At 58.7% G+C, this 56,489-nt stretch carries 53 protein-coding genes and 4 pseudogenes; 36 read left to right on the top strand and 21 right to left on the bottom strand.

Annotated features, from left to right (window positions below):
• Positions 1 to 781 precede the first annotated feature (781 nt).
• Positions 782 to 1,096 (top strand): annotated as a pseudogene (locus IVB22_RS41935) (FAD-binding protein); the annotation flags it as partial.
• Complete coding sequence (locus IVB22_RS41220) at positions 1,057 to 1,686, top strand: NAD(P)/FAD-dependent oxidoreductase (protein WP_308200416.1); 630 nt, start codon at positions 1,057 to 1,059, stop codon at positions 1,684 to 1,686. The pseudogene IVB22_RS41935 and the gene IVB22_RS41220, both read left to right, overlap by 40 nt.
• A gap of 74 nt (positions 1,687 to 1,760) precedes the next feature.
• On the opposite strand, the gene IVB22_RS16525 is transcribed toward IVB22_RS41220, so the two are convergent.
• The 4 genes from IVB22_RS16525 to IVB22_RS16510 form a co-directional block, all read right to left on the bottom strand.
• Complete coding sequence (locus IVB22_RS16525; RefSeq protein ID WP_308200415.1) at positions 1,761 to 2,225, bottom strand: DUF2269 domain-containing protein; 465 nt, start codon at positions 2,223 to 2,225, stop codon at positions 1,761 to 1,763.
• A gap of 12 nt (positions 2,226 to 2,237) precedes the next feature.
• The gene (locus IVB22_RS16520; protein WP_247518384.1) at positions 2,238 to 3,515 is read right to left on the bottom strand and encodes an SDR family oxidoreductase; all 1,278 of its coding nucleotides are present in this window, start codon (positions 3,513 to 3,515) and stop codon (positions 2,238 to 2,240) included.
• A 21-nt stretch (positions 3,516 to 3,536) separates the two neighbouring features.
• Positions 3,537 to 4,091, bottom strand: a complete 555-nt coding sequence (locus IVB22_RS16515) for a hypothetical protein (RefSeq protein ID WP_247518383.1) — start codon at positions 4,089 to 4,091, stop codon at positions 3,537 to 3,539.
• A gap of 626 nt (positions 4,092 to 4,717) precedes the next feature.
• Positions 4,718 to 5,986, bottom strand: a complete 1,269-nt coding sequence (locus IVB22_RS16510; RefSeq protein ID WP_247518382.1) for a DUF892 family protein — start codon at positions 5,984 to 5,986, stop codon at positions 4,718 to 4,720.
• 217 nt (positions 5,987 to 6,203) lie between these two features.
• Between IVB22_RS16510 and IVB22_RS16505 the strand changes: the two genes are divergently transcribed.
• From IVB22_RS16505 to IVB22_RS16450, 12 genes are all read left to right on the top strand, one after another.
• Positions 6,204 to 6,836, top strand: coding sequence for a phosphatase PAP2 family protein (locus IVB22_RS16505; protein WP_247518381.1), 633 nt, complete (start codon positions 6,204 to 6,206; stop codon positions 6,834 to 6,836).
• Positions 6,823 to 7,428 (top strand): cupin domain-containing protein, encoded by a 606-nt coding sequence (locus IVB22_RS16500; protein ID WP_247518380.1) that lies wholly within the window; start codon positions 6,823 to 6,825, stop codon positions 7,426 to 7,428. Before IVB22_RS16505 ends, IVB22_RS16500 begins: the two co-directional genes overlap by 14 nt.
• A complete protein-coding gene (locus IVB22_RS16495) occupies positions 7,425 to 7,772 on the top strand; it encodes a DUF3147 family protein (protein WP_247518379.1) in 348 nt (115 codons plus the stop codon). Before IVB22_RS16500 ends, IVB22_RS16495 begins: the two co-directional genes overlap by 4 nt.
• Positions 7,769 to 8,248 carry a DUF3147 family protein gene (locus tag IVB22_RS16490; RefSeq protein ID WP_247518378.1) on the top strand — a complete coding sequence of 160 codons (480 nt, stop codon included), beginning with the start codon at positions 7,769 to 7,771 and terminating at the stop codon, positions 8,246 to 8,248. Before IVB22_RS16495 ends, IVB22_RS16490 begins: the two co-directional genes overlap by 4 nt.
• Before the next feature lie 226 nt (positions 8,249 to 8,474).
• Positions 8,475 to 9,548: an ROK family protein gene (locus tag IVB22_RS16485; RefSeq protein ID WP_247518377.1), complete on the top strand. Its 1,074-nt coding sequence runs from the start codon at positions 8,475 to 8,477 to the stop codon at positions 9,546 to 9,548.
• A 5-nt stretch (positions 9,549 to 9,553) separates the two neighbouring features.
• Complete coding sequence (locus IVB22_RS16480; RefSeq protein WP_247518376.1) at positions 9,554 to 11,143, top strand: alpha-amylase family glycosyl hydrolase; 1,590 nt, start codon at positions 9,554 to 9,556, stop codon at positions 11,141 to 11,143.
• A gap of 137 nt (positions 11,144 to 11,280) precedes the next feature.
• A complete protein-coding gene (locus IVB22_RS16475) occupies positions 11,281 to 12,897 on the top strand; it encodes an alpha-amylase family glycosyl hydrolase (RefSeq protein WP_247518375.1) in 1,617 nt (538 codons plus the stop codon).
• A gap of 294 nt (positions 12,898 to 13,191) precedes the next feature.
• The gene (locus IVB22_RS16470; RefSeq protein WP_247518374.1) at positions 13,192 to 13,374 is read left to right on the top strand and encodes a hypothetical protein; all 183 of its coding nucleotides are present in this window, start codon (positions 13,192 to 13,194) and stop codon (positions 13,372 to 13,374) included.
• 15 nt (positions 13,375 to 13,389) lie between these two features.
• Positions 13,390 to 13,608 (top strand): hypothetical protein, encoded by a 219-nt coding sequence (locus IVB22_RS16465; RefSeq protein WP_247518373.1) that lies wholly within the window; start codon positions 13,390 to 13,392, stop codon positions 13,606 to 13,608.
• Between the two features lie 3 nt (positions 13,609 to 13,611).
• Positions 13,612 to 14,118 carry a hypothetical protein gene (locus IVB22_RS16460; RefSeq protein WP_247518372.1) on the top strand — a complete coding sequence of 169 codons (507 nt, stop codon included), beginning with the start codon at positions 13,612 to 13,614 and terminating at the stop codon, positions 14,116 to 14,118.
• Between the two features lie 79 nt (positions 14,119 to 14,197).
• Entirely contained in the window at positions 14,198 to 14,347 is a 150-nt protein-coding gene (locus tag IVB22_RS16455; RefSeq protein ID WP_247518371.1) for a hypothetical protein, read from the top strand.
• 126 nt (positions 14,348 to 14,473) lie between these two features.
• Positions 14,474 to 14,704, top strand: coding sequence for a hypothetical protein (locus IVB22_RS16450; protein WP_247518370.1), 231 nt, complete (start codon positions 14,474 to 14,476; stop codon positions 14,702 to 14,704).
• 2 nt (positions 14,705 to 14,706) lie between these two features.
• Here the strand turns inward: IVB22_RS16450 and IVB22_RS16445 are convergent, their stop codons facing one another.
• On the bottom strand, positions 14,707 to 15,564 hold the full coding sequence (locus tag IVB22_RS16445) for an SIR2 family protein (RefSeq protein WP_247518369.1): 858 nt from the start codon (positions 15,562 to 15,564) through the stop codon (positions 14,707 to 14,709).
• Between the two features lie 401 nt (positions 15,565 to 15,965).
• Here IVB22_RS16445 and IVB22_RS16440 point away from each other — a divergent pair, with 401 nt between their 5' ends.
• Both IVB22_RS16440 and IVB22_RS16435 read left to right on the top strand, forming a co-directional pair.
• Entirely contained in the window at positions 15,966 to 17,513 is a 1,548-nt protein-coding gene (locus IVB22_RS16440; RefSeq protein ID WP_247518368.1) for an FAD-dependent oxidoreductase, read from the top strand.
• Positions 17,514 to 17,748: 235 nt separating this feature from the next.
• The gene (locus IVB22_RS16435) at positions 17,749 to 18,243 is read left to right on the top strand and encodes a ferritin-like domain-containing protein (protein ID WP_247518367.1); all 495 of its coding nucleotides are present in this window, start codon (positions 17,749 to 17,751) and stop codon (positions 18,241 to 18,243) included.
• A 231-nt stretch (positions 18,244 to 18,474) separates the two neighbouring features.
• On the opposite strand, the gene IVB22_RS16430 is transcribed toward IVB22_RS16435, so the two are convergent.
• Entirely contained in the window at positions 18,475 to 19,035 is a 561-nt protein-coding gene (locus IVB22_RS16430) for a DUF4142 domain-containing protein (RefSeq protein WP_247518559.1), read from the bottom strand.
• A 406-nt stretch (positions 19,036 to 19,441) separates the two neighbouring features.
• Here IVB22_RS16430 and IVB22_RS16425 point away from each other — a divergent pair, with 406 nt between their 5' ends.
• Positions 19,442 to 19,606, top strand: coding sequence for a CsbD family protein (locus tag IVB22_RS16425; protein ID WP_247518366.1), 165 nt, complete (start codon positions 19,442 to 19,444; stop codon positions 19,604 to 19,606).
• 1,321 nt (positions 19,607 to 20,927) lie between these two features.
• Here IVB22_RS16425 and IVB22_RS16420 read toward each other — a convergent pair.
• A pseudogene (locus IVB22_RS16420) lies at positions 20,928 to 21,284 on the bottom strand (YihY/virulence factor BrkB family protein); the annotation flags it as partial.
• Positions 21,285 to 21,453: 169 nt separating this feature from the next.
• On the opposite strand from IVB22_RS16420, the gene IVB22_RS16415 reads away from it, so the two are divergent.
• Both IVB22_RS16415 and IVB22_RS16410 read left to right on the top strand, forming a co-directional pair.
• A complete protein-coding gene (locus tag IVB22_RS16415; RefSeq protein ID WP_247518365.1) occupies positions 21,454 to 21,666 on the top strand; it encodes a hypothetical protein in 213 nt (70 codons plus the stop codon).
• A gap of 537 nt (positions 21,667 to 22,203) precedes the next feature.
• Positions 22,204 to 22,848, top strand: a complete 645-nt coding sequence (locus IVB22_RS16410; protein WP_247518364.1) for a Crp/Fnr family transcriptional regulator — start codon at positions 22,204 to 22,206, stop codon at positions 22,846 to 22,848.
• Positions 22,849 to 23,233: 385 nt separating this feature from the next.
• On the opposite strand, the gene IVB22_RS16405 is transcribed toward IVB22_RS16410, so the two are convergent.
• Entirely contained in the window at positions 23,234 to 25,021 is a 1,788-nt protein-coding gene (locus IVB22_RS16405) for an adenylate/guanylate cyclase domain-containing protein (protein WP_247518363.1), read from the bottom strand.
• Positions 25,022 to 25,178: 157 nt separating this feature from the next.
• Here IVB22_RS16405 and IVB22_RS16400 point away from each other — a divergent pair.
• Both IVB22_RS16400 and IVB22_RS16395 read left to right on the top strand, forming a co-directional pair.
• A pseudogene (locus IVB22_RS16400) lies at positions 25,179 to 26,189 on the top strand (IS110 family transposase).
• Between the two features lie 456 nt (positions 26,190 to 26,645).
• The gene (locus tag IVB22_RS16395; RefSeq protein WP_247518362.1) at positions 26,646 to 26,921 is read left to right on the top strand and encodes a hypothetical protein; all 276 of its coding nucleotides are present in this window, start codon (positions 26,646 to 26,648) and stop codon (positions 26,919 to 26,921) included.
• Positions 26,922 to 27,502: 581 nt separating this feature from the next.
• Here the strand turns inward: IVB22_RS16395 and IVB22_RS16390 are convergent.
• Positions 27,503 to 27,955 (bottom strand): response regulator, encoded by a 453-nt coding sequence (locus IVB22_RS16390; RefSeq protein ID WP_308200411.1) that lies wholly within the window; start codon positions 27,953 to 27,955, stop codon positions 27,503 to 27,505.
• Between the two features lie 51 nt (positions 27,956 to 28,006).
• Positions 28,007 to 28,279: pseudogene (locus tag IVB22_RS16385) on the bottom strand (DNA -binding domain-containing protein).
• 682 nt (positions 28,280 to 28,961) lie between these two features.
• Between IVB22_RS16385 and IVB22_RS16380 the strand changes: the two are divergent.
• Complete coding sequence (locus IVB22_RS16380) at positions 28,962 to 29,240, top strand: hypothetical protein (protein ID WP_247518361.1); 279 nt, start codon at positions 28,962 to 28,964, stop codon at positions 29,238 to 29,240.
• Positions 29,241 to 29,414: 174 nt separating this feature from the next.
• Here IVB22_RS16380 and IVB22_RS16375 read toward each other — a convergent pair whose 3' ends face one another.
• Both IVB22_RS16375 and IVB22_RS16370 read right to left on the bottom strand, forming a co-directional pair.
• Complete coding sequence (locus IVB22_RS16375) at positions 29,415 to 29,591, bottom strand: DUF2934 domain-containing protein (RefSeq protein ID WP_247518360.1); 177 nt, start codon at positions 29,589 to 29,591, stop codon at positions 29,415 to 29,417.
• Positions 29,592 to 30,322: 731 nt separating this feature from the next.
• Positions 30,323 to 30,703, bottom strand: a complete 381-nt coding sequence (locus tag IVB22_RS16370; protein ID WP_247518359.1) for a PRC-barrel domain-containing protein — start codon at positions 30,701 to 30,703, stop codon at positions 30,323 to 30,325.
• 192 nt (positions 30,704 to 30,895) lie between these two features.
• Between IVB22_RS16370 and IVB22_RS16365 the strand changes: the two genes are divergently transcribed.
• Positions 30,896 to 31,240, top strand: a complete 345-nt coding sequence (locus tag IVB22_RS16365) for a response regulator (RefSeq protein WP_247518358.1) — start codon at positions 30,896 to 30,898, stop codon at positions 31,238 to 31,240.
• On the opposite strand, the gene IVB22_RS16360 is transcribed toward IVB22_RS16365, so the two are convergent.
• From IVB22_RS16360 to IVB22_RS16345, 4 genes are all read right to left on the bottom strand, one after another.
• A complete protein-coding gene (locus tag IVB22_RS16360; protein ID WP_247518357.1) occupies positions 31,217 to 31,429 on the bottom strand; it encodes a hypothetical protein in 213 nt (70 codons plus the stop codon). The two genes, IVB22_RS16365 and IVB22_RS16360, sit on opposite strands and share 24 nt — an antisense overlap.
• Positions 31,430 to 31,530: 101 nt before the next feature.
• A complete protein-coding gene (locus IVB22_RS16355; RefSeq protein WP_247518557.1) occupies positions 31,531 to 31,809 on the bottom strand; it encodes a hypothetical protein in 279 nt (92 codons plus the stop codon).
• A 1,031-nt stretch (positions 31,810 to 32,840) separates the two neighbouring features.
• Positions 32,841 to 33,254: a hypothetical protein gene (locus tag IVB22_RS16350; protein ID WP_247518356.1), complete on the bottom strand. Its 414-nt coding sequence runs from the start codon at positions 33,252 to 33,254 to the stop codon at positions 32,841 to 32,843.
• 121 nt (positions 33,255 to 33,375) lie between these two features.
• Positions 33,376 to 34,086, bottom strand: a complete 711-nt coding sequence (locus IVB22_RS16345; RefSeq protein WP_247518355.1) for a recombinase family protein — start codon at positions 34,084 to 34,086, stop codon at positions 33,376 to 33,378.
• Between the two features lie 656 nt (positions 34,087 to 34,742).
• Between IVB22_RS16345 and IVB22_RS16340 the strand changes: the two genes are divergently transcribed.
• From IVB22_RS16340 to IVB22_RS16310, 7 genes are all read left to right on the top strand, one after another.
• Positions 34,743 to 35,702 (top strand): ABC transporter substrate-binding protein, encoded by a 960-nt coding sequence (locus tag IVB22_RS16340; RefSeq protein WP_247518354.1) that lies wholly within the window; start codon positions 34,743 to 34,745, stop codon positions 35,700 to 35,702.
• Positions 35,703 to 36,056: 354 nt separating this feature from the next.
• A complete protein-coding gene (locus IVB22_RS16335) occupies positions 36,057 to 37,061 on the top strand; it encodes an ABC transporter substrate-binding protein (protein WP_247518353.1) in 1,005 nt (334 codons plus the stop codon).
• A 247-nt stretch (positions 37,062 to 37,308) separates the two neighbouring features.
• Positions 37,309 to 38,313 (top strand): ABC transporter substrate-binding protein, encoded by a 1,005-nt coding sequence (locus IVB22_RS16330; RefSeq protein WP_247518352.1) that lies wholly within the window; start codon positions 37,309 to 37,311, stop codon positions 38,311 to 38,313.
• A gap of 221 nt (positions 38,314 to 38,534) precedes the next feature.
• Positions 38,535 to 39,506 (top strand): ABC transporter substrate-binding protein, encoded by a 972-nt coding sequence (locus IVB22_RS16325; protein ID WP_247518351.1) that lies wholly within the window; start codon positions 38,535 to 38,537, stop codon positions 39,504 to 39,506.
• A 550-nt stretch (positions 39,507 to 40,056) separates the two neighbouring features.
• Positions 40,057 to 41,031: an ABC transporter substrate-binding protein gene (locus IVB22_RS16320; RefSeq protein ID WP_247518350.1), complete on the top strand. Its 975-nt coding sequence runs from the start codon at positions 40,057 to 40,059 to the stop codon at positions 41,029 to 41,031.
• 176 nt (positions 41,032 to 41,207) lie between these two features.
• Positions 41,208 to 41,396: an ABC transporter substrate binding protein gene (locus IVB22_RS16315; RefSeq protein WP_374207552.1), complete on the top strand. Its 189-nt coding sequence runs from the start codon at positions 41,208 to 41,210 to the stop codon at positions 41,394 to 41,396.
• Positions 41,397 to 41,630: 234 nt separating this feature from the next.
• Positions 41,631 to 42,614, top strand: a complete 984-nt coding sequence (locus tag IVB22_RS16310; protein ID WP_247518349.1) for an ABC transporter substrate-binding protein — start codon at positions 41,631 to 41,633, stop codon at positions 42,612 to 42,614.
• A 207-nt stretch (positions 42,615 to 42,821) separates the two neighbouring features.
• On the opposite strand, the gene IVB22_RS16305 is transcribed toward IVB22_RS16310, so the two are convergent.
• The 4 genes from IVB22_RS16305 to IVB22_RS16290 all read right to left on the bottom strand — a co-directional run bounded on the left by IVB22_RS16305 (position 42,822) and on the right by IVB22_RS16290 (position 48,075).
• Positions 42,822 to 43,940, bottom strand: coding sequence for an adenylate/guanylate cyclase domain-containing protein (locus IVB22_RS16305; RefSeq protein WP_247518348.1), 1,119 nt, complete (start codon positions 43,938 to 43,940; stop codon positions 42,822 to 42,824).
• 14 nt (positions 43,941 to 43,954) lie between these two features.
• Positions 43,955 to 44,320, bottom strand: a complete 366-nt coding sequence (locus IVB22_RS16300) for a response regulator (RefSeq protein ID WP_247518347.1) — start codon at positions 44,318 to 44,320, stop codon at positions 43,955 to 43,957.
• The gene (locus IVB22_RS16295; protein WP_247518346.1) at positions 44,317 to 47,304 is read right to left on the bottom strand and encodes a GAF domain-containing protein; all 2,988 of its coding nucleotides are present in this window, start codon (positions 47,302 to 47,304) and stop codon (positions 44,317 to 44,319) included. The genes IVB22_RS16300 and IVB22_RS16295 overlap by 4 nt, the downstream gene beginning before the upstream one ends.
• 531 nt (positions 47,305 to 47,835) lie before the next feature.
• Complete coding sequence (locus tag IVB22_RS16290) at positions 47,836 to 48,075, bottom strand: hypothetical protein (RefSeq protein ID WP_187436064.1); 240 nt, start codon at positions 48,073 to 48,075, stop codon at positions 47,836 to 47,838.
• A gap of 48 nt (positions 48,076 to 48,123) precedes the next feature.
• Between IVB22_RS16290 and ltrA the strand changes: the two genes are divergently transcribed.
• Together ltrA and IVB22_RS16280 are read left to right on the top strand one after the other, a co-directional pair.
• The gene (gene ltrA / locus IVB22_RS16285) at positions 48,124 to 49,653 is read left to right on the top strand and encodes a group II intron reverse transcriptase/maturase (RefSeq protein WP_247518345.1); all 1,530 of its coding nucleotides are present in this window, start codon (positions 48,124 to 48,126) and stop codon (positions 49,651 to 49,653) included.
• A gap of 134 nt (positions 49,654 to 49,787) precedes the next feature.
• The gene (locus IVB22_RS16280) at positions 49,788 to 50,750 is read left to right on the top strand and encodes an ABC transporter substrate-binding protein (RefSeq protein ID WP_247518344.1); all 963 of its coding nucleotides are present in this window, start codon (positions 49,788 to 49,790) and stop codon (positions 50,748 to 50,750) included.
• Between the two features lie 123 nt (positions 50,751 to 50,873).
• Here the strand turns inward: IVB22_RS16280 and IVB22_RS16275 are convergent, their stop codons facing one another.
• Complete coding sequence (locus tag IVB22_RS16275) at positions 50,874 to 51,776, bottom strand: LysR family transcriptional regulator (RefSeq protein ID WP_247518343.1); 903 nt, start codon at positions 51,774 to 51,776, stop codon at positions 50,874 to 50,876.
• A 171-nt stretch (positions 51,777 to 51,947) separates the two neighbouring features.
• Between IVB22_RS16275 and IVB22_RS16270 the strand changes: the two genes are divergently transcribed.
• The 4 genes from IVB22_RS16270 (at position 51,948) to IVB22_RS41400 (ending at position 55,873) form a co-directional block, all read left to right on the top strand.
• The gene (locus IVB22_RS16270; protein ID WP_247518342.1) at positions 51,948 to 52,934 is read left to right on the top strand and encodes a tripartite tricarboxylate transporter substrate binding protein; all 987 of its coding nucleotides are present in this window, start codon (positions 51,948 to 51,950) and stop codon (positions 52,932 to 52,934) included.
• The gene (locus IVB22_RS16265; protein WP_249805236.1) at positions 52,892 to 54,031 is read left to right on the top strand and encodes an acetylserotonin O-methyltransferase; all 1,140 of its coding nucleotides are present in this window, start codon (positions 52,892 to 52,894) and stop codon (positions 54,029 to 54,031) included. Before IVB22_RS16270 ends, IVB22_RS16265 begins: the two co-directional genes overlap by 43 nt.
• A 473-nt stretch (positions 54,032 to 54,504) precedes the next feature.
• Positions 54,505 to 55,065, top strand: a complete 561-nt coding sequence (locus IVB22_RS16260) for a group 1 truncated hemoglobin (protein ID WP_247518341.1) — start codon at positions 54,505 to 54,507, stop codon at positions 55,063 to 55,065.
• A 676-nt stretch (positions 55,066 to 55,741) separates the two neighbouring features.
• The gene (locus IVB22_RS41400) at positions 55,742 to 55,873 is read left to right on the top strand and encodes a hypothetical protein (protein WP_256467428.1); all 132 of its coding nucleotides are present in this window, start codon (positions 55,742 to 55,744) and stop codon (positions 55,871 to 55,873) included.
• The last annotated feature ends 616 nt before the right edge of the window (positions 55,874 to 56,489 follow it).

The following is a 56,489-nucleotide window of genomic DNA, read 5'->3' as shown; positions in this document are numbered from 1 at the left end:
TCCAATCATCGAAGCGGCGCTCAGCCAACAAACGAGAGGCGGAAGGTGTTCCAATTTTCCCGGACGCGCGCTTCCAGGTCGGCCAACGCGAGAAGCCAACGGGCCGTATCGGCTTCGACAGCGCAGCGGAGGCGAGGGCGCCAAATGGCCGGGAACGATTGGAAGCATCATCAATTGTTTGGAATACCCACCCAAGCAGGGAAGGTTCGACCATGAAATATCTGGCTTTCAGATGCTTCCCAGTAGCTGACAGTAATAGTAACTGAGCAGTCATGCTCCAAGGCTGCAACTCCAAGGCTGCAACTCACCTTCCGCCGGTTGTTTGTCATATGACCAAAGCCAATCCGCCGCCCGCCCTTCGCCCCATGAAGGATTTTGATCCTTCAGAGCCCGCGATCCTTCATGATCGAATATCGGACGCTATCATCACTTGGAGTAGCGAAGAGGCAGCCGCTTTTCGACATTCTTGCGTTGTGCAAGAGGACGGAAGTGTCGCATGGAACGGGTATGTGTTCGATGGCTGGGGCAATGTGCTAGGCGGCTGAACAGGACGCGCGAATCTAGCGCACCGGTTTCTGCCTTCAATCCAACACAGCTTAGGAGCAGCGAATTGCCGTCGGCGAGCGCGCACTATCCGACGAGGGTCCCATTTTCCTTGCGTCGCGTTCGACGTTCGCAGGTAGGAACTGCATGCACTACAAAGGTGTTTAGCACGTGATCTTGCAGTTCTGCCGGGCGCTCGGCTCATTTGCAGGCCGTCCGGAATCGAAAAGGGCTCTCAATGCACTTCGACGTGCTCGTTGTCGGCGGCGGACCCGCCGGACTGAGTGCCGCGCTCATTCTGGGACGGTGCCACCGGACGGTGTTGCTCTGCGATGAAGGGCATCAGCGCAATCTGAGTTCGCACGCAATTCACGGGCTTCTCGGTAGGGAGGGACGTTCTCCGGCCTCATTTCTTGACGAAGCACGCCAAGACCTGTCGCGCTACAAGTCCGTCTCGGTGCGCGGCACACAGGCCATGACCATCGGCCGCGCTGGAGAAGGGTTCAATTTTGTCTGTGCCGATGGCACGGCTGGCAGTGCTTCAAAGGTCCTTCTTGCGACGGCCTGGTCGACGAGCTCCCCGAACTCGCGGGTATCCAACCGCTCTACGGTGTTTCCGTGCATCATTGTCTTTACTGTGACGGATTCGAATACGCGGAAAAGCCGGTGGCGGCATATGGCAGGGGAGATAAAGGAGCCGAGCTTGCCGTCATGATGAAGCATTGGATAGCCGACGTGGTGGCATGCAGCGACGGGACGCAGGTTAGTGCGCAAGCGATGCGAAAGCTCGCAGAATACAACATTCCGCTTCGCACTGAACCCATCCGGCGTATCGAAGGGGCGGACGGAGAACTCACGAAAATCCTGTTCAAAAGCGGGCCGGACCTGCCCCGGGCCGGATTGTTCTTTACAACCGGCTGCCGTCAGGCGTCCGATTTATCCGAACGCCTTGGCTGCAAACGTAATGCAAAAGGAGGCGTCATAATCGATCCCGATACGGAAGAAAGCGATGCGTCAGGCGTCTATGTTGCAGGCGACGCGTCGCGCGATGTCCTCCTTGTGGCGGTAGCTATCGCAGAAGGCGCGCAGGCTGCCGTTGCGATCAACAAGGCTTTCCTGCGCCGTGATGGATGTTGCGATTGAAAAATGATAGCTGCTCGCTTGCCTTTCCGCATTAGAAACCCGTTAGGCGCAGGCCGCAGCCATCCGTTGTCAGTTCAGAAAAAAGCGATCTGAAGTTTGGCTACCATCAACCACAAAATGCCAGCGACGGCGGTAAAGGCGGGAATGCCAAAGGCAAACCAAAGCCAGAAAATGCGGTGATATTCATTGGGAAGCGGCGTGCTTTCTGCTGCGGCTTTTGCGGCGAGATCCCTCAGGCGCATCTGCATCCAGACCACAGGCAGCCACAGCGCGCCCGTAAGGACATAGAGCACGATCGACCAGATGATCCATCCGTCCCAAAACGAGTAGCCGACCTGCCAAACGAGCAGGGAGCCCGTGATGGGCTGCACGACAACCGCCGTGGCCGTAAAGATAAAATCGGCAATCACGACGATCCTGGCGACTGCCGCGATGACGATGGGCTTTCCGCCGAGATGAGCCACCAGCATGAAAAAGGCGATGCCGGCTCCTGTACCGATCAATACGGCAGCGCCCATGATGTGAAGATACTTGAGGATGAAGTATTAACATCACCGATCCTCAAGGATCGCCACGGCGACGAGATGCGCCACGATGATGGGCCATATTTTCAGCATCGGGCCTAAAGGATCGGCCCAAAGACGGGGGACAAGTATCGTTCCGATGATTGCATAGGTGAACGAGATGGCGATGGCCGCGTAGAGGCCATATCGGCTCGTTGGCCGGTAGGCAATCGCGAGTCCAATGGCCAGATCGGCCAGCGCGCCGGCGATGACGGTAAGCGTGGCGCTTGTTCCTTCCACGCCGCCTTCGCGCATGAGGCCGATACCATAATCCCAACCGGGTCCCAAGGACACGAAAGCGGTCGTCATCCAGAACCAACATAACACGACAAACAGCATCGGCTTTAGCCAATACATGCGCGCGAACCAGCGCTCCTGAACGGAAGCCGGTTCGGAAGCTAAAAATTCCGGGAGGCTTTTGGGATCGATGCCAATCCGCTGCATATCCGCAAGAGTGCCAGTAGCTCCTCGTGCGATCTCTCGCTCGGCAGTGCTTCGCACGGGAGGTCGCCATCCCAAAAGCGAAATCGCATCGCCCAACTTGTAAGCCATACCTGAAGCAAACTGCGGGAGGCGGATCTCGCGCGCTGGAGGCCAGCGATACCAGCCGCGGAACAGCGAAACAACTTCGGCGAAAGAGTGTTGCTGCGGGCCGACCAGCTCTACAATTCGTCGGTTCGGCGCGCCGGGATCGAGAAAGTAGGCCACGGTCCGTACGATGTCTTCGAGCAGGACAATCTGGAGCTGTCCGGTGTTGGGCATTACCCAGGTCACCGGAAGAGCCGCCAAGCCGCGCACAAGAGCGCTTGCACCGTAGGCGGGCCTGCCGATTACCACCGAGGGCCGCAGAATCACCCAATCGAGGTCTCTTTCCATTAACGCCTTATCGCCATGCAATTTCGTTTCGGAAAAAGCGCTGGGAGTCTCTCGGTCCACACCGATCGCCGAAAAATGAATTAAGCGTCTAATCTTGAGTTGTTCGCAAGCGGCAAAGAGGTTCGCAATGCCGTAATGATGGACCATCGACGTGGAATCGTTGCGACTATCCTGAAGCACGCCTGCGCAATTCACTACCGCGTCTATGCCGTTAAGATGAGGCAACCAGTACGAGGGCGACGTGGCCTTGGAGATATCGACTCTCTTAAACTCTGAATTCGAGGGATCGGCGCTCCTGCTCATGGAAACGACCAGGTGACCACTGGCCAAAAGATGAGCGACAATTGCGGATCCTATCAGTCCCGTCCCTCCCATCACGGCAATTTTCATGACCACCTCCGCGTTCGCTGACTACGTTTGTTTGCGCGCTCGCCAGCCCCGAACGAATTCTTCCAGAAAGGGAAGGACTTCCAGAAACGCGCTGGCGAACAAGAACGCGGCTACGTATGTCCATGGTAATGGCTCGCGCTTGAGAACAAGGTCGAAGCGCGCCGTCTCGGGGCCCAAGCCCCACAGGCTGAGAAACTGTGACCAATGCAGAATAATCACGATGAGGGCTGCTGTGAGTGGTAGCAGTTCGAGAAAACTGTGAATGTGCTGTTCGAGGGGTGTGATGCGCCGCAGCTGACTGGCGAACGCCGTGTCCCATAGGGCGGTTAATTGGTGCAAAACCAGTCCGGTGATCATGATCGCGATGATGAGCGCGTTGATCTCGAAGAATATCGCTGCCAATAGAGGAATGGCCACCTCTGCTAACATCAGAAGATGGAGGAGAGATTCCCTATACCCGCTCGTCAGCTCGATCCGGGAAGCTCGATGGCACAGGTAATCGGCAATTCCTGCCGATAACCAAAGTGGCAGGACGAAGTATAACAGTATGGCTTCGGCCGCGGCGGAATGAGGCATACAATCTCCTGATTTCACCGCCTCGTTTGCCGGCCGGGTCTTCAATCGACGCTATCGGCTCCCTGGCCATCCCGCCTGTGCAAATTGCCTTAATGAATAATCACGACGGCCGGTGCAGGTTCCTTCATCGGGTCTGGGAGTCGTGTTCGGTCAAGGCACAGGACACATATCTCAGAAGCCCGGGATGCATTTTGCAGATCCAGCGACTTCGACAATATGAGCCCTTCTATATCTGCTTTGGAACGACGAGTCCGAAATCTAGTTGGTTGGCAGCAGGGCGATCCATCAACACGCAGGCGGCTGTCTAGAGAAAAGACCAATACAGCCCTCTAGCCGGCCGTCACGAAGGTGGCGAGTCCCCCACCGGTGATTGGCTCTCGGCCTGCTTGCCAGCATCCCTCGGGTCTGCCTCGCGATGCTTGGCTTTCGCCGCGTTTTTTGCGGCGTCCTTCCGTTGCCAATCATTCAAAGTGTCGCGAGAGACACTATTGTCTCCCTTGCCGGATTTCTGATTGTTGCTCACTTTCATGTCACGTGCCTGGTTGTGGTGCTCGGTCTAATCTTAAAATTCCTCGACGGCGTTGCTTCGGCATTGGGTGGCGGCGCAACAGCCGCGCATAATTTGCTTATTCGGCCCGTTCAACAGTGGCAGGCATCTTTGCCACCGACATCAGCGATCGAGCGACTTGGTTGAGGAACTGGTCCGAGTTCTCTTCTTCCGCCAGCGATTTCGACAACAGCGCGACGACCGCGCTGTGGCGCAATTGCTGGGCGAGGTTCTTCGCCGTGGTGTAAGCCGAGATCTCATAGTGCTCTACACGCTGCGCCGCTCCGATCAGCGCGAGGTCTGCAGCCGCGTCCTCCTTTTCTTCGCTTTCGGCAATGATCTCCTCGCCTTCCTCGACAAGCCCCATCATACCCTTGCAAGGTTTCGCGCGAGCGGTCTTGCCGAGCAATTCGAAGCACTCATTGAGGCGCTCTACCTGATTTTCGGTCTCGGCGAGATGCTGTTCGAACAGCTCGCGCAACTGATCGAAACGCGCCGCCTCGGCCATCTTTGGAAGCGCCTTTGTCAGTTGTTTTTCCGCGTGCAGGATGTCGCGGAGTTCGTCGATCAGCAGCTCGCTCAATCCGTTCGCATCGACCGGCGGCGAACTTTCGGTGACGATCGCGCTCGACGCACCTGCCTCTGCCTGAATTGCCGGCGATTCCGTAAAGACCCAGCCATTGCCTTCATTCCAAGGTCCGCGGGTGTCGATCTCGCCATGCTCGCCGGCGCCGGTGGAATCATTGAAGAACTGGTCGACCAATCCGGGTGTCGGCGCGATGCGGCCGATGCTGAAAGCCGGCTTGCCCATGCTCTCGAGGGCCAGCGCGAACGCCTTCATGTGGGTAATTTCGCGAGTCATCAGGAACTGCAGTGCGTCCTTGGTGCCGGCGTCATCGCAGAAATTGATCAGTCGTTCATAGACGATCTTCGCGCGGGCTTCGGCCGCGATGTTGCTGCGCAGGTCGACGTCGAGCTCGCCGGTGATCTTCAGGTAATCGGAAGTCCAGGCGTTGCCCTGGGAATTGAACAGGTTCACTCCGCCTCCGCCTGCGATAGCTATCAGAGGATCGGCCTCGGCCGCTTGGCGATCGAACTTTGCCGGCTTGAGGTGCATGCGGGCAAGGGTTCCCACGACTTCGAGATGGCTCAGCTCCTCGGTGCCGATGTCCATCAGCAGGTCTTTGCGATCGGGATCCTCGCAGTTCAGGCCCTGTATCGAATATTGCATCGCGGCTGCGAGTTCGCCATTGGCGCCACCGAACTGCTCGAGGAGCATGTTGCCAAAGCGTGGATCCGGTTCGTCGACGCGGACGGTGAACATCAGTTTCTTGACGTGGTGATACATTGGAAGGCCTCGGACGCGAGAGGAAATATCAATTCGAACGGCAGGCGCTGTCGTTTGTTCCTACTAGGTCGAAGGATTCGCGCGCGGCGGACGCTGTCGCCGAACTGGAGACAGGAGCGCCGCTCCCTTTTGGAGTTGCGGATTTCGACGGTAGGGAAGGACCCTTAACGGAGGTTCGCGCGTTGGAAATGTACTTTCCTTTGTGGTCGTTAGAGTCATGTTCAAAGCAGCTAGATCGTCAGCAAATTTCACTGGCCGCGGTCGAAGCTTTCCGGTCACCGTCCGGCCAACCACAGCGGATGTCGCGGTCGCGCAATCTATCGCCCGTAACACTGCGCCAGTTCCGGAGCAGGTGGCTCGGGCTCTGACGTGGGGCGCCGACGAGAAGGTGCTCCTGGTCTTGGCAGCCGCTGGCTGGCTTGCCTCGCGCGGGTGCAGTGAGCCGCTGCGGCGCGCCGGCAACCACGCTCTGCTCGTCACGGTCGCAGCCTCGCTGCTACCCCATGGTTTGAAGCGTCTATTCGACCAGACCCGGCCGGACCGTCTAACGGTCGTTGGTCACCTCCATGGCGTCCCGTTTTCCGGCAAACGTCTGGATGCCTTTCCTTCCGGCCATGCGCTGCACATGGGTGCCTTGGCATCGGCCGCCGGCAGCTTACCGACGTCGCCTCGCCGGACGATCCGCGCAATCGCGGTCGGACTGTCGCTCACGCGCGTAGTGATGCTGGCACACTGGGCGAGCGACGTCGTCGCGGGCTTCGTACTGGGTGCGGTTCTCGAGCGGGCGCTGCGGCTTTGGACCGGCTATCCGCGCGACACTTCAACGGAGAACAATCATGCCAACCCTTGAAGACCTGAAGGGATACGCGGAGCGCGCCACCGGTTTGCGGCGCCCCGGCAAGCGTAGGGCCATGGAACTCGCGAGAGCGCGAAAGCCTCACACGGTCCGCTTCAAGGACGACGGTCTTGTCCCAAATCACCCGCGATGGCCTCTCGTCATCTATCGAAGATCTGTCGCTTTCGACGAGGGCCAAGATCCCGCGGCCGTGATCGAAGACCTGTTCGAAGCGAACGGATGGGGTGATACCTGGCGTAATGGCATCTATGGCTACGTGCACTACCACTCCCGAATCCATGAAGCGCTCGGTATCGCGCGAGGCAAGGGTCGCGTCCGGATCGGTGGCAAGAACGGGAAGATCTTCACGCTGAAGGCTGGTGACGTGGTCATTCTGCCTGCTGGCACAGGCCACCAATGCCTTTCGGCAGCCAATGAGTTTCTCGTCATCGGGGCCTACCCGCCGAGCGGCACATACGATGAATGCACGACCGTCGAGGACCGTCCGCGGGCACTAAAGACCATTCCGAAGGTGCCGGCGCCGCGCAAGGATCCGGTCTACGGGACTGGCGGGCCGCTCTCGAAACTTTGGAAGGGAGCGAAATGACGGAATATGTGATCCGCTTCCTCGTCGGCGGCGCCGTCGTATCGGCCTTCGCGATGCTGGGAGATCTTCTGCGTCCAAAGAGCTTCGCCGGACTGTTCGGAGCAGCCCCCTCGGTCGCGCTCGCCACGCTTGGAATCGCGGTGTATCAGCATGGTGCCGGCTACGCCGCCGTGCAAACCCAGGCGATGATGGCCGGAGCGATTGCGCTCGCCGTCTACAGTGTCGTCGTCTGCCACCTCCTTGTCCGCGCGAAGTTGCGGGCGGTGACAGCTACGGTGCTATCGCTGGTCGTCTGGCTAATCGTCGCCTTCGGGCTCCTGATCGTTACCGGAGGTCAGACATGAGCCCGATCCGCTTTTCGGCATCGTCTCTCAAGGAAGGGCGCTGGTACGAATACCTCATCCGCTTCGCGCTCGGCGGCGCCGCGACCGTATTCACCGGCCTGATCAGTAGCCGATACGGAGCATTCATCGGCGGCCTCTTTCTCGCCCTTCCGGCCATATTCTGCGCGAGTGCCACCCTGATTGAGAAGCACGAAATCCGTCGCAAGCGCGAAGCGGGACTTTCCGGCGAACGCCGTGGGCAAATGGCGGCCGCGGTCGATTCAGCCGGCGCCGCGCTCGGCGCGATAGGAATGCTGGCCTTTGCGATCGTCTTTTCACTGACCGTGGAGACCAGCATCGCGGCTGCCTTCATCAGCGCATCATTTGCATGGCTGCTTATCTCAGTCGCGGCCTGGTACGTACGGCGTAAGACGCGCTCAGCGCGGAGAGTGCGGACCGAACAAGGCAGCGGCTCCGCGATGCGAGGGAGCGGCTGAGGCGACGCGTATCATGCCGGGGTCGAGCATTCGCGTTGGACCGCCGCAGCCCGCCGGCTGTTCCATTCGAGAGGAGACCGCAGGGAGAACCGGAATGGCCGGCGGACACGACCTCTTTGCAACCTGCTTGGGTGCCCGGCGGCTTGAGGAGGCGAGGAACCGTGGTCGGCGGCGCGTGTTGAATGCAAGCCGCCGAATTGCCCCGCTGGTTCTTTAAGGTTTAGTGATGAGGGACGAAACGATCACGACTAGCGGTATCGCCGCTCACGGTGCTTCCCGCCTCCCGTGGGTCGAGATCGATAGCTTCAACCTCGAACTCAAGGATGAGGAAGGGTTTCTTGGGGATCGCGTCAACAAAGCCGCCTTCTGGGAAACTCTCGAAGAGTGGCGGAAGCCGCTGCGCAAGTCTGGCGAAGACCCGTTCGGGAACGAGCCTTCCGAAAACATCAGCAAGAAGGACCTCGACGCGATCCTAGCCGGCGACGACGCCGAGGCGTCAGCGGTGGTGCACAGCGCCGTCGAGGATTTCGCGCAGGAGCTCGTCCACGTAACGCGCCGTTTCCTCAAAACCAAGGCCTGGGACAGGACCGAGCGCATCGTCGTCGGCGGTGGCTTTCGCGCCAGCCGGCTCGGTGAACTGGCCATCGCGCGTGCCGAAATCGTCCTCAAGGCCGGGAACTTCAAGGTAGAGATACTGCCGATCCACCGTCACCCGGACGACGCAGGCCTCATCGGCGCGTTGCATCTCGCTCCGTCCTGGATTTTCGAAGCTCATGACTCCATCCTCGCCGTTGACATCGGAGGCACGAACATCCGCTGCGGAGTTGTGGAAACGCGTCGTAAGAAGGCGCCGGACTTCTCCAAGGCTTGCGTGTGGGAGTTCGAACTGTGGCGTCATGCCGATGACGAACCAACCCGTGAGATCGCCGTCAAGCGCCTCGTCAAGATGCTCAAAGATCTGATCGAGAAGGCGGAAGATGAGGGATTTAAACTCGCGCCGTTCGTCGGCGTCGCCTGCCCAGGCGTCATCGAAAGCAACGGCTCGATCAAGAAGGGCGCGCAGAACCTGCCGGGCAACTGGGAGAGCAGCAAATTCAATCTGCCGGCAAGTCTCATCGAAGCGATCCCCCGGATCGGCGGGCACGAAACCGTCGTGGTCATGCACAATGATGGCGTGGTGCAAGGTCTATCCGAGGTGCCCTTCATGCAGGACGTGAAGCGTTGGGGCGTGCTGACCATCGGCACCGGATTGGGCAACGCCCGCTTCACCAATCGCAACGGCTCTTGGCGGAATGGTTAACAGCAATGAGTGGATCCAGACCATGGTGGGAGTCCGCCGTCATCTATCAGGTATATCCGAGGTCCTTTCAGGATACGGACGACAACGGGGTGGGGGACCTGAATGGAATTATTGAAAGGTTGTCTTACTTCGTCGACCTTGGAGTTGATGCGATCTGGATTTCGCCGATATTCCGGTCGCCGATGGCCGATTTCGGATACGACATTTCCGATTACGTTGATATCGACCCCATCTTCGGCGACATGGCCGATTTCGAACGGTTGGTTGCGGAAGCGCACGCGCGCGGGATCAGTGTGATCCTCGACTTTGTCCCGAATCATTCGTCTGATCGGCATCCGTGGTTCATTGAAAGTCGCAAGTCGCGAACCAGCCCCAAGCGCGACTGGTACATCTGGCGGGACCCGGCGCCGGGCGGAGGTCCGCCCAATAACTGGCTTTCCGAGTTTGGCGGCAGCGCCTGGCAGTTCGATGAGGATTCAGGCCAATATTACTACCACGCCTTTCTTGGGTCCCAGCCAGATCTGAATTGGCGAAATCCGGAAGTCGTGGATGCGATGCGCGAAGTGCTTCGCTTCTGGATGCGGAAAGGCGTCGACGGTTTTCGGGCCGACGTCATCTGGCACCTTATCAAGGATGAAGCATTTCGGGATAACCCGCCCAATCCCAATTACCGGGAAGGCAGGCCGCCGAACGAGGCAGTTACACCTCTGTATACTACCGACCTTCCGGAGGTGCATGACGTCATCGCAGTTCTACGCCGCACCATTGATGAGTTTCCGGGGCGTCTTCTGATCGGAGAAATATACCTACCGGTGGAACGTCTGGTCGCCTATTATGGGCGGGACCTCGACGGGGTCCATCTGCCGTTCAACTTTGCATTGCTTAACGTTCGCTGGGACGCCAAGTGCATCCTGTCCCTGATTGCCGAGTACGAAAACGCGTTGCCGAAAGGCGGGTGGCCAAACTGGGTGCTTGGCAATCACGATCGGCCGCGTATTGCCAGCCGGGTGGGCAAAGGGCAAGCCGCCGTCGCGGCCATGCTGCTGCTGACCCTGCGCGGCACGCCTACGATCTACTATGGCGATGAACTGGGAATGCATCAGGTTGAGATTTCCCGTGACCGCGTGCGCGATCCCTTCGAACGCAACGTCCCCGGGATTGGCGTAGGCCGGGACGGCTGCCGAACGCCCATGCAATGGGACGCGAGCGCCAATGCCGGTTTCAGCAAGGTCGAACCGTGGCTTCCACTCGCGGAGGATTGGCAATCGAACAGTGTTGCTAACCTGCGCGAGGATGCGGCCTCGATCTGGAATCTCTATCGCCGCCTGCTGCGCCTCCGCAAGAAGATGCCAGCGCTGTCGGTTGGCACCTATAGGCCGCGCGCTGTTGACGATGACTTGTTGGTCTACTTTCGTGAGTTCAACGATACCACGTTACTCATTGCCCTCAATCTGACTGACCAGCCCCAGGCCCTTGGCTTCGAACAAGGCACCCTTGGAAAGGTTCTGGTTTCCACGGCAGCCGACCGGGATGGAGAGAAGGTAACGGACAGCATTTCGCTTCGCGGTGATGAGGGACTTGTCATCGAACTCTGATCAGACCTGCTCGCCTCGCTAGTAGTGGTCCCTTCTTGCCGTCGCAAAGCTCATAGGAACTACGTCGCCGCGGAGGAGTTTAACGCCCGCTGAAGGCAAGCCCGGCCGCCGCATCGTCGAAGGAGTCCGTTGTTCACGTGAGTACGAACGAAACGCCAAAGCCTTTGCCTGCTTCCGATGAAGCCTGGTGGCGCAATGCGGTGGTGTACGAAATCGCCGCTATATCATTTCAGGACAGCAATGGGGACGGCCAAGGAGATCTGCCCGGCCTCCTGCAACGAATCGATTATCTCAACTGGCTCGGGGTTGGCGCCGTATGGCTTACGCCGATTTACAGAAGTCCCAATCGGGATTTTGGTTACGACATAGCTGATTTTTGCGCCGTCGATCCTCGTTTCGGCACGCAGGAAGATTTCGATGAAGTCGTGCGCGCCTTGCACGATTCCGGCATAAGGATCATTCTCGATCTCGTTCCCAATCATACCTCCGACGAGCACGCCTGGTTTACGGAAAGTCGTGCTTCGCGAAGCAACCCAAAAGCTGACTGGTATCTCTGGGCGGAAGCCGGCCCAAATGGCGGCCCGCCGAACAATTGGCTCAGCCGTTTCGGAGGCAGCGGTTGGGAGTGGTGCGAGGAGCGGCGGCAGTTTTACTATCATTCGTTTTTGCCAAGTCAGCCGGATCTGAACTGGCGAAACCGTGAAGTTCGCGAAGCTATGGCGAGCACCATGCGTTTTTGGCTGGACCGCGGTGTTGACGGCTTTCGGGTAGACGCCAGCGCTGTGTTGATCAAAGATGATCTGCTGCGCGACAATCCACCCGATCCCGAAGCGGACGACAAAACGCCGCCGCCTCAGGCCAACATGCCCGTGTTCACGGACGACAGGCCGGAAGCCATGGACTGCATCGAATACATCAGAGGGGTTTTGGACGAGTATGATGGAAGGCTTCTTTGCGGCGAGGTGCAGGGCAAGACTGATCGGATCGGCCATTTCTACGGTAACAGCAAGCCGCGCCTGAACCTGCCGCTGAACTTCGCACTGCTCGACACCGAATGGAATGCGATCTCGCTTCAGGCGACGATTGACGCTTACTTCAATGCTATCCCAAAAGGTGCTTGGCCCGATTTTGTGATCGGTGGCCATGACAAACATCGGGTCGCCAGCAAGCTCGGTCAGGCCCAGGCGCGCATTCTCGCGATGCTGCTGATGACCATACGAGGGACGCCATTTCTGTTCGCCGGGGATGAGATTGGGTCGGAGCAGGTGCCCATTCCAGCGGAGCAGGTCCGGGATCCCTTCGAAAGGTTGGTGAAGGGGTTTGACCTCGGCCGTGACCCCGAGCGCGCGCCGTTGCGCTGGGACGATACCGAGGCAGGTGGATTTACGACAGGCGAACCCTGGTTGCCCCTGAGCGGGGATCGCGCGCGCAATATCGAGGCGCAGCAGCGCGACGGTAAATCGCTATTGAACCTCTACCGGGAACTGATCGCATTGCGGCGTCGCGAGCCCTGCTTGCTGCACGGAGAGTATCGGCCGAGGCGGGCGCAGAACGACGTCTTTTCATTCGAGCGAAGTCTGGGTGAAACGGAAATCCTTGTCGGCCTCAATCTCTCAGGAGAACCGCGACTCTTTGAATGGCAGGGCAATGGCCTCATACTGTTATCCAGCGGCTTGGATCGCGGGCCAGGTAAAGTAGATGGACCGATACACTTGAAACCGAATGAAGGTGTCATCGTCAAAGTAACTCGTTAGGTACGCGAAGGTTGGCGGCAGCTGGATGCGAGTTGTCGCATGAATAGCTGAATAACGCGCAGTTGACGCCAAGGCACATGGCGGTGCCAGCGTCTCACGCCCAAGTAAGCGCTGTGAACGCGAAACCTCGGCAAGAGTTTCGCGGCCGGAACCCGACGAGCCATTTCGACAGGTGGCGAGGCCGGATTCGCATTCTGAGCGCATTCGCCGCATCTAGCCCGTTCCACATATCGAGAAGAAACCCTCCTTTTAACCGCGCGTTGTCTGGCTGCAGGATTAACGACGGAGCCACCAATGACCAAGCCACCGCCCGTGCCGCCGGACAATCAAAGCCATAAGGGCACCGGTGATCCCAAAACCGGCAATGCTCATCAGGTCCAGAAGGGCCGTGATCATATCGAGAATACGAGAGAGCAGGGACAGTCCGGCAATACCGCCCAGAACACCACCCATCAGGGCTATCAGCAGGATCGCTAGTCAGGAGCGCGCACCATGTCGACTTCAACAAAGACGCCGGCGAGCATCCGCCAAGGCGGGCCGGGCGCTTCCCACGAAAACGCCAAGGAGCCGCTCCACGTCGAGAAACCGCCGGCCGACGATCCGCAACGTCGGCACAGCAAAATATCCGGAGGTGGCGGCGAACGCGATAGCCACCACACTCATCACCCGGAAAGAAAGGGCGGCGGCTCAAATCCAGCTTCGAAGGATTAGATCATGAGTAGCAAACACGTAAAACTGAACAGGCCGACGAATGTCGATCTTGTGCGCAATCCGCTGATCGGCGGTTCGAAGGGAACGACGATGACAGGCATAAGCTCGGACGAACTAGAGGAGTTCGAAGGCGCCAACACCTTTGAGGGCGATATCGAGAACGACACCAATCCCCAGGATGGAATCGATAAGGCAGAGGTCCGAGATCGGCGTCGCAGTCCTCCGCAAAAGGACCGCGATAACGGTCCGCGAAGGATAGCAACGCAGGGAAAGAAGACCCACGAGCAGCAACTGCGTATCCTTGAAAGAAAGCCTGATGTTCCCGATGCGAGGCAGATCGAGGAAGAGGCGGCACGTACACAACACGATAGCGGTGCAAAGACTGCAAAGCGAAGTGGACGCCAATCGGAATTTCCGGTGAGCCGTGGTGGCCTAGACCAGGAAAGCCAGCACAATAAGCACAACCATTTGGGACAGTCGGGCCATAAGCCCCAAAAGCCGGCGGGATAACATCATGACAAGTGGAGCACACGGAGACGGCAAGCATCTGGGACCGGGCGCGAAGGGAAAAGGCGCCGGAACCGGTGCTATGACTGACGTTCAGAGCGACCTGATAGGCGATAATGCGGTGCTTTCCAACCGCGACAAGGCCAAGCACTCCCGGGATCGGGGTCACGACAGCAAGTGGACCCAAACCGAACAATTGAAAGATCACGCAGCCAACAAGGGCCGAGGCTAAGTCGACACTCGGTCACCGGTGCAGCAACGTCGCAGCCGTGACAAGGCGAAAGCGCCAGCCCGAACGCGTGACCTTGGGTGTGTTCATACGTGCGATCGTTTGGTCGGAGGTTCGGAGGATCGTATCATGCATATGAAAGTGATGAAGGAGCAGTTCGTGCTTGACGGCGACAAGCTTACCCATGCGCCGACTGGCGCAACGTTCTGGCTGGGCGACAAGGACGTCGTGGCTTGCGAGCAAGGCCGCCTTGAACTCGATACCGGCGATGATTACGATCTCGACGAATTAAAGGAAGAGGCCTGGCACATCATGGTCCAGCGCAAGGCCGGCAACGGGGTCACGGACTCCCATATTTAACTTCAACCATCAAGCTCATGAATCCTCGTCCGGATATCGGCGAGGAAAGTCGTCAATGCGTCACCTCGGCAGCTTCCGCCTTCGGGCGTTAAAAGCGTAATCCCCCAGTGGGCCAAAATTGCCTCCTGCACCGGGTTAGACGATGGCATGAAGACAAACGAGGGCGGCCGATGGCCCCTGTGACCTGATTTTTCCCAAGTCTGCCAGATGCTGTGCAAGAGCAGGCGGATATTGGGGTCGGACATGCTGTAGCCAATGAACAGAATGGTGCGACCGAGAGCATCCGCGCGGAACTTAATATCCAGCGGCGCATCGAAGGATAGCCGATCTAGAAAATCGGTCTCGGTAAGAACCAGCGACGCATCGTCGTCGAAATCACCGTGGTACTTGACGATATGCGTAACGTCCTGGGCCGCGTCTGCAATATGCTTGGCGTTGGCGATCTTCGCATAGGGCTTATGGTGGATTTCGAACGCTGTCTCGAGGTTTCGATCATAGTTGGTGGTATAAATGGCCGGGAAGTCGAGCTCGACAATGAGCTTGTGCAACTCCGATTGCGAGACTTTGTCCGTCGCGACTTTCCAGTTTCGATCGAGCCAGCTTCGTAACGGGCCCATTCCGCCCTGCTTCAGTCGGTAGAACTCGGCGAGCATCTGATAGCCGTCGTTCATTCCGTCTATCACTTCGGGACCAAGTTGGAGCTCCTTTAACAGGTGGTCTACCAAGGTTTTCCAGGACGGCAGACCGACTGCCATCGAGACGCCCGCGCCAACGAACAAGATCGCCTGGCGTCGCTTGATCGCACCAGCCAGGAGATCCTTGGAAGAAAATCCTTGTTTCCTTTCAACCGAACCATCCATCCAGTTTCAATACGGGGCAGGCTGCCCGGTTCCTATGGGAGGGTATTGCACACAATTGGATCTAAATTGTCGGCGGCAAGCTTTTGCCAATGAGCATCGGACTTCAGTTTGACTTGCTGCAGCGGCAGCCGCATCCGATGCGCCGCAACCACTGAATGGGCCAAATCATCGTCCTGTCCTCCAAGTCGATTTTCAGACGGCCCGCGGCAAGGCTCATCGTGCTGCCTGAGATGCGGAAGGGATATGCGCGGCGACATCGCGTTCAGCGGTCGGCCGGCGCGCCGGTTGTCCCGGGCGTCGCAAGCCGGTATCTCGCTAGGTCGGGGCCGCAATCCGCACCTTGGCGACGAAGGGAACCCTTTTTCTGTCGCGCCGTTGGCCCCTTTTGAGAAGGGTGCGCCATGAACGTGCGGGATGAACATACGCAATCGCTCTGGATGGACATCCGGGCGGTCGAAGCTCCCAGTCTGTCGAAATCCGAGCGGGCGGACGTGGTTGTGGTGGGTTCTGGCATTGCCGGGCTGTCGGTGGCCTATGAGCTTGTTAGTCGCGGGCGTTCCGTGATCGTGCTGGACCGCGGCAGCATCGGCAGCGGCATGACCGCGCGTACGACTGCGCATCTGGCTACGGCACTGGACGACTATTACAAGGAGCTCGTACGCGTGCGCGGCGAGGAATGTGCTCGGCTCTATTACCAGAGCGTCATGGCCGCAATCAGCCGCGCCGAGGCGATCCAGGATCTCGAAAACATCGACTGCGATTTCTGCCGGGTCGATGGTCTCTGGGTGCCGGCGCCGGAGACGCCTAGCTCCCTGCTGGACGAGGAATTCGAGTGCTGCCAGCGGCTCGGCATCCCCGTCGAGAACCGCAAGACCCTGACGCCATTCCACTCCGAGGGTGCGGTGCGGTCGTTGAGGTTCCCCGGGCAGGCGCGCTTTCATCCCACGAAATATCTCGCCGGACTCGCAACGGCGCTGCGGCGCGCCGGTGCAAAGCTTTATGCCGACAGCTGCGTCGAGAGCATCGAGCACAAGTCGGGCGACGTAATTGTGAAGGTTGCGTCCGGGCACGAGGTGCGGGCCACCGACGTGGTGGTCGCGACGAACTCTCCGGTCAACCTTGAGGTCGCTATTCACACCAAGCAGGCGCCTTATCGCACCTACGCCATCGCGGCGAAGCTGCCGGGCGGGGTCTTGGCCGATGCACTCTATTGGGACACGCTCGATCCCTATCACTATGTCCGTCTGCAGCCGCTCTCCACCGAGGAGGTCCTAGTGATCATCGGCGGCGAAGACCACAAGTCCGGCGAGGCTGATGACGGGGAGAAACGCTTCGCGGCGCTGGAGCACTGGGCGCGCGAACGCTTGCCGGACATGGGCGCGATCACCCATCGCTGGTCTGGACAGGTGCTGGAGCCGGTCGATTTCGTCGGTTTCATTGGGCGGTCGCCGGACGAGGAGCATGTCTTCATTGTCAGCGGCGATTCCGGACAAGGCATCACCAACGGCCTCGTCGCCGGCATCCTGATCGCGGACTTGATCACGATCGGCTCCAGCGCATGGGAGGATATCTATTCGCCGGCACGGAAGATCCACAAGAACTTCGGTGAGTACATCAGCGAGAACATCACGCCATTGAAAAATTTCGCGGAGTACCTTTCGGCGGACGAAATCGCTTCCGTCGAGCGGCTGCGGCCCGGTGAGGGTTGTCTGGTGCGTAGCGGATTGCAAAAGGTCGCCGCATGCCGGGATAAGGAAGGACAGCTGCATTTGCATTCCGCCAGCTGCACGCATCTCGGCTGCGTCGTGCACTGGAACTCGCTGGAGCAATGCTGGGATTGCCCGTGTCACGGATCGCAGTTCGCACCTGATGGCACCGCGCTCAATGGGCCGGCAGTATCCCCGCTTGCCGAGGTCCAGAAGCCGGCGCATCACCAGGCCGCCGAATAGCACCGGCTGGCCACCGTGCATTGACTATGCGTTGCGACTAGGAAATTCAGTTGCGAAGGTTTGTTGCCTCTGACCATTGTTCAGGCGCTAAGGGCGGATGTACCCCTTGGCGAAGGCCCTCGGAAACGGGGGCCTTTTTTATGTCGCTCGATCGAGTGCCCCTGGCAGCGCACCGCTTATGGAACGTTTGGGAAAAGGCGCTGTTAGGTGGTGTCAGCTATAATGGAGGAAAGCCATGCCAGGCCAGAACAAGACACTTGAAGACCTCTTTCTGGAGACCCTCAAGGACATGTACTACGCCGAAAGGAAGATACTCGTTGCGTTGCCCAAGATGGCAAAAGCCGCGAATTCTGACCAGCTGCGCGCTGCCTTTGAAAAACATGCCGGCGAGACGGAAGGGCAAGTCCAGCGTCTTCAGCAGGTTTTCAAGATGATGAAGCACGCTCCCAAGGGCAAAACCTGCCCGGCTATCCTCGGGCTTGTCGAGGAGGGTGAAGAAGTGATGGAGGATTTCGAAGATTCTCCGGCGCTGGATGCGGGCCTTCTGTCGGGTGCCCAAGCGGTCGAGCATTACGAAATATCGCGTTACGGCACGTTGATCGCCTGGGCTGCACAACTCGGTATGAACCAGGCCGTCCAGCTCCTAAAGCAGACGCTTGAGGAAGAAAAGAAAACGGACGCCGCGTTAAATAAGCTGGCGGAAGCCGCGATCAACCGCAAGGCGGCTTAGCCACAACCACCCGAAACGCTTCGTCGGACAAGCCCAGTTTGCGCGCATCGTTAGCGGATAGGCGGCTTCATCCCCTTCGGTGCGCGGCTGCCTTATGGCGAGCAACGGCATCGTTATGCTCGCACGGCGCACGCTACCTGGGGCTTTACACAAGCCCATCGGGAGGCATCGATCGTCGGCTGCAGCTCCAATTGAGAAGGCGCCGCGCAAAAACGGGGCCCCTTCTCACTGCTATTTCCTGCCCTCTCCGACCGTAGGTGCCGGCTTCTTGTCGAGAGCCTGCGCCATCTCAAGGTGATGCTTGAGCGCGGGCAGAGTCTTGCCGGCCCATTCCTTCAAGTCCGCATTGTCGCCGCCCGTGGCATAACGCTCGAACAGGTCGACAGCATCCTTATGGGCGCTGACCTGCATCGAATTGAACTCGGAGCTGAAGTTGTTTCCGCTGGCGCCCTTGAGTTTGTCGAGCTTGCTTTGATGCGATGAGTCGAGGGCGGTGGGCAACTCGGCTTTCACCTTGCCGGTGGTTACCAATCCCTTCAGCTCTGTGCTGGTTTTGGTGTGATCCGTTACCATCTGGGAAGCAAAGGTCTTTTCCGCCGCATTGCCTTTCTGCTGTGCGACCTTGTTGGACTCGATCTCAAATATGTCCGATATTGCGACCTGCTTGACGAAATCCACAGTTGATGGGCTGACGCCGAGCACGGAATTGGCTCCAGTCTTCTCACCGACCGATTGAGCCAGTCCCGGCGTCGCCAGCAAAATGCATGCGATTGCTAGAATAGTGCGTCTCATATGTTCCTCCATGAGCTCGCAGCCTTGCGGTTGAGGCGGTTGCGCAGCTCCACTGTGTTGCTTCGTGTTCGTCTTTTCCTCGTTAAGGCCGGTTGCGAAGAATCGGACGATGTCCTGGAAAAATTCCCACCGTCTCCTCCCATTTAAGGAAATGGTTCGAAACATCAACTCGGCGTATTCGGGCCGGTTCCTATGGTTTGGCCAATCGCGCGTCACTGAGCGTAACAGGACAACACCGCGGTCCGGCGAACCTTTTTAACTTGTTGGGGAAGCGCCGTGCGAGCAGCCCGCCGCGTAGCGGCGTTGCTAGTCAGAAAACTGGCCGGGAACACGGCTGAAGTGGCGTTTGCTCCCTTGTGGAACACGCCGCCGGCAACTCAGTTGAGGTACATGGAGGGTGCGCACCATGGCTGATCTGAAAGACACGGCTACCGGAAAAGCGAAGGAAATCGCCGGCGAAATTCTTGGCGATGGCAATCTGGCTGAAGAGGGTAAGCAACAGAAGGACGAGCGGCATGAAGAGAAGGATGCCGAGCCTGGTCTGTTTGAAGGGCTTCGCAAGCTTACATGAGCCGAAAATGCCCGTGACTGTTTCCTGCGAATTCCCGTTCCCATACGTTGGACTGAGGACACAATGAAGTCCTCGGAACGACGGGACATGCCTTGGATCATAGCTGCGTTCGCGCTTCTGGCCGTATGTCTCACCGCAGCGACTCTACTGAACTGATCGAGCCGCGGCGCCGGCTCGTCGCGAGCCTCAAAAATCTCTCATACGTTACGTAGGCGGGCGAGTTGCTCTCGGCGTAACGAAAGAACAATGTCAAGTAACGGGTCTTGCGGCGTCCTCCACGGCGCGGGCGGTGGTTGCCATCCCAGCGGCATAGGCAGCTCCGGCGCCCAACGGAAGCGCAAAGAAACTTGCAAGCATGGTATAGGCGAGGTGCTTGCGCGCTTCCTCCATTTGAGCCGGCGCTGCCGGCCTGCTCGTCGAGCCGACGGTTTCACGCGCCGGGTTGTTAGCATAGTATACGACCCGGGCGTTCGCCGCATAACTCGGGCTCGCGAGGTTGCCCGCGATGCTGCCAGCGGAAGCTGGTACTATTGCGGCTGCCGCCACCACTACGACGGTCGCGACCGCCCAGGCTCCCAAGGCATGTCCGACACGGCCCAAACCGCTCTGATCGGGCGAATTGGCCGCTGCGATCGCGCCGCCGATGAAGGCGGCAATGATGCCCGATACTGCCCACCAGACGAATGCGGCCCAGCCAGCGCCAGCAGGCGCGGAGGCGGCGGTGGGCGTGTCGAGGGCGAGCAGGCCAATGCCAAAGCCCCAGCATGGTCAGCAGGATTTGGACGACCAATGAAGCAAATACGCCGGCCAGGACAGGTGACCAGGTCCAGGCAAAGAAAGCATGCGGCACCGCGCGTGTGGCCATGTCAATCTCCTCAATATGAACTTTGAACTAAACCTCAAATGCGTAAGTAAGATCCCTTGAGTAGGAACCGCGAAAGGAGTTGCGTATTGAGCTTTAGGAAAATTACGAGGAGGATTGGCCATGACATTCGGCAGAGGCGCCCTATTGTGGCTCGTGGGCATACCACTTCCGATTATTCTGCTGCTTGCACTGTTCTGGCGCTAGAGGGCTGCCCTTTCCGAACTCAAGGTCCCAGGATAGGAATGCTCGAGCGCCAAACATAAGCTCAGCCTAGCACCAAGCTCTGACCCCGAAGACGACGCCCCTGGGCGTCGGCGTAGCTCTTCCTCTCCGGGGCCGATTGCCTGCGGAATTTACGGCAGCGTCGCTGGCGATCGGCTCTGCGCTGCAAGGAAGCACTATCCGGTCAAGGACACCACCAGCGCGAGGCTATCGCTCGCGAACCACAGGAAAACGTCAGGCGCTGGGCGCGGGTCCGACGGTGTCGGCCATTGTGGCGCCTCGCGATCCCATCGGCTTCGGTGAGCCGGTCGTGGTGTCGCGCGCCGTCTGATGCTCCATCTCGGCGTCGAGTTCGGCCCCCAGCAGAATGACGATGGCGGAGATCCAGAGCCAGGTCATGAAGCCGATCATGGCCCCGAGCGAGCCGTAGGTCTCGTTGAACTTGCCGAAGCTCGCCGCGTACCAGGAGAACAGCGCGGATGCCGCAAGCCAGAGCACCACGGCCGCGGCGCTGCCCCAGGTGATCCAGCGCCATTGCGGTGCCTCGCGGCTGGGCCCGTAGCGGTAGATCAGCGCGAGCGCCAACGCGATGCCTGGAATGCGAGCGGCCCGACCCACTGAAGTCGCCAGCGATCATTATCAAGGCGCTGCAGCCGCCCAAATAGGGGGTTCGGACAGCCCACGCGACGCACTCTGAACCGGTCTAGGAACCCCAATCCTATTTTCGTTCAACCCGGACGGCGGAAGAACGGAGTGGGTAGTGCCGCGATTTCATTTTAAAACCGTTCACGGTACGGAGAGTCACGACGATCCTGAGGGAATGGAGCTGAAGGATTTAAGAGCCGCTTGGAAAGAAGCCACTCGAGCAATTGGCGAAATTCTGAAACTAATTGACGGCTCACTCGAACCGGAACGCGAATGGCGCATGGATGTGACGGACGACGCCGGACAGGCGCTTTCAGTTTGCGCCTAATACCCGAAACCTACGTTGAAGGACACAAGCTCAAAGAAAGCTAAACGTCCCGTCGTAAACTAGCTTCATCGCCCGACTGGCCCGAATAAGGTATCAGGGATGGCTGAATACCGCTCTTATATCATGGGAGAAGACGGGCACTTAGGAGCTATCGAGCCTTTGTATGCGATGGCGATGCGGATGCCATGGTCTGGGCAAGGCAGCTGCTCGATGGCAATGACATTGAGCTATGGAGTGGGGTCGCTTCTTGATCCGGTTTAACCGCCCGGAGTAAGGCCACCTCAACTCGCACCTCTTCAGGAGGGCAAATAGGTCCCCAAGACTGTCGGATACCCGACCATCAGCGCACAATTAACTGGCTATGGTCTCTCTTTGCGCGCAGCGTGGTCTTATCACCGAATTCGCAGTTCGCGCTCAGGTATCGGTGACAGAGAGAGCTGAAGCTCCCGCCTGTTTTGTGCTGGAGCTAATGTGGCCGCTGAAAATCACCTTTTGAGCTTGCTCGACTCTGCGACGCAATCTCTGTTGAAACCTCACATGAGGACGATCACGGTCGAGCATGGCGAGGTACTTCATGGCTCGTCATCAGAGATCGAATTCGCCTACTTCCCGCAATCCACCATCATCTCCGTCCTCGCACGCACCGAACTGGGCCAGACCGCCGAGACTTCCATCGTTGGCCGAGAGGGAATGATCGGTTCGTCTTCGATCCACGGCATTATGACTTCATTTGCTGAGTGCGTCGTTCAAGTCGCAGGCGAAGCTGTGCGCGTCCCGGTGTCGGAGATCCACCGCGTCGGGAAAGCCAGCGAGAGTTTCCGAAAGGTCATTGCGCTGTTCGATTTGTCGCTGCTCGCGCAAGCGCAGCAATCGACTGCCTGCCAGGCACTCCATCAAGTTGAGCCTCGCGCAGCAAGGTGGCTTCTCCAGTGCAGCAAACGATTGGGAAGCAATGACATCCGTCTGACGCAGGAATTCTTCGGACAGATGCTTGGCGTCCAGCGAACCACCATCAATCAGGTCGAGCGCACTTTCCAACGTGCAGGCCTTATTCAAATCGGCAGGGGTCATATCTCCATTCTGGACATCGAAAGCCTCCATGCAGTCGCCTGCGATTGTTACGATCGGATAGAGCAGCGCTATGACGAACTCCTCGGTCCCCTGAAGCCTAATTCCCCTTGATCTTGGAAGTATCCGCCGTAACGGCCATGCACGAGCCACGACGGGCTCGTCGCCGCTGTCTGTTTTTGGCTACTTTTCGGACCTGGTGCGATGTCCGAGTTGAGTCTGCTTTCGGGGGTAAAGCGGAGTTGGACTTTGATGCTGTCGGGCAGCTTTTAGCGCAAGGCAGCCGCTCGTATGTGGAAAACGACCAGTTTCCAACGGCAGGGAGATTACTTAGTCCTTCGCCTGCTCTGGGGCGGGCAGGGGCCTCGCCATATTGGATTGGAATGAAAACACTCCCGTCCGCTGAAAGCCAAAGGGTTGCCGAGATGTCTGTTATCGGCGGGAGAGCGGAAAATATCTGCTCGTTTCGAGTATTTCTTGGTTTGACCCCATAGCGACATCACCCCTCCGGTACCTCAGCTAAGCGTAATCCCTCACAGATCCGCGCCCGCCCAGCAAGGTACGTCGGATTGTCGCTCGATGAGCCGAAGCGGAAACGGCGGATGGTGAAGTCTGGGTCGAGCGCAAGTCCCGCCTTCGCAGCGGTTCGTGCCTCATCCAACGCGCCTAGCTGGCCCAAGGAAGCGGCCAACGCAAAATGTGCGGTGGGATAATTGCGATTGGTCTCAATACTTCGTCGCAGCCAACCGGTGGCTTCGGCATCTGCACCGAGATGCATCTTGGCTGTTCCCACAAAATCCATCCACTGGTGAGCAAGCGTATCGCGCGGGGAGAGACGGAGAGCCTCAAGTATATGACGTTCGGTCTCGGCCGGGCGGCCCATATGAATTTTGGCTACGCCAATGCTGCTATGAGCCCAGGCCGAATTGCGATCAATCGCTAATACGCGCTCGCATTCAGTAATCCCTTGGGCAGCGCGGTTTGTCATGATGTAGACGCCACCCAAGACCAAGTGGGCCAGAGTGTCGTCCGGTGCTAGTGAAAGTGCTTTGGCCGCGTTTGTTGCGGCTGCCGAAAAGAGCGCGTTCTTGTTGTCAGTGCGCACGGTGACGGCCATTCGAAAATCGACGATTGCCAAGCCGACCATCGCTCGGATATTTCGAGCGTCGATTGCTAAGGCCCGTTCGAAATAATCGCGTGCCTGAGTTAAGTGCTTGGGGGTCGGCCCGTCGTATAGGCAAGAAAAACCTCGAAAGGCTAGATCCAAGGCGTCGGGATGCAGCGAACGCTCTGCTCGCCGTGCCTCGGCGACAACGAGTTGGACGTCTAACGTGTTGGCGAGCCTCGATACAATTTCATCCTGCATATCGAAAAGGTCAGCGACGCGCTTTTCGAAACGCTCGGCCCACAGGTGATTAGCAGTTTGGGCATCGATAAGCTGCACGTTAACCCGAAGCCGTCTCCGACTGCGCTGCACCGATCCTTCAAGTACATAGCGAACGTTCAACTCCCGCCCGACCTGCCGAACGTCCATTGACTTGCCCCTGTACGAGAACGCACTATTTCGGGCGATGACGAACCAGCCGTTGATGCGCGACAAGTCGGTGGTCAGGCTCTCAGTTACACCATCGACGAAATAGTCTTGCTCTGGATCACCGCTGAGATTGGCGAACGGCAGCACAACAATGGAAAGACGAGGCGGCGAAAGCGGGCCTGACCTCGCGCTCTCATGTGTCGCTGGGTTAGGTCGCGCCTGGACAACGGCATAGGCTCGGACCGGGCGGTGGATGTTCTTGAGGTTCTGCTCGCCCAAGTCAACGAACTCAACGCCGACCTTGCCCCGGACATGGTCGTAGGCTGAAGACGAGATGCAGATGCCGCCGGGCTCCGCGATACTCTCGAGCCGGGCCGCAATATTTACGCTGTCACCAAAGATGTCATGCGGCTCGACAATCACGTCGCCGACATTGATGCCGACACGGAAAGCAATATGCCTGTCTTCCGCCTCAGCGGTTGTAAGTTCCTTGACGCAGGCCTGGAACTGTACGGCAGCCCGGACCGCCTCGACCGCGCTTGGAAACTCTGCCAATAAGCCGTCGCCGGTGTACTTGACAATGCGACCGCCGTGCTCGGAAATCGCAGGCGTGACACCGTCCGCGAGGAGCGCTGTCAGTTTGGCATGCGTGGCCTCTTCGTCATGGTGCATAAGCCGTGAATAGCCAGCTACATCGGCCGCCAATATCGCCGACAACCTGCGCCCGACCCGGACTGGCCGCTCTTGCACCATGGTCCCGCAATCCAACCTTGATCCTATTGTACTACGGATCGAATGGGATGCCCATGACTGATGTCGGTCATTGATGTGGTGGACGGCGCCCGCTCCCGACATCGTAGTGTCATAGGGTGGTTCGTCGAAGACCAATCACATGAGGGGAGCCGTCTATATGCAAATTACCACGATCGGTTTGGATATCGCCAAGAACTTGTTCCAGGTTCACGGCATTGACGCGGCCGAAAACGTCATCGTCAGAAAGCAACTTCGCCGCGGCCAGATATAGCGTTCTTTGAAGCTCTGGCCGTGCCTGGTCGGCATGGAGGCCTGTGCCAGGTCGCACCATTGGGCGCGAGAGTTGACGAAGCTGGGCCACGAGGTCCGTCTGATGCCAGCAAAGGATGTGAAGGCCTAGCTCAAGCGCAATAATGCCGCCGACGCGGAGGCAATCTGTGAGGCGTGCGGCGCCCGACCATGCGTTTCGTACGGATCAAATCGGCCGAACAGCAGGCCAGTTGATGCTGCATCGAGCACGCGACCTGCTGATGCGCCAACGCACCCAGTTGATCAATGCATCACGGGCGCATTTGGCCGAGTTCGGCATTACGGCTGCACAGGGCCGTGAAGGGATCAAAGAGTTGTTGGCGATCCTCGCCCAGGATGAGAGTTCGCGCTTGCCGGTCGACGCCCACGCCAGTCTGACCGTATTAGCGCGCAGTTTCAGGCTGTGCAGACGATGAGATCGATCGAGAAACGGATCGTTTAGCGGCATCGCTCGAACGAGGCAAGTAAGCGGCTCGAGACCATCCCCGGTATCGGCGTCGTAGGCGCGACGACCATCACCGCCGTCGTCACGGACCCGAAGGCATTCCGGGCGGGTCGTGATTTTGCGGCCTGGATCGGGATCGTGCCGCGGCAGGATTCGACCGGCGGCAAACAGAAGCTCGGGCCGATCTCGAAACAGGGTGACCAATACCTCAGGCGTATTCTTATTGTCGGAGCCCATTCTGTCTTGCGGCGTTCACGCCAGCAGCCGGAGAAGTATCCCTGGCTCACTCAGCTTCTCGCTCGGCGACCGTTCAAGGTCGTCGCCGTCGCGCTGGCCAACAAGATGGCGCGGATCGCCTGGGCATTGCTGGCCAGGGGTGGGATCTACCGGGCGCCCCAACTTGTGGCAGTATAACAAGGGGCCCAGCAATGGGGGGATGAGGTTGCGTCCGTGCGTTCACGAACTGCAGGGTGAAGTGAAGACGACATTGATGCGAAACGGGTGCCGGTAGACGTTGGCTTGAGCAAGAACCGTAGGAAAGGGATTCAACGCCGCCACGGCGTGAACAGCCCGCTCCACGAATTCATGCACAGGTCGTCTTCGGCGGAACGAAAGCCTGACCTTGGACCAGCCCTGCTCGCATTCTTCTGGTGGCTTGCACGGTCGCGAATCTCGCGGTCATAGCATCGACCGTACTCAAGTGGCGCTGACGCGAGAGGTGTACGATGATCAGCCTCTTCCCCGAGGCATTTCCCCGAGACAGTCACCTTCTCTGTCTATCGGGAAAAAGGTCATCCCCCGACCATCGTCATCCGGTGCGATGGCAGTTTGAGGCCGAGGAAGCCGGTCATCACAGTGCGGCATGTAACCGTGCTGCTTGTGGAGGGTCCTAAAGGTGGCCGCAAACGTGCGCAATACAAGGCGACGGTCCAGCTGGTGCGCGTGGCCCTGCAGCAGTATTCGCTTGCCAAAATCACGTTCGACAAAGGCGCCTCGCCCTGGGCGCTCGATTTTCTGCCGGGCTATGACGCGAGGTGGACGACAGTGCCGGAGGCCATGCGCATACGGCCAACCCGGATCGAGAAGGTGTTGGTACGCAGGAAGCCTTGCATCCGATCATCAAGCGCAGGCAAGAAGCGAGACTGAGGGCTACGTGACTACGCAAGCTGGACCGCTGGCTGTTTCCTTCGGAGAAAAAAATCCTCCGATGGGCTCGCCTGCTTTTTCCGCCGGGGAAGGAAGCGGAACGGATGAATCAGGTCCTTTGGCTGTTTCCAGTTCTGCTGCTAGGGATTGCTTGGCTCACGCTCACCTAGACTTTCATCGGTTGGCATACGATGAGTGATGGCGGCCACGAGAAAAGCGAAATGCAGGCAGCGGCACGCGCAAGTGCATTTGAAGCTCGTGCGAGCGTGTTAGCTTGAGCTGCCGCGAGGCAAATGGCCGCTACTGTCGACTAACCAAAAGAAAGCGAAGACCATAAACCTACGTGGCATGCTCGCTTTATGGCTGGGAAAATTGAGGGTCTATCTCTCGATTGCATCAGCCACTAAAGCAACAGGGGCCGTTAGCGCGGCCCCTGCGGTTCGTCGACTAACCATTCAAGCGATACAAGTTCTATGAGTCAAAAACGCGAAAAGCGTCAATACGAATTTGTCAGAGTGCTTGAATACAAAGGGTCACGGTTGGCGGAAGGCCAAGCTAGACTCCGGCGGCCGCCGCGCCGGTTAGGCCACAGCTTTCCCAATGGCATCCAGCAAGACCTGACGCGCGAACGGCTTGTGCAAATAGGCGATGCATCCGGCGTCCATCGCCTCATTACGCGTTGCCTCGTCGTCGCTCGCGGTCATGAAGATGACCGGCCACTTCGATCCCGATGCCGCAAGCCGGCGCTGCAGCTCGATTCCCGAAATTCCCCCGAGGTGAACGTCAAGCAACAAGCATGTTGCCGTCTGCACGCAGTCGCTCGCAAGCAACGCCTCGGCCGAAGCGAACGTACGGCTCTCGATGCCGTGGTGCGCTAACAGCCGCGCCACGCTCTTCAGGAGGCTTGCATTGTCGTCAACCACGATCACGACTGTCGGCTGCGCCATCACATCCGTGTCCAGTCCCAGCGCGTATATGGCCCCCCAGGGCGGCGGCCAACCCTTGATCTGGATCAATGGAATTTTGTCCGTCATGAACGCACAGCGAACGGATCGTCGCCTTTGTGGAGCCAGGTTGCGCTCAATTCAATGCCCGCCACGAAGGAGGTGGCGATAGTCATCCGTCGTCATCCATTGTGCGCGTGTCAGATGAGTTTCCCATGCCCGTCGTGCCCGGTCGGGTTCGGCATCCGGATCGATGTGCAGCACGATCCTGGCGACTTCCTTCCACAATCGGCGCCTTCGGCGCTGGCATCGAGCAGTCGGAGGTAGGTGATTATGTGCTGTTCATCATAGCCGGTGAGCTGGTTATATCGGCGCCGTATCGGCGACGTCAGGGTCGAGCGGCGGCCTTCGCATGGAATCTCCTCATGATGGCCGGTCGATTATAACTGCCCTCATCCTCGGCGGAAGTCACCGCAAACGCATCGCGTGATGCGGTGCCGACATCATTCTGGGCGCGGCCTCTCAGCAGGAGGGATGCAACACCTTCAATCCGATAAGCGCTGCGGTAGCCAGAGGGACCATGACGATTAATGCAATCATCATGAAGATCTCAATACAGCTTCGACGCATAAACGCTTTGTGAGCGGCTTCATTATCGACCCAGTGGGATGACATGGTTGGCTCCATAGCGGAACTTTTGGATGACCCAGCTTAGTAAATTGTAAAACATCACGCATCGGACTGACAGCATAAGCGCGCCGCAGCTACGGCTAATTCGCGACATAATTTTCGCGGCATAGCGGTCAGACATAGTCATCAGGTTCTGCTCCCCGCATATTGGGCCACAATGAAAAACCTGACCTTTTAAACTTAACGTCAATGCGAATCTCCCCAGAGCAGCGGCGAGGGATATCGTCATGTGAGGGGTTGAAGAAGCATGGCGTAACCTGATGCCTCGCAAGGTGTTGACGTCCCCCTCTCCGGGGGATTTTTAATGCGCCATGCTTGCAGGATCGTCGCTGTAATCTGATGCGTGCTGCAGCGGCATCTGAACCAACCAGCCGATTCGTGCCTTTAGGTACTCAGGAGGTATGCAATGGCACAACCAGCATGGAAACGACCCGGATCTCCGATTGGTAAGAAGGGTCCCCGCAAGGAAAATCCGAAATACAAGCGCCGCTCGCGCCAGCCGTGGAGCGACAAGGAAGTGAAACAGCTTCGCTCGCTTGCAAAGGCTAATACGCCGACAGGCGTCATCAGCCTCAAAATGCAACGTCCCCCCGCGTCCATTGCCAGCAAGGCGCAGCGCGAGGGAATCTCCCTGCGGCCGGTGAACCGCTCCCCATACAATCGGCGGAAAACGTCACGCCGTTAATGTTGGCTGGGCGGGGTCTCCGTGAGGACCCCGCTCACGTCCGGCTCTTCGAGCCCATCAGTCTGGACGCACTCGCAGGGCATCCCCGCGCCGCATTGACAGCCTAGCTCTTTGCTCCAGGCACGGTTGGAGTGGTTCTCGCAGACCCAACCAATACCGTAGCAGACTGGGCAGTTATCCGGGGATGGTTTTAGCATTCGGCTGGTCACCCGGATCGGAGCTTTCACTTTCCGCGTCCAGCTCGGTCTCTGCTTGACGCCAAAACTCGTCGGCCTTGCCTTCTGGTTTTCCTTCCTTCTCCCAGAGCCGGTGAGCGTAATTCCGAATTTTCTCTTCTGAGTATTTGGTCATTGGCTTCTCCATAAGGAGCACGGCCTCGCCCTGGAGGTAACGGGGCTTGAGGCAAGACCGTGCACAGGCCAGCATTCAACTGGATAGCTGACCCGGCGAACTAATCCCTTGCCCGACAGGCTAGTTCCTCTTGGAGAGAGTTGCGCGGAGCAATCCCTCAGATGTGGAGTTCAATAAATCCGGCATAGTCTGGCTACGCTTGGCCAGTTACTCACACACTCAAAAGCTCAATAAAGAAAGGCCCACCGCACAGTGGATGCAGCGGGCCTAGTGGTGGTTTACCCTTGGGAGGGATGCCCGGAAAACGCAATGAAAGTAGGTTCGTTCCTGTGTCCGGTGGCCGACACAACCCAGTAAAATCAAGGGTTTTTTGAAACTGGAGACTTGCCCATTTGTTTATTCAGCAGCCGAAAACGGGAGGCTGCTATGGACGGAACGCGCTGCCCGAAATGCTCACGACGATTGGTGGCAATGCACGGCGCCAAGGACCGCATTGAGCTTCGCTGCCTGACTTGCGACAAGGTCGACCCACTCGAAACTGTCGCTGCAAAATGGGCAGATAGCTCTCTCGCCAAGCCGATGGCGGATGCTTAAGCAATACTCTATCGCAGAGATCGGCGCATGGCGGTCGAAGCCTGAGCAAGCAATTTCGACCGCCTCGCACCCCCCTAGAGGGGTCGATCCACCTCACATGTCGACGCGCACTGACTAATTGAGAATTCCAATGCCGTCTATGTTAGGCCAGTTCGCGCATCCCAGTACGTAGGCGTCCCATAATACTGGTGGGTGCGCGTCTCCCAATCTCTATCCTGCCATGAGTCATCACTGAACTCAGGCGCGTCCCTTAGCTGTTGCTCGGTGATATTGGTTCGAAAACCGCCAAGCGACGTATCATATGTCAGAGCGCCCCAGGGGATGGGATAATGGCTGTGGCCCAACCCAACAAATCCGCCAAAGCTCATGACGGCATAGGCCACGCGGCCTGACACCTTGTCGATAATCAGGTGATCAATCTCGCCGATGTTTTTTCCCTCGGGCCCATAAACCTCGGTTCCTTGAATGTCTTCGCTTGAGATGCACTGATGATCCGGATGTGCTGTTGCGCGTGCCATGGTTGCGTCTCCCTCACGAGTGGGTTTTGTCCACTTAACTCGGCCGCCTCGGGGTCGTTCCTGGGAGCCTCTCCGCAGGAGCTTGCGCGAGTTTGGTTGCGACAATCTGTGGCTCCAGCGGCTGCGAGTAGGTCTTGCAACTCAAAATGAACAAAAGCGCCATTCCGCGATTGGACAGGCTGGAGAAAGTGAATGTCGAAATTCGTAGCCCTTGTTGTCGAAGACGACGCCTTCCAGCGTGAGTTCCTCGCTGAGCTCCTCAAGGGCGAAGGGCTGGAGGTGGTGGAATGTGCCTCTGGTGACGCTGCAGAACTGGTGCTGGCGTCAACCGGTACCGAACTGCGTGCTTTGGTAACGGATATACAACTCAGCCAAGGACCGTCCGGCCTCGAACTGGCGCAATACGCCAAACGCAAATTTCCCGACCTGAACGTCGTGATGGTCTCCGGCCGCGAACCGCCCTACGTCCCACAGGACGCGCGCTTCTTTATGAAGCCCTACCAGCCAAATGAACTACTTGACGCAATCCTGAAGTGAAGGTGCACGACGGCGCTTCGGGATATGACCCAATAAGTGTTTAAGGCCTTCCACGGCCAACTTGTGTTCGTCGTCGCCCTTGTTTTCCAGATACCGGGAGACCTTTTCCCGGGCATCACGTTCCTGCTCCGGTGTAAGACTGACCATCATGCCGTACGCTTGCATTACGCGATCAATCGCCGCCTGCATGGTGCAACCTCCTCACTTGACGCCCGGGATGTGGAACTAGCCAAAGGAACTTAAGTTCCCGATCGGGCGCTAAGCCGCCCAGTGCAGGTGCGGTGGACCGTCTAACCCGCTGTTTTGCACGGCACCGAGTCGAAATGCCTCTTACGACAGAAGGACCCGATCGAGATGGCGGAGCCGAACAGTAGGGCGTGGTCCGCTGACCCCTCCCATTTCCGGGACAGTCCCTTAAACGAACTCGCCCGCAAAAGCCCTTCGGAGGTGATGTCGCGGTATTCGACGTCCGCCACGAAGGTTGGCTCAACCCAGGCGGCCTTGGGTTTCCTGACCGGCTTGGTGAGTTTGGATTTAGGACTGACGACTGTGTCGAGTTGCTTCCTGATTTGGCTCGAAACGGTGCGCGACTAACCCGTCCCCCCTTCCCCATGTAGACGAGGTCGTTGCCTTCCTTCTTGCCGAGGTAGAGCGCGGCGACCTCCGAAGGATCTTTGACAAACCCGATGACCGGGAATTTCCCCTTCTGCACGGCCGCCTGAGCCAGGCGGCGAGCCAGAGCATCCAGTCGCAGTCTTCGTCGAGCGGCGCTCAGACTTCCACTGGTACCCAGACCTCGACCGGCGCCAGACCTCCTTGGTGCGCCCCTCATGGGAGACCACGACTTCCCCGCGCGATTGTCACCACGGACAAGCACACAGATATCTTCCGTCGAGGTAAGCCTGAAGGCCTTCGGCCCCATCCAGAGGACGGTTCAATGGTTCTGATCCTAATATTGTTGTCGCAGTTCATCTTAATTCCTTTTGCGAACTGAAGCGGAAGCCGCAGATGCGCGCACATAGCCATACATGCTCGTCCCATCCCAGCGCTTGTCCCTGATCTGGGTTGTCTTTTCGCCGACGTCAAACGCGTCCGGGCGATCCCGCGCCGTTGCCAAAGGATTCATTTTTCAATTGATTGGATCTACGACGAAAAAAATTTGGGCGGCGATGGTTAACGAACGCGGTCGAGTTGATCGCGATCGCTCAAGCGCAACTGGAAGTGTATTGGCAGTTTCCCTTGGCCAGAAAGGTGGTACACATAGGTGGTACATGCACAACTGGCCGGTCGGCGAGAAAGCCTTATTTTTGCGTCGTTTTTGACGGTTTTTCAGAACGGGTGTGGAATCCCTCCCTCTCCGCCATACTGGCCGAAAAGTCCTTATTTTTCAGTGCTTCCCTAAGTTGATTCTTTGACGGCCCATATCCTGGCCCATACTGGTATTCAGGCGACAGGAGCCCGTTCGCGAGGTCATCTCGCCGTGCGGATTCATTCGCAGAGATACGTCTGCGTGTCGGTGGTGACTTTGAAGGCCCGGAACAACCGCGCATAACCTCGTCGGTGAAGACCTCTCCGACCCAGAAGGGATGACGTACCTCGCTCAAGGCAGTAGCGTGATGTAGCTCTCACCCGATGCAAGGGTCTGGACCGTATAGTTGACCAGATTGTCCTTGAAGGTCTCCTGTCCAGTGTGGACCGCGTTCTGTTTGGCTCGGGCGACTTGCTCGTCGGAAAGCGGTTGCGTGGCTTTGATGAGCTGAAGCAGATCGACCGTTACAATGACCGAGCACCGGGCGGCATTGGTCTGCTTGTCCGAGGATAGGTAGGTCGCGGTCTTCTCCTGGAGGAGAATGATCCCGGGCGGCATCTGCAAGAACTTCCCGAACTGCTCTTCCTCGAACAGCTGTTTGACGGTTGCCAGCACGTCCGGCTTGCTGCAGACCGCTGACTCGCCACAACCAGCAAGCAGAGAAGCCAGTAGAACGACGGGCGCTATCGAGAGTGTGGTGTTCATAGTGCTTTGGTCTCCCGCAAGGTGAGGTATTGAATTGGATTGATGCGTGAACGGGTCTTGCCGATCTTTGTCCTGGATGGACGACCGCATACGACTGGTGTGTTGAGGGATGCGTGCTCTGCTACGCCACCACCGCGACGAACTTGGCGAAAGGACCGCCTGGGCCGATCGCAGTGCGAATAAGTTGCTTTTGATCCCGTTGATCGATGAATGCGACGTCGTAGAACGTGATGAAGTCCCCATCGATCATGGGATCGTGGCGATCGATTAGGACTGCAGTATTCGGTGCAAGCTGTTCGATGGTCAGTGAGGTAGGCGTCGTTGCAAGAGGCGCGCTGCCGGCGGCGATTGGTGTGCTCATGGACAGCTTGGCCGTGACGCCGACCGTGCCGACCTCGATGTCGCGCATCGCCTGGTCGGTCCTATTGCACAGATAGACTGGCATGATGCGCCAGTCACTGTGGTCCGGAAAGTACAGCGTCAGTCCACCAGGAGCCTTCTCAGGGACCGGGATGATATAGCCCTTGTCGCGCGGAGTATTCGGCGCGAATGCGACAGGAACACTCGTGATGCGCGGCGAGAACGGTGCACCGCTGCCGACAGCTTCAGTTCGGCCCACGAGCAGCGTGGCGCCAGTCTGCTTGCATGCTTCGATCGCGTCACGCAGGTGCGGACGAGAGAAGCCGTCTGTCTCCGGCTCGATGTATTCGGCTTTGATGATGGCGGGACGACTGGTCAGCCAACTGTGGACGGCAGCTCGTTGCTCCTCAAGAGCCTGATCCGAATAGGAAGGGTCGCTCGGCCGTGTGCGATAGTAGACAATAACATCCATCGGGTATTCCAAAAGACACGTAGCGGCTGATCCGCTCCCTCAAGCTTCAGCTGAGTGCTCGAGAAATTGCGGGGGTTTTGCGAACAAAGATCGAGTGTCACTCTCAAGCCACTTTCTGCGGCCTATCAGAAGAAATCTCGTGCTGAACGGGGTGCCGATCGCTCTAATCTTGAGGGAAGGCTGAACTCCGCGTAGGCGCTTTGAGGCCAATGATCAGTGTCCAGCCCGTGCGCTTATAGGAGCGGGAGAGGCTGACCATCCGATCGACGTTCTGGGCCGAAGCGGCGACTAGCGCCAGCCCCTCCGAGCTTTCAAAAAGCTCAACGAAGCGCCGTCCGACTTCTGCCTCGGTTGAAAGATGTGATCCGCGCCGAGGCGACCAAAACTCGACTACTCCATCAACATGACGTCGATCGATGTGGGAGGGGGCGCGATCAAACGTTCAAACAGTGCGGCCCTACGTGAACGGGAGTTGGATTCACATGCATCTGGCCAACCTCAACGCGCGTTATGCTTATCGTCCTCCGTTTAAGGTCCGCTTTCTGGCAGCCAAAACCGACTGAATCGGTCGAAAATGAACCAACGCGGACACAAGCCTCTATCCGCCTTTTCTGCGGCGCGATACCATTAGCGCATCTGAAGTCTAAGGGCGGCGCATGAGGAGGCGGGAGTTCATTCTCGGTCTTGCGATGCTCGCTAGTGTCGGCCGCGCGAGCGCTCAAGGCCGTGCGCGTCGTGTCGGGATTCTCTATACCGAGCCAGGTCAAGCTGACTTTCTTGAAACTTTCCTCAGAGAGAAGGGATGGATACTCGGCCAAAATCTCCAGATCGAGTATCGAATAACTCGTGGCGATACCAATCTCTCACAGGCATATGCCCGGGAGCTGCTCGCTTTGCAGCCTGATGTTCTGTTCGCAGTGACCAACACCTCTATGGCCGCTCTGCACGCCGAACATTCTAGCATTCCGACCGTTTTCGCGATGGTCAGCGATCCAGTCGGCATGCGTTACGTCGAGACCTTCTCAAGGCCCGGCGGCAACGTGACTGGTTTTACGCCATTTGAACCGTCCCTCGGTGGCAAATGGGTTTCGCTGATCAAGGAAGCGGCGCCAAACGTCGAGCACATAGGGATCGTATATAACCCTGAACCGGGCAACAATTCTTCAGCGTTTCGCAAGTCAATTGATGAAGTCGCGAGCAAAGTAGGGATTGCCTCGATTGAGACACCGAGCGGCGATAGCTCCGACATTGATCGTCTTATTCGCTCGCTCAAGGATGAGCCGAATAGTGGGCTCATTTTTCTGCCAGATGCGATCACTTCTGTCCGGCGCGTCCAGATTACTGCGCTGGTTGCAGAGTGCAGGCTACCGGCGATCTACCCGCTTCGCATCTTCTGCGAGGCCGGCGGCCTAATGTCGTACGGGGTGAAAATCGAGAAGATTTTCGCAGGCGCGGCATCCTATGTTGATCGAATCTTGCGCGGTGCCAATCCTGCCGAACTGCCTGTTCAAGTCCCAACCGAATTTGAGTTGGTCATGAACCAAAAAGCTGCACGGCCATTGGGCCTGCAACTGCCGTCCGCGTTGCTCGTTCACGCCGACGAGGTGATCGAATAGAGCTCTCCTGCTGCGACGCATGAGTGCGGTTGTGGCACCTTTGAGACATGCCGACGCTTACGAAGAATGTCGGCTTTCAGGGGTAAGGCGGAAGGAACGCGGACATCGCCGGACCGTCGCTTTTGACCCACTGCGGATTCTCGGGCGCCAAAGCGTCGCCCAGAGCTGACATTGGATTCCTTTGAGGAGAGGCGTCGGATGGCTTTTTGATTGGAGTGCGACGTTCAGTGGAATGACAACCCTAGGCCGGACACAACGCCGCGGGGCTGGGATCGTCCTCACTGATGGCGGTCAGAAGGAGTAGAATGCGGCTCGCAAGCCAGTAAGATGCCTTGACCTAAGCTCGGAGTGGCCATGACGCGGCGGGCTTTTCTCAGTGTCCTGTTTGGTGCGCTGGCATGGCCGCTCGCTGCGGCGGCACAGCAGAGCACTAGCAGCAAGCGTCTTGCAATCTTCAGCCCATCAGAGCCAAGCGCGGACTTGCACGGGCACAGCGGAAGTAAATTTTCCCGAGCCTTGTTTACTGAGCTTCGGCGGTTGGGGCAGATCGAAGGACAAAACCTCAAGGTCGAAAGTTATGGCCGAGAGCAAAACACGTCCGGCCCCGAAGCCCTGGCGGCGGAAATCGTTCGGAGCAACCCGGATGTCATCTTCTTCGTTGGCCCTGGCGCAGTGATCTTCAAAAAGCTGACATCGCGTATTCCGATCGTAGTGATAACTGGCGACCCCGTTAAGCAAGGGATCGCCGAAAGTCTGGCTCACCCGGGCGGCAATTTCACGGGAGTTAGCGTCGACGCCGGTCTATCCATTTATGGAAAACGGATCGCACTGTTGCGCGAGATGGTTCCGACGATGTCGAAACTTGGCTGTCTCGCTCTTCGATTGTCATGGAATGGGCCAACCGCAGGCCCCGCAATCCGCGCAGCGGCCGAAGCGGCAGGCCTCCCTCTCGCGGTGTCTTTGGTGGAATTTGGTGCCAGCGAAGCAGACTATCGGGCGGCGGTCGAGAGCATCTCCCGCGACGGTGCAAATGCGGTCATGGTCGTCGATTCGCCTGAGATCTTTCAAAACGCCGCTTTGATCGCCAAGTTGCTCGGCGACGCGAAGCTTCCGGCGATTTCTTTTCATCCTGAAGCCGTCGAGGCCGGGGGCTTAATGGCTTACTCCTTCGACCTGATCGAATTGTATAAGCGCGCCGCCCACACTATCGACGCAATTCTCCGGGGAGCAAAGCCCGGCGACATCCCGATCTACCAAGTAACCAGATTCGAGTTGTGCATCAATCTCAACACAGCCAAGCAGCTGGGGCTTTCCATCCCTCTCGCGCTCGTCGCGAGTGCCGATAAGGTAATTGAGTGAACGAGCAAAGGTCGGTGATGGCACGTTTGCGAAATGCCGACAGACCCGTTGATAGGGGAAGACCGGAAGTGAACGGCAGGCGGTCAAAGCGGCGCTTTTGACCCTTAGCGGTCATGGCGCAACGCCAGAATAGTGGGTTGCCGCGCTCGACATCTTGCGCCTCCAACTCCCCAGACTCCCATGCCGCGATGTGGTATGCTTCAATCTGGATTTAGTGTGGTCCTGAGCCTCCTTGGAGGGCGGCTGCATGAGACGGCGCGATTTCATCAGTCTTCTTGGCGGTGCGGCGGTGGCATGGCCGCTCGCTGTGGCGGCACAGCAGAGCACCAATAGCAAGCGTCTTGCTATCTTCAGCCCAGCAGAGCCAAGCGCGGACTTGCATGACCATAGCGAAAGCAAAAAGTCCCGAGCTTTTTTCGCGGAGCTTCGGCGGTTGGGGTGGATCGAGGGGCAGAACCTCAAGGTCGAAAGTTACGGCCGAGAGCAAAATGCGTCCGGCCCCGAAGCCCTGGCGACGGAAATCGTTCGGAGCAACCCGGATGTCATCCACGTCGTTGGCCCTGGCGGAGTCTTTTTCAAAAAGCTAACATCGCGTATTCCGATCGTAGTGATAACTGGCGACCCCGTTAAGCAAGGGCTCGCCGAAAGTCTGGCTCACCCGGGCGGCAATTTCACGGGAGCCAGCATCGACGCCGGTCTGTCCATTCATGGAAAGCGGATTGCACTGTTGCGCGAGATGGTTCCGACAATGTCGAAACTTGGCTGTCTCGCTCTTCGATTAGTATGGAATGGGCCGAGCGCAGGCGCTTTCCGCGCAGCTGCTGAAATGGCAGGCCTCCCTCTCGCGGTGTCTTTACTGGAATTTAGTACCAGCGAAGCAGACTATCGGGCGGCGGTCGAGAGCATCTCCCGCGACGGTGCAAATGCGGTCATGGTCCTCGATTCGCCTCAGGTCCTTCAAGACAGCACTTTGATCGCCAAGCTGCTCGGCGACGCGAAGCTTCCGGCGATTTTCACGTTTACCGAATCCGTCGAGGCTGGGGGCTTAATGGCCTATTCCTTCGATCTGATCGAACTGCATAAGCGCGCGGCCAATAATATCGACGCAATTCTCCGAGGAGCAAAGCCCGGTGAAATCCCGATCTACCAAGTAACCAAATTTGAGTTGTCCATCAACCTCAAGACAGCCGAGCAACTGGGTCTTTCCGTACCTCCTGGGCTCCTCGTGAGTGCCGATAAGGTAATTGAGTGAACAAGCAACGGTCCGGTTATGTCACGTTTGAGACAGTCCGACAGATGATGAGAATGTCTATTTATTGGGGTGGACCGGAAGTGATTGATCCGTGACCAAGACGACGCGATTGACCCGTCTCATTGGGCATGTCCTTAGAATGAGTTATTCTGACACTCACCAGTTTTTGTGGTTGATTTGTTGGTACTGGCATTTTGCGTGATCACATGCATGAAAAGGCCATGAGACGACGCGACGTCCTTACTCTGATTGGCAGTACAGCCTTCACGTGGCCGCTCGCCGCAAGGGCACAACAGACGGCCAGGATTCGCCGCGTCTTCTGGGTTTCGACTGAATCGCAACCCGATCCTTTCGTTGATGGATTTCGCGAAGGTTTGCGTGAGCGCGGATATGTCGAGGGCAAGGACGTATTGCTGGAACTGCGTTATTCGCCCGGCAATCCCGACGCCCTTCGTCCGGTCTTGGCCGAATTGACTCGCGGCAAGGTGGACCTTGTGGTGTCGAGCGGACCCGCCACTCGAGCAATGAGGGCGGTAACTGAAGTTCCCGTTCTTTTTGCCATTAGCGGCGATCCGGTGCAACTCGGTCTCGTCGAAAGCCTCGCACGGCCGGGGGGCAATTTTACGGGCAGTACGTTCCTGTCACTCGATCTCGCCGCAAAGCGAGTCGATTTGTTGAAAGATATATTTCCGAAATTGCGGAAGCTTGCTGTGCTGTCAAATACCGATCATCCCGGTGAGCCAGCGGAATGGCATGCCACCCAACAGGCAGCCCAAAAGCTAAGCATCAATCTGATCTACGTTCCGTTCGTGGGCGCGGGGGAATTGGACAAAGCGCTAGCCACAGTCAGCAGTGCACGTGCGGACGCGATGCTAGTGTTCCCAGAAGGCGCCACTATGGTGCATCGAGTCAAGGTTGCGCAATTTGCCATCGATCAAAAGCTGCCATCGATGTTCGGTTGGAGCGAGTACTGCGATGCCGGTGGGCTCTTGAGTTACGGAGCCAATCAGCGAGCGACCTATTTGCGACTTGCGACCTACGTTGACCGGATATTCCGGGGCGAAAGCCCTGCAAATCTTCCGGTCGAGCAGCCGACCAAGTTCGAACTCGTAGTGAATGTCAGAACGGCGAAGGCGCTGGACATCGAGATCCCGACATCGATCTTGCTAGGTGCGAGCCGAACGATCGAATGAGACGGGCCACCAGCAGTCTCATGGCATACGGACCGATTTCGACGGCCAGTTCTGGCGGGCGGCTACGGGGTGATCGAGTAGGGCGGATTGCTGCATTTCACGAGTCTGCTTCTGGCAGATATTGTTGCAAAAGTCTTTTTGGGGTGGCGAACGAAAATTCTTAGAGCGGCTAATGCGTTTTGCGCGCGGCGACGTGAGGGGCCTTATCGTCTTAATCCAAAATCGATCACGGACCTCCGTAAGTGGCGTTAAAAAGCGCCGTAGCAGCAGCGAGGTCCAAAGATCAACTTTCGCGAGAATTTTAGGGTTGTTCGATTTTCGACTTTTGCAACAATATCCGCACGAACCGGACCGGCCGGACCGGTCTGACGATGTCCGTTTATCGGGGTAGACCGGATGTGGTCGGATGACGGTCAGAACAGCGCTAATGACCCATTTGAGACATTAGGTCCTGATGCCGTTTCGTGCCGTTTGCTTGCATTTTTCATTCGCCGCCCATTCGTAAGGTGTTAGATTAGATTGCTGGGTTGAACTAAATGAGCGTGTCCGGATGCAGCGGCGCGAGTTCATAGCAGTTCTTGGCGGCATGGTGTCAGCTTGGCCGCTTGCCGTGCATGCGCAGAAATCGCTGCCCCGGATTGGGTGGTTAGTATTTGGCGACGCCAAAAAATTGGGACCGGTCGATCAGTCGTTGAAGGACGCACTCGCACAAGCCGGACTCCTCGATGGCCGCAACATCGAGATCGTCTTCCGCTACGCCCACGGTATGCCGGATCGACTTGCGGAATTGGCCACCGAACTCGTCGCGCAAAGGCCCAACGTTCTGCTCGCTGTCGGCGGTGATGTTATCAAGCCACTGTTTGAGGCAAGTGAAGGTAGCATACCCATCGTCGGTGGCGTTAGTGATAGCCCTGTCCGGTCGGGAATTGCCGTGTCTCTTGCTCGACCAAGCAAGAACTTCACTGGGATCACGTTTCTCACGGATGAAATGGCGGCGAAGCGGATGGAACTGCTCAAGGAAGTGGCGCCCAACGTCAGGAAGGTTGCGGTGGTATTCAATCCGCAGCATTTCGATGACGAAGTGAATTTTGCACGGCGCGGAGCCGAATCGCTCGGCCTTGAGCTAACGACCCACCCGATAAACAAAATCGCCGATCTCGATGCAGCGCTGCAGGGGGTGGGTGCAAGTGGCGCCGATGGCCTGCTCGTCATCTCGTCACGCCTTACTGGCATTGTTGCCGCTAAAATCGCACAATACGGCCAAGAGCGTCGTCTTCCAGTGATTGCGTCGTGGCGGGAATTCACAGACAGCGGTGCGTTGCTGTCCTACGGGCCGAGTCGGATTTTTGAGGCCAAACGTCTGGCGGGCTATGTGCAAAAGGTCTTAAACGGGGAGAAGCCGGCAGATTTGCCTATCGAGCAACCTGTGAAATTCGAGCTTGTTATCAATCTCAAAACCGCCAAGGGCCTCGGGCTCACGGTACCGCCTTCATTACTCGGCCGCGCCGACGAAGTGATTGAATAAAGCGGCTGATTCCTGCAACCTCATCCGGCGGCACTTTTCACACCTGATGTTCGCGCTCAATGATGTCTGTTCGTCGGTGTTAAGCGGACGTCGCCTACCCATCCGCCAAGGTCCGGAAATGGACCCACAGCCCTTCTGCGCCAAGCGCCGCATTTGCGACGCAGCATCTCTACCCACTGAGTGCGACGACCATCCGCCGCGCAGGCGGATACGTCGATAAAATCCTCAAAGGCACCAAGCCCTCCGATCTGCCGGTAGAGCAGCCGACCAAGTTCGAGCTAGTGATCAACATGAAGACTGCCAAAGCGCTCGGCCTCACCGTGCCACCCTTGTTACTTGTCCGCGCCGACGAGGTGATCGAATAGCGATTCATGTCCGTTGCCGGTACACTTTGAGACATGCCGACCGACGCGGAAGTGTCTGCTTGTCGGGGGTAGACCGGAAGTAGTCGTCGCACGATCAGAACGACGCGTTTGACCCACAGCAGTTGTGCGCTACGCGCCGCGTTTGCGATGCAGCATCTACACGCGCACTGAGTGCGGCGACCATCGAAATCTGATACTCTCACCCGCGTCTCCTCAAGCTGCGATGAGGATCGAATGAAGCGGCGGGAGTTCATAGCATCTGCTGCGGCGCTGCTCGTTTCGCCACAGCGTTCGTGGGCGCAGGGGACACGCCGTCGGCTTGGCTTTCTTGCTGTAGGTGATGGGAGCGGGCAGGCCCTCAATCAAACTGAGCTTGCGTTGTTTGATGGGCTGCGAAGCCACGGCTGGATAGACGGAAGAAACCTGATTATCGAGTATCGTTTTTCCCAACCACCGGATCGACTGCCAGCCTCAGTCGCCGACCTGATTGCTCTCAGTCCCGATGTGCTCATCGTCCCGGGACCGCGGGCAGCCGTGGCCCTTAAATCGGAAACTGCCACCATTCCGATTGTATTCGTGGCTGTGGGCGATCCCGTGGGGCTCGGTCTCGTGCAAAGCCTATCGCGACCAGGTGGCAACATAACGGGTCTTGCGACCATCGTACCTGAAGATTTCCTCGGGAAACGTATAGAGATCCTCCGGGAAATTGTTCCTAGCGCCTCGAAAATCGCACTTCTGGTCAATCCGGGCAATCCAATGCACAGACTGACATTAGCCGAGGAGTACCTGCCCCGCACAGCCCGGCGCCTAGACGTGGCTCTGCCGATAGTTGAGGCGAGCACGGCTGAGGAACTTGATACCGCCTTTGCCTCGGCCGCCGCCCAGCACGCCAATGGCATAGTTGATCTTGGCGATCCTCTGACCTTTGTCGAGGCTCCGCGAGTTATCGCGCTCGCGGCGAAATATCATCTACCGGCAAACTACTTGTTCCGACACTACGCCAATGGCGGATTGTCCGTGTACGGCCCCAATATACCCGATCTGTTCCGCCGTGCAGCCGGCTATGTCGATAAGATCCTCAAAGGCGCCAAGCCTGCCGATCTCCCGGTACAGCAGCCGACCAAATTCGAGCTGGTGATCAACATGAAAACTGCCAAAGCGCTCGGCCTCACCATGCCGCCCTCGTTACTCGTCCGCGCCGATGAGGTGATCGAATAAGTTCGGCACCTCCGAGTTTGTGAAGGTTTTCGGATGCCGGCCCCATGATGGTGGTGCCGCACACAGGGCGCCGGCGTCCGCAAATCTCCAAGGGAACCACGGGAGGGGCATGAAAGTGGCGCGGCGTGGGCTATGGGGATTCAGATCGGCGTAGCGACACAATTGCGACCGGTCTGGAGATTCAATCGACCAAGTCTTGAATTTCGTTTACGGGTGAAGTGCGCACACATTCACATTGAAGGCTTGGATCGGACGGTGAAAGCCCTTGAGCACGAGCCCGCCGACAGGCTCGGTCTCTGCAAGCTCCTCGATCGCCGCGAACACCTTGCTGTCGATCAGGATCTGTCCGTTTTTCGCCTCGGCGCACAGTCGCGCAGCGAGATTGACGACCGAGCCGGTGGCCGAATAGTCGTACCGGCCCTCGCAACCGATGCGGCCGAGCGTGGCGTAGCCGTGGGTGATGCCGACCCCGAACCCGAGTTCATGACCCAACTTGCGCCAGTTGGTCGCAAGCGCGGCAGCGTGGTCGCGCATCGCGACGGCGAGCCGAACGGCGCGCAGCGCAGGATCGACACATGGCAGCGGATCGTTAAACAAGACCATGATGCCATCGCCGGCAAAGCGGTGCAACGTACCTTCGAACTCGTGGATGAGCCCACCGAGGTCCGCGTGGTACTCGCGCAGAACCGCTATTACCTCCTCCGGCTCGGCCGTCTCCGCAAAGGCCGTGAACCCCCGCAGATCACAGAACAACACGGTCACATCTCGGCGGTGGCTGTCCAAGAGCTCTTCGCCCGAGGACAGAACGATCTCGGCAATCTGCGGCGCCAGGAAGCTCTTGAGCCGGCCCATGCGTTCGATCTCGGCGACTTGCTCCGTGACGCGCTGCTCAAGCGTGCGGTTCCAGTCGGCGAGTTCGTGCGCCTGCCCCTGCACCTTGTCATGAAGCTCCTTGAGGCGCAGGACCGATTTCACACGCGCTACCAGCGCGGACTGATCGATCGGCTTGGTCAGATATTCGTCGGCCCCGGCCTCGAGCCCTGTGACCACATCCCTGGTATCGGCCCTGGCCGTCACCAGAATGATGGGCATGAACGGAAGCTCGGCATCCTGCTTGAGCCGGCGGCAGACCTCGATGCCGTCGATCCTGGGCATCATGACGTCGAGCAGGATCAGATCCGGGGCCCTTTCTCTCGCGGCAGCGAGCGCTTCCTCTCCGTCGGCCGCGTGCATGAGCTCATAGCCGTGTGGCGCAAGCCGTGCGCTGAGAATGTCACGGTTCGCCTCGCTGTCGTCGACGATTAGAATGAGGGGAGGATGGTGCATCGGAGCTCGGCTCGTTAGGGCAGATATTCCCGGATCTTGGCGAGCAGCTCACGCGGACTAAAGGGCTTGGTGACATAGCCCTCACAGCCCGCAGCCCGCGCCTTGTCCTCGTCTCCGCTCAGGGCGTAGGAGGTCACCGCGATAATGGGAATTGCGGAGAGTGCCGATTGAGCCTTGATGCGGCGTGTCGCCTCGTAGCCGTCCAGAAGCGGCAGCTGTATATCCATTAGGATGAGATCGGGCCGATCCGCGGCGGCTGCCGCAACGCCGTCCTCGCCATTTTCGGCTTCGATCAGCTCGTATCCGACGCTCGAAAGCAAATCCCGCAGGATTCGCCGGTTGTCCTCTTGATCTTCGATCACCAGGATGCGCTTGGTCATGGTTGCCTCGCCTGTTGCTCGACTCGCACCGGAATCATAAAGGAAAATGTCGCGCCCTCGCCAAGGACCGATTCCACCCAAATCCGCCCGTGGTGCAGTTCGATGATCCGCTTGGCGATCGACAGGCCGAGCCCCGTTCCGCCCTTCTTGCGGGTCGAGGATGTGTCGGCCTGCGCAAACTCCTCGAAGATCGTCACTTGATGGTCTGCCGAAATTCCGGGCCCGGTATCACGAACGGCGACCGTAAACGTGCCATCCGCTGCCGAAGCCTTGATCGACACCGAGCCCCGGTCCGTAAACTTGATGGCGTTGCCGACAAGGTTGAGCAGCACCTGCGCGAGGCGACGCTCATCGCCGCGGCCAATGGGCAGATCCGGGGCGACTTCAACATTGAGCGCCAGATCCTTTTCGGTTGCGAGCGACTCGACCGCGACGACCACGGCGTGTACGGCGTCTCTAAGCGAGTAGTCGGTCAGCGACAGGGTGAGCTGACCCGCCTCGATCTTGGACAGATCAAGGACGTCGTTGATCAGACCAAGAAGGTGCTTGCCGTTGCTCTGAACGCGCTCGAGCACCGCTCGCATCTTGTCGGGCATGTCACCATAGATGTTGTCCAGGATCAGCTCGGTGTAGCCGAGGATGGCGTTGAGTGGCGTGCGCAGCTCGTGACTCATGTTGGCGAGGAACTGCGATTTGTGCTTGCTCGCAATCTCGAGCTGCCGGCTCTTGTCCTCGATCTCATGGAACAGCCTGGCGTTCTGGATCGCCAGCACCGATTGGGCCGCGAAGGTCTGCAGGAGGTCGATCTTGCCAGCCGCGAACGTGCCGGTGTCACGCCGCCGTACCACCAGGGCGCCGACGATGGTGTCGCGGCTGAGCAACGGCACAGCCAGCAGCGATCGATAGCCGGCGCGTAGGATGAGCTCCAGCGTCGGCGAGGAGGGCTCCTGACGAAGGTCGGAAACCTGCAGGGGTCCGCGAACCGAAGCGGCCTGCTGCATCAGCCTCTCACCGGCGCCGATCCGTTGGTCGCGGATCGCTGCAATCAGCGCCTCGTCCATTCCGTAGGTGGCGCTCAGCCGGAATTGCTGTTGCGCCTCGTCGAACACGTAGATGGCGCCGGCATCGGTACCCGAGAGCTGCACCGCCTTGGCGACGATGGTCGCAAGCACGGTTTCGAGATCGAGCGTCGAGTTCACCGCCTGCGTGACGTCGCCGAGCGCTTTCAGCTCCTGGACCGAGCGCCCGAGCTCCTCCGTTCGCGCCTGAAGCTCATCGAGCAGCCGAACATTCTCGATCGCGATCACGGCCTGGTCGGCGAAAGTCCGAACCAACTCGATCTGCCTGTCAGTAAAGGGTTGCACCCGCTGGCGTCCGAGATTGATCGTACCGACCACGACCCCCTCGCGCAGTAGAGGCACGCCGAGCATGGTGTGAATTTTTTCCAGCGTCACCGCCTCGGTTATGGAGTAATCCTCGTCGGAAGCGATGTCGGCGATGTGGACGACCTGTCCCTCAGATGCAACCCGTCCGGTCATGCTCCCTCGCCCAACGGGCAAAACGCGACCTCGAATGAGCGCGTTGTATTCGGGCGCAAGGGAAAAGGTTGCTACCACCCGATAAGCTTCTCCCTCGAGGTTGGATATCAGCGCGGAATCGGCTTCGCATAGCCGTACGGCAGATTCGACCAGCGTATCGAGCACCGTCTGCAGGTCAAAGGCCGACCGGCTAATTACCTTAAGCACTTCCGCGGTCGCTGTCTGCTGCTGCAGGGACTCCCGCAATTCTGCGGTCCGCTGCTCGACCTTGTTTTCCAGGTCGGCATAAGATTCCTGCAACCGCGCGCCCATTTCGTTGAACTGGTCAGCGAGGCTTTCCAGTTCGTCGCCCGTCTTGATTGAGATGCGCTGGCCGAGATCGCCGGCGCCGATGCGTGCGGCGCCCGCGCGCAGCGCCTGGATCGGGCCGACCATGCGTCGCGCCAGCAGGATCCCCGCAAGCACAGCAAACACTGATGCCGCAAGCAGCACGAACGCTAGCCGCTGCAAGGCGGTGTAGAGCGGGGCATAGGCTTCCTCGACCGGCAGCTCGACAAACATGGTCCAACCGAGCGGTAAGATCGGCGCGGATGCGGTCAACACCTCTTGCCCCTGGATGTTGCGCGCGCCCTGCAGCTCGTCGGCTGTGCCGCCCGCCTGCCCAGCTTGCGCCGCTTGCACCTGCGCGAGCTTGGACATGTCGGTGTTGCGCAGCACAAGGCTGATGTCGGGATGCGCAATCAGCCGGCCCTGAGCGTCGACGACATAAGCGCGGCCGTGCTCGCCAACCTTGATCTGGGACACCACGTCCCAGATCAGCTTCAAGTTGACCTCGGCGATGCTGACGCCGGCGTCCTTACGGATGCCGGCCGCCGCCAACGTCATATAGGGCTCGGATTCCCTGCGGAAGTAGACCGGCCCGTAGTAGACCTTGTGGGCGACGGGCTCGGTGAATTTCGGCTCCTTTGAAAGGTCAAGGCCGCTGTCGATCACGTTCATGGCCAAGCGCGAGACGCGCAGCCGCTCCTTGCCGGCAGAATCCACCTGCGCGAGTTCGGTGATCGCCGGCACCTGACGCAGCAATCGCAGCGCGTCAAAGCGGCGCTGTTCGATTGAATCCGCCGACCACGGTAATTGGGTGGTCCATCCGAGCTGGTTCTCGATTTCCTTGATGAACCGGCTGATCTTGGCCGCCGCAGCCACCGCCTGTTCGTGCTGAATCTGGATCAGCGAGGCCTTGTGCTCGCGGTAATAGAAGAAAACCTCGAAACTTCCGTTGGCGAGCAGCGCGACGCCAACGACGGCGACAAACAGCGCAACGTACTTGATGAAGAGCCCGCTGCGGTTCCTCGCGCCGGGTGAAACCGCTCCCAACCCCGCGCTCGCTACCGGCGATCCCGCTAGCGTCCGACCCCGTGGCGTATCCGGGTGGAGGGAGATGCTCATTGCTCAAATCTAGCAGCAATGCTGCAGCTTGTCTCAGCCTGCGGACCGGGAGCCGGCAGGCGGTAACGGAACCCGAGGTTGCTCGCCCAGCTGAGAGTTACCGAAAGCTACAATCCCTGGCGGCCAACCACCAAGCTGCTAAGCCCTCTATGCCACAGGCGTGGTCCTCTGAGGGGGAGGGCGCATGCGACGAAAGGAATTCATCTCATTCCTTGGCAGCGCGGCGACGTGCTTGCCCGCGGCGAGTGCGGCAGCAATCATCTCGGAGCCAAACTCGGCCCGGACGCTTCGTAATTTGGAGACAGTGACAGCGCTCCACCTCCCGTCGCATGCGTTAGCCGCGCCGACGACGTGGATCCAATGAGGCGTAGTTCGGTGCATGAGTCCGGAGTTGGCACCCTTTGAGACATGCCGACCGGCTCAGAGAATATCTGCTCTCAGGGGTAGACCGGAGTGCGCCGGGAGACCGGCAAGGAGTAGATGGTGCAAGTCCATCACGATGAAGGAGTAGCGAACCGCATCGGCCCCGAGTCATGCGCAGATACCCGTGAGGGTATTGGCGAAGCGTTGACAGGGGAGCGCATAGGCCAGCCATTGAGCCGCGAAAGTACCCTCATCCTGGGTGCCGACGTCGTTCCGGTGACGGAAGGCAACACGGATGGGCGCGATAACGCGAGCGCCCAGACGGCCCGGCGTGGTCTTAGACACTGGCATGTGCGCACGCTCTTTGCTCGGGAACCGGGAGATCTCATGGTCGGCCAGCGCCAGCATGCGTGCTGCACTGGTCCGCGTCGGGAAGGCGAGGAGCCGTAGCCGACGATGTACGATCATGAGAAGTCTGATCCCGCCATAGTAGCTGTGAAGCCGACGAACAAAGCCGGGCAACCGGCTGCGGAGTTGGTGGAGCCAAGGGCGGGGGCCGAGGGGAATGTGAGTCAGCAAAGCACGGGCCGGGCACAGTACCGGGGAACCGTGTCACAGGCGCTGGCGCGCATACGGCAAGCTGCAAGGCAAAGGAAGAAGGAGAAGTTCACCGCGCTCTTCCATCACGTCAGTATTGATCACCTCGCAAAGGCATTCTCTGAACTCAAGGAGAGTGCTGCAGCTGGAGTGGACGGGCTGACATGTCGGGACTACGAGCAGCACCTCGAGCGCAATCTTGAGGACCTGCATGCACGCGTCCATCGGGGAGCGTATCGGGCACTACCGTCGCGGCGGGTTTACATACCCAAGCCGGATGGTCGGCAACGCCCGATCGCGGTCGCCGCCCTTGAGGACAAGATCGTCCAGAGAGCCACGGCTGCGGTGCTGAGCGCGATCTACGAGGAAGATTTCCTCGGGTTCTCGTATGGGCTCCGACCCGGACGCAGCACGCACGATGCGATGGATGCGCTCATGGTCGGGATCACCAGCACAAAGGTGAACTGGATACTGGACGCCGACATCCGCTCGTTCTTCGACACAGTGAGCCAGGAGTGGCTCATCAAGTTTGTGGAACATCGCGTCGGCGACCGGCGTATCATCCGCCTGATCCAGAAATGGCTCAAGGCAGGTGTCCTGGAAGACGGGATCGTGACGGTCAGTGACAAGGGGACCGGGCAGGGATCGGTGATCTCACCGCTTCTGGCCAATCTCTACTTGCACTACGCTTTCGACCTCTGGGCCGAGCGCTGGCGACGGCGTGAGGCTGCGGGCAATATGATCATCGTGCGCTACGCCGACGACCTCATTGTTGGCTTTGAGCACGAGACCGACGCCCGTCGCTTCCTCGACGAGATGCGTAAGCGGTTACAGGAGTTTGCACTGTCGCTTCATTCGGAGAAGACCCGGCTGATCGAGTTTGGACGCTTCGCGGTGGAAAACCGCAAGCGGCGCGGGCTCGGCAAACCGGAGACCTTCACCTTCCTGGGCTTCACCTTTATCTGCGGCAAAACTCGTCGGGGCAAATTCCAAATCAAACGGAAGTCCCGGCGGGATCGCATGCAGGCAAAGTTGCAAGCCATCAAACAGGAACTGCGACGGCGCATTCATCAGCCGATTCCCCAGCAGGGAAGATGGTTGCAGCAGGTCGTCACCGGCTACTTCAACTACCACGCGGTGCCGACAAACAGTTCGACACTGACCGCGTTCCTATTCCACGTCACCAATCTCTGGCGGCGCACGCTACGGCAGCGGAGCCAGAAAGACTGGACGACCTGGGAGCGGATCAAGCGGCTGGCCGACGACTGGCTCCCGAAACCGCGAATCCTTCATCCGTGGCAAGAGAGTCGCTTCGCCGTTAGACACCCAAGGTGGGAGCCGTATGCCCGAATTGGGCCCGTACGGATCTGTGCGGGGGGCGCGAGGTAACTCGCGTCCCTACCGCGAAAGTGACTGGCGCCTGGTCGGGATGACGAGATTGACCCTAAACGGACATTGCCTAATGTGGTATCCTTTGTCCTCTTATGCGCGTCAGGAGAGGTCGGGTAATGAGACGGCGGGACGTGATCACGCTGGCGATCGGCGCGATTTTGGCGGGACTGCCAAATGCACGTGCGCAGCAGTCCTCTCGTAAAGTCTGGCGTCTGGCTTTCCTGAACACCGACTCATGGGAAAGTGAAGTCCAGCGCGCCTTGTTCGATGTTTTCAGGAACGAACTGCAGAAGCTCGGCTACGCGGACGGCAAAAACCTTGTCATCGAGCGTAGAGCGGCGGAGGGGCATATCGAGCGCCTCGATCAGCTTGCGAACGAGTTGATCGCCATAAATCCAGACGTAATGGTCGCAGTTGCAACACCTGCCATAGCCGCCGCGCAACGAGCAACCACAACCATTCCTATTGTGATGTGGGGAGCCGGCGATGTGGTGGCTTTGGGCCTTATCAAGAGCTTAGCGCATCCCGGGGGAAATCTTACCGGTGTAGCCACGATGTTCTCCGACACAACGGGTAAGTCACTCGAACTTCTGCACAGTATCCTGCCCGCAGCAACGCGAGTGGCCGTGCTGGGTTCGCCCATCCCCGCCCGCAAGCGACAATTCGAAGAGGCGGAGGCCGCTGCAAAGATATTGGGTCTGGTGACGATCCCCATCTTTACTTCCTCCCGGGATGATCTCGGCCAAGCTTTCGAAAGAATGGTGCAGGAAAGGTGCGATGCACTTTTCGTACTTGCTGCTCCGATAGAGCCGGAAATTGTTTTACTGGCCGGCCGCAAGAAGATTCCAGCGGTTTACCAAATCAGCGCCTTCGTGGATTTGGGTGGCCTCGCAAGCTATGGGGCAAGCCTCGCAGTGATGGGCAAGCAAACGGCACAATACACAGCCAGGATATTTCAGGGAGCCAAACCAGCAGAGCTTCCGGTCGAGCAACCGGTCGCCTTCGAACTTGCCCTGAACCTCAAGACGGCTGCGGCACTTGGATTGAGAATTCCGGCGGAGGTCGTCGGCCGTGCCGACAAGATAATTGAATAATGACTGCTTCCTGGGCCGCGGCCGACCTGAGCACAGAGGGCCGTGACGTCTGCTTCCAGAGGATTAGGCGACAAGGTCATGCCGCCTGCCGAGGGCAGCCTTTGGACCCATAGCTGACGTTCGCTACGTGCTCTTCAACGGCTTTGCGGTTTCGCGGGCGCCGGCGATGAAGAGCTGCGCGATCGGGCTGAGCGTACGATTCTTCAAGGTGATGATCGCAGTCGGATAAGGAATGCTGGGTACATCCGCTGGCAGCAATTTGAGCGGCAGGTGCTTACCGAACCGCAACATCGAGAGCGGAAGCATCGTCAGAACCCGACCTGTGGCCAAGAGGTGATAGTGGAGCGGCAATGAGAAGGAGGTCATCTGCGCACGCGGAGGCTCCAGACCCGCGGCGCGAAATGCCTGCGAGATGCTGACCCCCGGCACGCTGTCAGACGGTGGCAATACCCAAGGCTCGTCGATCAAATCGGCAAGCTTGAACTTGCGCCGGCGGGCCCATTTGCTTTCGGCGCCGGCCATCACCACAAACTTGTCGTCGAAGAGGATTTCGGCACTGATATCCTGATCGAGGTTCAAGCGAGAGATTGGACCAATCGCGAAGTCGATGGTGCGCTGACGGAGCTCCCGGTTGACGAGCGTGATGCTGTCCCCGGGCACGAGGTGGAAGTTAACGCGCGGGTGCTGGCGCGAAACGCGGTCGCTCACCGCAGAGACGAAACCTGCAGCCATTGTTTCGGTGCATCCAAGACGTAACTCTCCGCTGCCGGGATCGGTCAGGAATTCGAGTTCTTCAACGCCTTGGCGCAATTCATCGAACACGGCAGTACCGCATTTGAGCAAAGCCCGACCATAGATCGTCGGTTCGATGCCCTGAGGTCCCCGATCGAGAAGGCGGAGGCCAACAGCATGCTCAACATCGGCAATGGCCTTCGAAATCGACGGCTGTGAGATCGAAAGGTCGATAGCCGCCTTTCCCATGCTGCCCGATCGCGCGACGGCGAGCAGGATGTGCAGGTCGCGCAACTTGAGACGCCGTCCAACGCGATCAGACCACTGCATGCGATCATTCCTGAATGGCTATGGGATGGTCAAACAATAGAATTACCGGATATGGGCCAATTTGGCCATAGTGCCAGCGTGACCAGCTGGGGCCCCGGCAGCACAAAAAGGTGCAACCGCTCGCAGGAGGTCGTGATGAAAACATCTCTGGTGTTGCCACTACTGGGATTGCTGTCGCTTTGCCCCATTTCGGCGACGGCCCAGCAATCGGATGGAGCCGAACGCTATCCGGCGCGACCGGTCAAGCTGATCGTGCCCTACGGGGCGGGTGCCGCGGCCGATGTAATTGCCCGCATCGTCACGCAGAAACTCTCCGAGGATATAGGTGCGCAGTTCTATGTGGAGAATCTGCCGGGTGCCGGCAGTGTTATCGGCACGCTCGCCGCCGCGCGCGCTCCAGCGGACGGATACACGCTCTTATTGGTGAACCAGGACTTCGTCATCCAGCCGCTGGTAAAATCGAAGCCTGGCTACGATCCTTTCAACAATTTCATCGCGGTCGCATCGCTGGCGGCCGCACCCGAGACGATCTCGGTCCATCCATCGGTGCCGGCGACGAGCATGGAGGAACTCATTGCGCTGCTGAAGGCCAATCCGGGCAAGTACAGCTATGCCAGCCCGGGTTACGGAACGTCGCCGCATATCGCCGTCGAGCGACTGCTCAAGCTGGGGCACAATCTCGACGTCGTGCAGGTCCCGTTCCAGGGAGGCGGTGCGGCTGTCATGTCAACGCTTGCCGGGCACACTCAAATCCTTCACATCACGCTGCCACTTGTCGCAGGGCACATCCAGGAGGGCAAATTGCGTGGCCTCGCAGTGGCGGATACCAAGCGTTCCTCGCTCGTCCCCGACGTGCCGACCCTGAACGAAGCCGGCATCGCGAAGCATGAGGTCGGATACTGGACTGGCATCATGGTGCCGGCGGCGACGCCGGACCGGATCGTCAGCCTGCTCAATCAAGCAGTCGGCAAGGTCCTGTCATCGTCAGACGTCAAGGAGCGCCTGGCGAAGATCGGTTTCGAACCGATGCCCGGCACGGCTGAGAGTTTTGCGCACCACATCCGTGCGGAGGCGGCCGAATGGGGCCGGGTGATTGCGCGGGCGAACATCAGGATCGACTGACAATCATGACGGACTCAAATCAGACGCCGCTGCTGCGCCCCCCACAAACGGGGGGCGCAGCAACTTCTCAACCGGCCGAGACCTCGCGGCAGATCGAGCGCATGATACCGAGCCGAATTCTTGAAATCAGCTATGCCTTCTGGCGATCGAAGGCCTTGATGAGCGCCGTCGAGCTTGACGTATTCACAACGCTTGCCGACAATTCTCTCGACCTCGAAACCCTGACACGCCGGACCGGAATTCACGAACGTGGCGCTCACGATTTTTTCGACGCGCTGGTCGCGCTCGGCGCACTCTGGCGAGACGCGGACGGACGATACGGTAACCAGCCTGAATTCGATTACTATCTTGATCGCCGCAAGCCGACTTACCTCGGCGGCCTCCTGGAACATCTTAACGCGCGGCACTATCAGAATTGGGGCTCGCTGACTCAGGTGCTCCGTACCGGCGTTCCTCCTACCGGTGGCGTCGGAACCTACAAGGCCCTGCATAACGGTCATCCCATGCAGGAGATATTTTTGAGTGGCATGACAGCGGGGAGTCTTGTGTCGGCTCAAGCGCTCGCGGCGAAATTTCCGTGGCGCCAGTTCAAGACGATGATTGACGTCGGAACTGCGCAAGGCGGCGCGGCTGTAGAGATCGCGTGCGCTCACCCTCATCTCACCGGCGGCGGCTTTGACCTTCCGCAGGTCGAACCTGTATTTGCAAGCTACGTTTTGAAGCACGGACTATCGGATCGGCTGAAGTTCTATTCCGGTGACTTCTTTTCCGATCCGCTTCCCACCGCCGATGTTCTCGTGATGGGGCGCATTCTTCACAACTGGGACCTCGCGACCAAGAACATGCTACTCGGGAAAGCCTATCGCGCGCTCCCGCCCGGCGGTGCGCTCATCGTGTACGATCCGCTGATCGACGATCGTCGCGCTGACGCGCACGCTCTCCTGTCTAGCCTGAACATGCTGATCGAAACCGCAGGAGGTTTTGAGTACACCGGCGCTGACTGCAAGGAATGGATGAGGCAAGCCGGATTTATCGAAATGCGCACGGAGCCGCTGGGGGACATGCACACGGCGGTTATCGCACGCAAGGCTCTATGAGCGCGGTCGACGTGGCAGCTTTGTCCGCGCTCTACCTGTGCTCCGAAACTGGATTCGAACGATCCGAGTTCCAGCTCCGTCAATACCTCTCTTTGGCACCTTTGAAACATGCCAACTTTGTCGAGCATGTCCGAGTTCAAGGGCGAAGCGGAAAATATATGCTCGTACTGAGTTCTTCTCAGTTTGACCCGCAACGGACGTTTGATCTGAACTGCCGATGGGCGAGGTTCCCATGGGTGCTGGCCGGACATTTCGCGGGCGTGAGCCGATGCGCGGATTTGATCCGGCTCCCGAGTTCGTTTTTCCGGGGACCTTTTTCCTTCAAGACCATCCAATCGGGAGCACGCACAGCGCCGATGAGAACCGAAAGCGGGAAGGCGAGCATGCGGGCGGAACATTAGCGCGAGACGAGGCCGAGCCCGCACGCGCTCGGGACGGCAGTGGCTTTCGACACATCACCAAGGAGGTAACCAATGGCAGAGGCGCTTTTGACTTCTATCACGAGACGCAAGGTGGTCGCAGGGCTGGCGCTGACGGCCGCCCCAGTGGCTTTGGCAGGTGCGGATAACGCGTATGCGCAGGCCCAGCAAACCGTGCCAGAGAAAAGTCTGTATGAGCGGCTGGGAGGCGTATTCGCAATCGCGGCGGTGGTGGATCACTTCAGCGACGCCGTCGTGAAGAGCCCCGTCGTCGGCCAGAAGTCCAAGAACCCGCAACTGCGGGAATGGCACACCAAGAACCTGAAAAGGTTGCCCGGCCTCAAGTTCATGCGCACGCTGTGGGTCTGCAACGTTTCGGGTGGGCCCTTCCAGTTCACCGCCACCAAGCCCAGTAAGACGCCTGTTGGCCTGGAGGAGGCCCATCGGGATCTCCGGATCTCCCCGGCCGAATTTGATGAGGTCGTAGCCGAACTTGGACGGACGCTGGACTTCGCCAAGGTCCCGAAACGCGAGAAGGCCGAAGTCCTGGCAGCCTTTGCCGCCCACAAGGACGAGGTCACGGCCGGCTACGTCGCGGCCGCCAAGCGCGGCTGAAGCTGCTGCAATGCCCAGTCCAGACGATCCCGCTCAGCCAACGCTGGGCGGGAAGTGTCGCTGCGCCCCGACAAGATGACCGAATAAAACGACGAGCTGCGGTGCAACGAGTCTGTTTGTGGCACAAAGCAGACCAACTGTCGTAGAGATAGATGGAGCGGACAGAGGCTTCAGTTGCCGCTTGATTACCGCTATTTAATCTTCGCACTCATCCTTCGTTCACAGAGGAACCTCTACGCTCGCTGCGGAGACTACCTCAACGGGAGAACGTAGATGAAACTTAGATTCGCACTTCTCGCATTAGCAACTTTAGGTAGCGCATCACTTTCGACCGGCACCGCTTCAGCGATGCCGCTCGCCCCCTTGGGACAGTTCCAGTCCTCGAACGTCGAGAGCGTTGCAGTGGTCTGCGGTCCGCGCGGTTGCGTCCGCACAAGGCCCGTGTATCGGCGCGGGGCCTACGTCGTCCGCCGCCCCTATGTACGTCGCGGCTACGGATACCATCGGGGCTATCGTCGGTACTAATCTTGAAAGAGGGCCTCGGCCCTCTTTTTTCATCCTGCTAACGTTCGATCGCGATCAATCGCGCATGAGCGGTAATCCCTCGAGCCCTTAAAGCAAGGTCGGCGCTGTCGCTTTATTTCTCGCTGCCTGATGCTGGTGGAAGTTAGTGGACGTGAAGGCGCTGAAGGCGCACTCGAAGGCCAAGACGCCGATTGCCAAGATCTCCAAGCAATTGAAGCGGTCGGTCCCCGCACTGAGGGCGAAGGCGCACCAGCTCGGCATCGGCCTGGGTCACCAGCGCTGACGCGGCGGCCCATTGGGCTAGAGACTGAGCGCGAAGCGCTCGACGCGCTCAAACGGAATGGCCGCAGATTGCTCTGCGGCCCACCGGTTCAAAATATGCTTGTCCGTGCTGAAATGCGCTGCCGGCTCTGCCACCGGCACTAGCACCATAGCGGGCATTTTCCTTCCCCGGGAAAGTACGGCCCGTGATCACGGGACGTTCCGGGTCCGGAAAGTCCTTTCCGGAAACGGGCAATCTCCTTCCAGTTCGGAACAGACCGTCAACGGCGGCGGCCGACTTCTCTGCTGAGCGCTCGCCGGCTATACCCAAGTATGCTGGAACGGAAGCCAGCGTACCTACATTTGGTCATCATGGAACGGATCTTACTAACGGCGATCGCGGCGGCCCTGCTGATACTCATCGGGTCGGCCACCATGCTGATCTACGATACGGGACATTCCGCCGCTCTGGTGCGGTCACCGCCGGCACACCTCGCAGCCCGAGGTTCGGTAATGGGTCAGTTTGATTATGGAAGACTGATGGACTCACATTTGAAGTGCAACGGTTGATTTGAGGAGAGAGAATGCCTCGGCTGGGGTTTTGAAGTCGAGGCATTTTCGCGGCGTCTCATTGTAAG

Source organism: Bradyrhizobium sp. 190 (assembly GCF_023073415.1).
Lineage (GTDB): Bacteria > Pseudomonadota > Alphaproteobacteria > Rhizobiales > Xanthobacteraceae > Bradyrhizobium.
Note: the sequence above shows the minus strand (reverse complement) of the source record. Positions and strands in the feature narration are given on the sequence as shown.

Excerpts from the sequence above, each read along its gene's own strand:
- IVB22_RS16370 (WP_247518359.1), bottom strand. The coding sequence starts at position 30,703 with ATGGCACGCGCAACAGCACATCCGGATCATCAGTGCATCTCAAGCGAA.
- IVB22_RS16365 (WP_247518358.1), top strand. The coding sequence starts at position 30,896 with ATGTCGAAATTCGTAGCCCTTGTTGTCGAAGACGACGCCTTCCAGCGT.
- IVB22_RS16360 (WP_247518357.1), bottom strand. The coding sequence starts at position 31,429 with ATGCAGGCGGCGATTGATCGCGTAATGCAAGCGTACGGCATGATGGTC.
- IVB22_RS16350 (WP_247518356.1), bottom strand. The coding sequence starts at position 33,254 with ATGAACACCACACTCTCGATAGCGCCCGTCGTTCTACTGGCTTCTCTG.
- IVB22_RS16390 (WP_308200411.1), bottom strand. The coding sequence starts at position 27,955 with ATGACGGACAAAATTCCATTGATCCAGATCAAGGGTTGGCCGCCGCCC.
- IVB22_RS16520 (WP_247518384.1), bottom strand. The coding sequence starts at position 3,515 with ATGAAAATTGCCGTGATGGGAGGGACGGGACTGATAGGATCCGCAATT.
- IVB22_RS16435 (WP_247518367.1), top strand. The coding sequence starts at position 17,749 with ATGCCAGGCCAGAACAAGACACTTGAAGACCTCTTTCTGGAGACCCTC.
- IVB22_RS16380 (WP_247518361.1), top strand. The coding sequence starts at position 28,962 with ATGGCACAACCAGCATGGAAACGACCCGGATCTCCGATTGGTAAGAAG.
- IVB22_RS16305 (WP_247518348.1), bottom strand. The coding sequence starts at position 43,940 with ATGCACCATCCTCCCCTCATTCTAATCGTCGACGACAGCGAGGCGAAC.
- IVB22_RS16265 (WP_249805236.1), top strand. The coding sequence starts at position 52,892 with ATGGGGCCGGGTGATTGCGCGGGCGAACATCAGGATCGACTGACAATC.
- IVB22_RS16470 (WP_247518374.1), top strand. The coding sequence starts at position 13,192 with ATGACCAAGCCACCGCCCGTGCCGCCGGACAATCAAAGCCATAAGGGC.
- IVB22_RS16340 (WP_247518354.1), top strand. The coding sequence starts at position 34,743 with ATGAGGAGGCGGGAGTTCATTCTCGGTCTTGCGATGCTCGCTAGTGTC.
- IVB22_RS16295 (WP_247518346.1), bottom strand. The coding sequence starts at position 47,304 with ATGAGCATCTCCCTCCACCCGGATACGCCACGGGGTCGGACGCTAGCG.
- IVB22_RS16405 (WP_247518363.1), bottom strand. The coding sequence starts at position 25,021 with ATGGTGCAAGAGCGGCCAGTCCGGGTCGGGCGCAGGTTGTCGGCGATA.
- IVB22_RS16260 (WP_247518341.1), top strand. The coding sequence starts at position 54,505 with ATGGCAGAGGCGCTTTTGACTTCTATCACGAGACGCAAGGTGGTCGCA.
- IVB22_RS16410 (WP_247518364.1), top strand. The coding sequence starts at position 22,204 with ATGAGGACGATCACGGTCGAGCATGGCGAGGTACTTCATGGCTCGTCA.
- IVB22_RS16450 (WP_247518370.1), top strand. The coding sequence starts at position 14,474 with ATGCATATGAAAGTGATGAAGGAGCAGTTCGTGCTTGACGGCGACAAG.
- IVB22_RS16490 (WP_247518378.1), top strand. The coding sequence starts at position 7,769 with ATGAGCCCGATCCGCTTTTCGGCATCGTCTCTCAAGGAAGGGCGCTGG.
- IVB22_RS16345 (WP_247518355.1), bottom strand. The coding sequence starts at position 34,086 with ATGGATGTTATTGTCTACTATCGCACACGGCCGAGCGACCCTTCCTAT.
- IVB22_RS16325 (WP_247518351.1), top strand. The coding sequence starts at position 38,535 with ATGAGACGACGCGACGTCCTTACTCTGATTGGCAGTACAGCCTTCACG.
- IVB22_RS16465 (WP_247518373.1), top strand. The coding sequence starts at position 13,390 with ATGTCGACTTCAACAAAGACGCCGGCGAGCATCCGCCAAGGCGGGCCG.
- IVB22_RS16500 (WP_247518380.1), top strand. The coding sequence starts at position 6,823 with ATGCCAACCCTTGAAGACCTGAAGGGATACGCGGAGCGCGCCACCGGT.
- IVB22_RS16290 (WP_187436064.1), bottom strand. The coding sequence starts at position 48,075 with ATGCTGGCGCTGGCCGACCATGAGATCTCCCGGTTCCCGAGCAAAGAG.
- IVB22_RS16375 (WP_247518360.1), bottom strand. The coding sequence starts at position 29,591 with ATGACCAAATACTCAGAAGAGAAAATTCGGAATTACGCTCACCGGCTC.
- IVB22_RS16455 (WP_247518371.1), top strand. The coding sequence starts at position 14,198 with ATGACTGACGTTCAGAGCGACCTGATAGGCGATAATGCGGTGCTTTCC.
- IVB22_RS16460 (WP_247518372.1), top strand. The coding sequence starts at position 13,612 with ATGAGTAGCAAACACGTAAAACTGAACAGGCCGACGAATGTCGATCTT.
- IVB22_RS16445 (WP_247518369.1), bottom strand. The coding sequence starts at position 15,564 with ATGGATGGTTCGGTTGAAAGGAAACAAGGATTTTCTTCCAAGGATCTC.
- IVB22_RS16270 (WP_247518342.1), top strand. The coding sequence starts at position 51,948 with ATGAAAACATCTCTGGTGTTGCCACTACTGGGATTGCTGTCGCTTTGC.
- IVB22_RS16310 (WP_247518349.1), top strand. The coding sequence starts at position 41,631 with ATGAAGCGGCGGGAGTTCATAGCATCTGCTGCGGCGCTGCTCGTTTCG.
- IVB22_RS16425 (WP_247518366.1), top strand. The coding sequence starts at position 19,442 with ATGGCTGATCTGAAAGACACGGCTACCGGAAAAGCGAAGGAAATCGCC.
- IVB22_RS16440 (WP_247518368.1), top strand. The coding sequence starts at position 15,966 with ATGAACGTGCGGGATGAACATACGCAATCGCTCTGGATGGACATCCGG.
- IVB22_RS16480 (WP_247518376.1), top strand. The coding sequence starts at position 9,554 with ATGAGTGGATCCAGACCATGGTGGGAGTCCGCCGTCATCTATCAGGTA.
- IVB22_RS16300 (WP_247518347.1), bottom strand. The coding sequence starts at position 44,320 with ATGACCAAGCGCATCCTGGTGATCGAAGATCAAGAGGACAACCGGCGA.
- IVB22_RS16510 (WP_247518382.1), bottom strand. The coding sequence starts at position 5,986 with ATGTATCACCACGTCAAGAAACTGATGTTCACCGTCCGCGTCGACGAA.
- ltrA (WP_247518345.1), top strand. The coding sequence starts at position 48,124 with ATGTACGATCATGAGAAGTCTGATCCCGCCATAGTAGCTGTGAAGCCG.
- IVB22_RS16430 (WP_247518559.1), bottom strand. The coding sequence starts at position 19,035 with ATGAGACGCACTATTCTAGCAATCGCATGCATTTTGCTGGCGACGCCG.
- IVB22_RS16320 (WP_247518350.1), top strand. The coding sequence starts at position 40,057 with ATGCAGCGGCGCGAGTTCATAGCAGTTCTTGGCGGCATGGTGTCAGCT.
- IVB22_RS16335 (WP_247518353.1), top strand. The coding sequence starts at position 36,057 with ATGACGCGGCGGGCTTTTCTCAGTGTCCTGTTTGGTGCGCTGGCATGG.
- IVB22_RS16495 (WP_247518379.1), top strand. The coding sequence starts at position 7,425 with ATGACGGAATATGTGATCCGCTTCCTCGTCGGCGGCGCCGTCGTATCG.
- IVB22_RS16330 (WP_247518352.1), top strand. The coding sequence starts at position 37,309 with ATGAGACGGCGCGATTTCATCAGTCTTCTTGGCGGTGCGGCGGTGGCA.
- IVB22_RS16505 (WP_247518381.1), top strand. The coding sequence starts at position 6,204 with ATGTTCAAAGCAGCTAGATCGTCAGCAAATTTCACTGGCCGCGGTCGA.
- IVB22_RS16515 (WP_247518383.1), bottom strand. The coding sequence starts at position 4,091 with ATGCCTCATTCCGCCGCGGCCGAAGCCATACTGTTATACTTCGTCCTG.
- IVB22_RS16485 (WP_247518377.1), top strand. The coding sequence starts at position 8,475 with ATGAGGGACGAAACGATCACGACTAGCGGTATCGCCGCTCACGGTGCT.